At 36.6% G+C, this 43,026-nt stretch carries 28 protein-coding genes; 24 read left to right on the top strand and 4 right to left on the bottom strand.

The window, feature by feature from the left end:
- Window positions 1–712: 712 nt before the first annotated feature.
- Together LIZ98_RS07510 and panF are read left to right on the top strand one after the other, a co-directional pair.
- The gene (locus tag LIZ98_RS07510) at window positions 713–1,018 is read left to right on the top strand and encodes a YhdT family protein (protein WP_227139323.1); all 306 of its coding nucleotides are present in this window, start codon (window positions 713–715) and stop codon (window positions 1,016–1,018) included.
- Entirely contained in the window at window positions 1,018–2,460 is a 1,443-nt protein-coding gene (gene panF, locus LIZ98_RS07505) for a sodium/pantothenate symporter (protein WP_227139322.1), read from the top strand. The genes LIZ98_RS07510 and panF overlap by 1 nt, the downstream gene beginning before the upstream one ends.
- Before the next feature lie 136 nt (window positions 2,461–2,596).
- Here the strand turns inward: panF and murB are convergent, their stop codons facing one another.
- Window positions 2,597–3,517: a UDP-N-acetylmuramate dehydrogenase gene (gene murB / locus LIZ98_RS07500; RefSeq protein ID WP_227139321.1), complete on the bottom strand. Its 921-nt coding sequence runs from the start codon at window positions 3,515–3,517 to the stop codon at window positions 2,597–2,599.
- 392 nt (window positions 3,518–3,909) lie between these two features.
- On the opposite strand from murB, the gene LIZ98_RS07495 reads away from it, so the two are divergent.
- The 11 genes from LIZ98_RS07495 (at window position 3,910) to LIZ98_RS07445 (ending at window position 20,838) form a co-directional block, all read left to right on the top strand.
- Window positions 3,910–4,503: a DUF4352 domain-containing protein gene (locus LIZ98_RS07495; protein ID WP_227139320.1), complete on the top strand. Its 594-nt coding sequence runs from the start codon at window positions 3,910–3,912 to the stop codon at window positions 4,501–4,503.
- 140 nt (window positions 4,504–4,643) lie between these two features.
- Window positions 4,644–5,240 (top strand): helix-turn-helix domain-containing protein, encoded by a 597-nt coding sequence (locus LIZ98_RS07490; RefSeq protein ID WP_227139319.1) that lies wholly within the window; start codon window positions 4,644–4,646, stop codon window positions 5,238–5,240.
- 22 nt (window positions 5,241–5,262) lie between these two features.
- Complete coding sequence (locus LIZ98_RS07485) at window positions 5,263–6,783, top strand: class I SAM-dependent DNA methyltransferase (protein ID WP_227139318.1); 1,521 nt, start codon at window positions 5,263–5,265, stop codon at window positions 6,781–6,783.
- Window positions 6,773–8,038: a restriction endonuclease subunit S gene (locus tag LIZ98_RS07480; protein WP_227139317.1), complete on the top strand. Its 1,266-nt coding sequence runs from the start codon at window positions 6,773–6,775 to the stop codon at window positions 8,036–8,038. Before LIZ98_RS07485 ends, LIZ98_RS07480 begins: the two co-directional genes overlap by 11 nt.
- Before the next feature lie 19 nt (window positions 8,039–8,057).
- On the top strand, window positions 8,058–11,312 hold the full coding sequence (locus LIZ98_RS07475; protein WP_227139316.1) for a type I restriction endonuclease subunit R: 3,255 nt from the start codon (window positions 8,058–8,060) through the stop codon (window positions 11,310–11,312).
- Window positions 11,313–11,421: 109 nt separating this feature from the next.
- Window positions 11,422–11,625 (top strand): hypothetical protein, encoded by a 204-nt coding sequence (locus tag LIZ98_RS07470; protein ID WP_227203008.1) that lies wholly within the window; start codon window positions 11,422–11,424, stop codon window positions 11,623–11,625.
- 719 nt (window positions 11,626–12,344) lie between these two features.
- Window positions 12,345–14,018 (top strand): ribulokinase, encoded by a 1,674-nt coding sequence (locus tag LIZ98_RS07465; protein WP_108897440.1) that lies wholly within the window; start codon window positions 12,345–12,347, stop codon window positions 14,016–14,018.
- Between the two features lie 7 nt (window positions 14,019–14,025).
- Window positions 14,026–14,724, top strand: coding sequence for an L-ribulose-5-phosphate 4-epimerase (locus tag LIZ98_RS07460; protein ID WP_304502978.1), 699 nt, complete (start codon window positions 14,026–14,028; stop codon window positions 14,722–14,724).
- Between the two features lie 336 nt (window positions 14,725–15,060).
- Complete coding sequence (gene araA, locus LIZ98_RS07455; protein WP_227139314.1) at window positions 15,061–16,485, top strand: L-arabinose isomerase; 1,425 nt, start codon at window positions 15,061–15,063, stop codon at window positions 16,483–16,485.
- A gap of 353 nt (window positions 16,486–16,838) precedes the next feature.
- A complete protein-coding gene (locus tag LIZ98_RS07450; protein WP_227139313.1) occupies window positions 16,839–19,208 on the top strand; it encodes a phosphoketolase family protein in 2,370 nt (789 codons plus the stop codon).
- Between the two features lie 604 nt (window positions 19,209–19,812).
- On the top strand, window positions 19,813–20,838 hold the full coding sequence (locus LIZ98_RS07445; RefSeq protein ID WP_227139312.1) for an AI-2E family transporter: 1,026 nt from the start codon (window positions 19,813–19,815) through the stop codon (window positions 20,836–20,838).
- A gap of 58 nt (window positions 20,839–20,896) precedes the next feature.
- On the opposite strand, the gene LIZ98_RS07440 is transcribed toward LIZ98_RS07445, so the two are convergent.
- Window positions 20,897–21,172, bottom strand: coding sequence for a DUF6171 family protein (locus LIZ98_RS07440; protein ID WP_227092739.1), 276 nt, complete (start codon window positions 21,170–21,172; stop codon window positions 20,897–20,899).
- Entirely contained in the window at window positions 21,172–22,671 is a 1,500-nt protein-coding gene (locus tag LIZ98_RS07435; protein ID WP_227139311.1) for an alpha-N-arabinofuranosidase, read from the bottom strand. The genes LIZ98_RS07440 and LIZ98_RS07435 overlap by 1 nt, the downstream gene beginning before the upstream one ends.
- A gap of 531 nt (window positions 22,672–23,202) precedes the next feature.
- On the opposite strand from LIZ98_RS07435, the gene LIZ98_RS07430 reads away from it, so the two are divergent.
- From LIZ98_RS07430 to LIZ98_RS07400, 7 genes are all read left to right on the top strand, one after another.
- The gene (locus tag LIZ98_RS07430) at window positions 23,203–24,315 is read left to right on the top strand and encodes a GntR family transcriptional regulator (RefSeq protein WP_227139326.1); all 1,113 of its coding nucleotides are present in this window, start codon (window positions 23,203–23,205) and stop codon (window positions 24,313–24,315) included.
- A 552-nt stretch (window positions 24,316–24,867) separates the two neighbouring features.
- On the top strand, window positions 24,868–26,229 hold the full coding sequence (locus LIZ98_RS07425) for an ABC transporter substrate-binding protein (protein ID WP_227139310.1): 1,362 nt from the start codon (window positions 24,868–24,870) through the stop codon (window positions 26,227–26,229).
- 67 nt (window positions 26,230–26,296) lie between these two features.
- The gene (locus LIZ98_RS07420) at window positions 26,297–27,196 is read left to right on the top strand and encodes a carbohydrate ABC transporter permease (RefSeq protein WP_227139309.1); all 900 of its coding nucleotides are present in this window, start codon (window positions 26,297–26,299) and stop codon (window positions 27,194–27,196) included.
- Window positions 27,197–27,347: 151 nt separating this feature from the next.
- Complete coding sequence (locus tag LIZ98_RS07415; RefSeq protein WP_227139325.1) at window positions 27,348–28,130, top strand: carbohydrate ABC transporter permease; 783 nt, start codon at window positions 27,348–27,350, stop codon at window positions 28,128–28,130.
- Window positions 28,131–28,400: 270 nt separating this feature from the next.
- Window positions 28,401–29,000 (top strand): YesL family protein, encoded by a 600-nt coding sequence (locus tag LIZ98_RS07410; protein ID WP_227139308.1) that lies wholly within the window; start codon window positions 28,401–28,403, stop codon window positions 28,998–29,000.
- A 230-nt stretch (window positions 29,001–29,230) separates the two neighbouring features.
- On the top strand, window positions 29,231–30,745 hold the full coding sequence (gene arfA / locus LIZ98_RS07405; protein WP_227139324.1) for an arabinosylfuranosidase ArfA: 1,515 nt from the start codon (window positions 29,231–29,233) through the stop codon (window positions 30,743–30,745).
- A gap of 155 nt (window positions 30,746–30,900) precedes the next feature.
- Entirely contained in the window at window positions 30,901–32,826 is a 1,926-nt protein-coding gene (locus LIZ98_RS07400) for a glycoside hydrolase family 127 protein (RefSeq protein WP_227139307.1), read from the top strand.
- Between the two features lie 297 nt (window positions 32,827–33,123).
- Here the strand turns inward: LIZ98_RS07400 and LIZ98_RS07395 are convergent, their stop codons facing one another.
- Complete coding sequence (locus LIZ98_RS07395) at window positions 33,124–36,621, bottom strand: LamG-like jellyroll fold domain-containing protein (protein WP_227139306.1); 3,498 nt, start codon at window positions 36,619–36,621, stop codon at window positions 33,124–33,126.
- 780 nt (window positions 36,622–37,401) lie between these two features.
- Here LIZ98_RS07395 and LIZ98_RS07390 point away from each other — a divergent pair.
- From LIZ98_RS07390 to LIZ98_RS07375, 4 genes are all read left to right on the top strand, one after another.
- Window positions 37,402–38,685, top strand: coding sequence for a glycoside hydrolase family 27 protein (locus tag LIZ98_RS07390; RefSeq protein WP_227139305.1), 1,284 nt, complete (start codon window positions 37,402–37,404; stop codon window positions 38,683–38,685).
- Between the two features lie 83 nt (window positions 38,686–38,768).
- On the top strand, window positions 38,769–39,959 hold the full coding sequence (locus LIZ98_RS07385; protein ID WP_227139304.1) for a sn-glycerol-1-phosphate dehydrogenase: 1,191 nt from the start codon (window positions 38,769–38,771) through the stop codon (window positions 39,957–39,959).
- 41 nt (window positions 39,960–40,000) lie between these two features.
- Window positions 40,001–41,167: a family 43 glycosylhydrolase gene (locus tag LIZ98_RS07380; protein WP_227093021.1), complete on the top strand. Its 1,167-nt coding sequence runs from the start codon at window positions 40,001–40,003 to the stop codon at window positions 41,165–41,167.
- Between the two features lie 809 nt (window positions 41,168–41,976).
- Window positions 41,977–42,255, top strand: a complete 279-nt coding sequence (locus LIZ98_RS07375; RefSeq protein ID WP_227139303.1) for a hypothetical protein — start codon at window positions 41,977–41,979, stop codon at window positions 42,253–42,255.
- The last annotated feature ends 771 nt before the right edge of the window (window positions 42,256–43,026 follow it).

The following is a 43,026-nucleotide window of genomic DNA, read 5'->3' as shown; positions in this document are numbered from 1 at the left end:
GGCTATATGGGACAAAATTAGTTGAAAAATAAGCCAAACTGTCCCATAGGCTTGTTCGATTTGCATTCTATGGGACAAAACCTTCAAAAGTTGGAACAGAACTGTCTCATAGAACGGCTGTATGAGACAAAATTAGTTGGAAAATAGTCTAAACTGTCCCATAGGATTGTCCAAATAGCTGTCTATGGGACAAAACCATCAAAAAATGGAACAGAACTGTCTCATAGCCCGGCTGTATGGGACAAAATTAGTTGGAAAATAAGCCAAACTGTCCCATAGGCTTGCCCGATTTGTGTTCCATGGGACAAAATCATCAAAAAATGGAACAAAAATGTCTCATAGCCCGGCTATATGGGACAAATTTGGTTGAAAGGTAAGCCAAACTGTCCCATAGAAACGAACAATCAGCTATCTATAGGACAAAACCCATCTGAAAATTAATGAAAATGTCCCATAGAAAAGCCAATATGAGAGAAAAATTAGGGGAAAGTGTCCCATATCTCTAGCGGATAAAGCAGCAACAAAAAATAAGGTGAACCGTCCTCCCAAAACGAGACCCTAGAAGCACCATCTCACAAGAACAAAACCAGCTTCAAAAAAATATCGCCAAATACGTCGGGCAACAAGGTTGATAAACTTGTTGCCCGATGTTTATGATAGAGGTAAACTATAGCGTGAACGGCAAATTGAATTAATTTGGAAGGTGCATTGCATGGAAGATAAAATGTTTTCAAAAGATCCACGTTTTAAAGTAGCGAAAAGAGAGGCATGGATAGGTGTGGGGCTCGTAGTTATTAATTTTCTTTGGTGGTTTGGTTTCGCTTATGGTCTTTCGAAAGGTTCACCAACCGAATATACATACATACTTGGATTCCCGGCCTGGTTTTTCTACAGTTGCATTGGCGGCTTAATCATAATGTCCATTCTTATTACATTTGTCGTAAAAGTACTTTTTAAAGAAGTCCCCTTTGATGAAGAGGAACAATCAGCTGAGGAAGCAAATAAAGGGGGATTATGATGAGTTTGGGGATTTTATTACCGCTATTATTTTTTCTTCTTATCATATTCTTTGTTGGAATGTGGACGAATAAATATGTCAGTCAATCTGATTCGTTTCTCCACGAATATTTTCTCGGCAGCCGTAATATGGGCGGATTTATTCTAGCCATGACGATGATGGCAACTTACGGAAGTGCCAGCAGCTTTATCGGCGGTCCGGGCGTAGCATATTCCACCGGCCTCGGTTGGGTTCTTTTATCGATGGCCCAACTTCCTGCAGGCTATTTTGTTCTGATGATTCTTGGAAAAAAATTTGCCATCGTTGCCAGGCGATATCATTCAGTAACTTTAATTGATTTTTTAAAAAGTCGTTATCAAAGTGAACTTGTCGGACTATTGGCTGCACTTAGCATTATTATTTTCCTGTTTTCATCTATGGCAGCACAATGGGTCGGTGGTGCAAGATTGATAGAATCACTGCTCGATATACCGTACTGGTTAGCATTATTGATTTTTGCCCTTTCCGTCATGATTTATGTTGTTGTCGGGGGATTCCGTGCGGTTGCCTTAACAGACACGATTTTAGGTGCGGTGATGTTTTTTGGAACATTGATTTTACTGGTGGCGACGATTATTGCAGGTGGTGGGGTAACGAATATTATGGAAAAACTCGTTGTCATTGATCCGGACCTGATTAGTCCGTTTGGCGCGAATGGGGAGTTAAGTCCGTTATATGTGTCTTCTTATTGGATATTGGTTGGTGTCGGGGTCGTTGGCTTGCCGCAAATTGCTGTCCGGGCAATGTCGTATAAAAATGCAAAAGCGATGCATCAAGCCATCATCATCAGTACTGTTTTTGTCGGTATGATTATGCTCGGAATGCATTTAATTGGAGTGTTTGCACGTGCCATTAATCCGAATATTGCTGTAGGTGATACGGTGATGCCTACAATTGCGATGGAAGTTTTACCGCCCGTATTAGCCGGTGTTGTTCTTGCCGCACCAATGGCAGCGATTATCTCAACGGTGAATGCGCTCCTAATTATGGTCAGCTCTGCAGTTGTTAAAGATATATACTTAAGCTACATCAACCGGGATGCGCAAGAACGGACAATTCGGAAAATCAGCTATACCGTAACGGCTGTGCTGGGAGTTATCGTTTTCTTTATGGCATTATCACCACCGGACTTTCTTATTTGGCTGAACTTATTTTCCTTTGGGGGATTGGAGGCAGCGTTTATTTGGCCGGTGATTTTAGGGCTATATTGGAAAAAAGGCAATCGCTACGGTGCCATTTGGTCCATGATTGTCGGCGTTAGTTCTTATATTTTATTTCATACGTATTACCCGAACGCATTCGGTATGCATACAGTTGTCATGCCGGTCGTACTGTCACTAATCACCTTTGTTGTTGCCAGTATTTTTACAGATAAAAAAATTGTGTACAAGCCATTAAAGTAGGTTGATTAGACACAGCAGATAAAAAAGTTCACCAAACGAAAAACCCGAGAATGTTAATGTTTTACATTCACGGGTTTTCCGGTTTTGGCATCGAAGGACAGGACCTTTGAAGGTTCACTATTAGTACTCAAAAAGTTTATTCCTTTAAATCTTCCCCAATAATACGCACTTCTCGTTCCAAAGAAACGCCGAATTTTTCCTTCACGGTTTTTTGAACATGTTCGATTAACGAAATATACTCAGTTGCCGTTGCATTATTAATATTAACAATAAAACCGGCATGTTTTTTCGATACTTCTGCACCGCCAATTCGCGTTCCTTGTAAACCACTGTCTTGGATTAACTTTCCGGCAAAATACCCCGGCGGCCGTTTAAAGACACTGCCACAAGATGGATACTCGAGCGGCTGCTTCGACTCACGCTTAAATGTTAAATCATCCATAACGGCTTTAATTTCTTCATAATTTCCTTCTTTTAATTGAAAAGTCGCCTCTAAAACAAAATCACCATTTTCAGCAATATTACTGTGACGATAGCTGAGATCCAAGTCCTTGGCGTCCCGTTTAACTATCTCACCATGTTTATCCACAACAAGACAACTTTCGAGAACGTCTTTCATTTCCCCGCCATATGCACCGGCATTCATAAACACCGCACCGCCAACCGTTCCGGGGATCCCACAGGCAAATTCCAAACCGGTTAAGTGTGCTTCCAAAGCTTTTCTTGAAGTATCAATGATTGAAGCGCCACTTTGAGCGATGATCTTTGTACCTGTTGCCGTAATTTTATTTAAGTTTGCCAAAGAAAGAACAACACCACGGATCCCACCGTCGCGAACAATTAAATTTGAGCCATTCCCGATCAAAGTTAACGGGATATTTTCACCATGGCATAGCCTAACAACCTTTTGTACTTGTTCATATTGATCCGGGGTTACAAAAAAATCTGCCTTGCCACCTAATTTTGTATACGTATGTTTTCGCAAATATTCGTCACAAGCAATATGTTTTTCATCAAGGATATTTAATAAACGATTGTAAATTCCAGTCTTCATCATCGAGTCATTCCTTTTTTTGGGTAAGTAAAAAAATAAAAATGGAGCGCTAAAAATTATCGTCACTCTTATTTATATTACGTGGAAAAAGATGAATTCGCAATAGGGCATAAATATTAGTAACTGACAAAAGAAAATATATCATTTTCCCGGGTATGTTAAGTAAAAAACCGACTTATCTACAACTGGTATCACTTTCCGGCTGGACCATCCCTTTTAAAAATGAACATAAGATAAAATTTGCTTATTTTATTTCCAATAATATTCGAGGGATTAATTTATGCAACTATAGAGCGTCCTTAATAAATGAAAAAATATTGACTGAGACAATAAAATTGTGTAAAGTAAATATTGTCTAGGACAATAAATTAAAAAGTGAATTAGGAGGAGAACTTATGAAAAAAATAGGAAAATTCATTTTGTGGGTAGTTGGTATATTCATTATACTTGGTGTCATTGGGGCTTTGATGGGTGATGATGGAGACTCTACGAAAGGCAATAATTCAACTACCGCCTCATCAAAAGTAGATTCTGAGGTGAAAAATACTGATCAGAAAGAGGAAAAGAAAGTCCATGCGATTGGTGAAAAAGTTGAAGTTGGTAAACTTGCTTACACCGTTTCAAACGTTGAAACAACGAATGAATTAAAATCTGATAATGAATATCTTGAACCTGCAACAACGGACGGACAGTTTGTTGTCATTGATATTGAAGCATTTAATAACGATAAAGAAACAAGAATGGTCGATAGCAGCATGTTTAAAATCAAAGACAATCAAGGAAGAGAATTCGAGCCGACAACGGATACGGACGTCATGATGGCATTGGGAGATTTTGCCGACTTTTTCTTACAAGATATCAATCCGGGAATCTCAAAAACTGGAAAACTTGTATTTGAACTGCCAAGTGATGCAACCAGTTTCTCTTTAGAAGTTTCCAGTGGCTTTGGTTTTGCTGGCGGTGATTATGAAACGATTCAACTTAAATAAAGATACAATGAGGGGCATAATCGCCCCTAGCCATTTCCTCTTAATTACCCAAAATATTCATCCCCCCACATTGTAAAGCCTATTTAAAGCTTGTATAATAAAGACATATTGACTAGGACAATAGTTTGTGGGGTGAAAGATTGAATGGCCTCGAATATATTCTCAGCTTATATCAAGTCCAACATATTGAATTAGCGGAAAAGTTAGGAATCAAAAAACAAAACATCAATTTATGGATTAAAGGAAAGCAAAACATTCCCAAAAAATATTTACCGGTACTAGAAGGGTTATTCGGCATCAATCGAAGCTATTTTACAAAAGAATTAACGGATATTGATAAACTAGAAATCCAAAAAGAAAAGTTAAAACAAGACTTAAAGCCAATTGTTGAACGACAAAAAGAAGAGTTTCGCGTTGATGAAGAGTCCGATTACTTAGTGAAAGTACCTGTTTATGATAAAGAAGAGCTAAACACGATCGAGCGTGCCATTGAAAAAGCGAAACTAGTAGAACGATTTAAGCAGGTCATTGATATTATTGATGAAAATCCGTATATGGATACGTACGCTTTAATTGTTGAACTACTGGAGAAAGCACAACATGAAGCGATTTTCCATAAAACGATTGAAGCTTTAGCCCATTATTTAGAAGTGTTACCGGAGTGGATTAATAGTGATCCGGAGCAAGAAGAATTTGAACGTGAGATTTTTGAAGTTTTTGATGACTACAATCATTGAATGTTGGAGGGAACGGACAAATATGGCAACAACCGCAAACGTAGGATTTGAAGAGACATTATGGAAAGCAGCAGACAAATTACGTGGCAGCATGGATTCCGCTGAATATAAGCATGTGGTTTTAGGTCTGCTTTTCTTAAAATACATATCCGATAAATTTGAAACAAAGTATCAAGAACTGGTAGATGAAGGAGCGGGCTTTGAAGAGGATCGCGACGAGTATGAAGCAGAAAATATTTTCTGGGTCCCGAAAGAAGCACGTTGGGATTTCATTAAAGACCGTGCGAAAGATGTGAAAATCGGGCAATTCATTGATGATGCGATGATTTTAATTGAAAAAGAAAATCCGACCTTAAAAGGGGTGCTTGATAAACGGTACGCCCGCCCGGAACTTGATAAACGCCGGTTAGGTGAGCTCATTGACCTGATTTCTACGATTAAATTACATGATCAAAATGAACAAGATTTACTCGGTCGAGTATACGAATATTTTTTAGGCAAATTTGCCAGCGCAGAAGGAAAAGGCGGCGGGGAATTCTATACACCGACAAGTGTGGTTAAAACATTGGTTGAAATGATCGAACCGTATGAAGGTCGCATCTATGACCCGGCTTGTGGAAGTGGCGGGATGTTTGTCCAAAGTCAAAAATTTGTGGAAGAACATCGCGGGAAAATCAATAATTTGTCCATATATGGTCAAGAACTGAATTCAACGACTTGGAAACTGTGCCGGATGAATTTAGCCATTCGCGGATTAGAAGCGGATCTTGGAGAAAGCCATGCGGATACATTCCATAATGACTTACACCGGACGTTGAAAGCCGATTACATTTTAGCCAATCCACCGTTTAATGTGAGTGACTGGGGTGGCGATAAATTAACCGATGATGTTCGTTGGGCTTTTGGTATCCCACCGGAAGGCAATGCGAACTTTGCTTGGCTCGAGCATATGATTTATCACTTAGCCCCAAATGGCGTGGCAGGAACGGTCCTTGCCAACGGGTCCTTAAGTTCGAACACTTCTAATGAAGGAGAAATTCGAAAAAATATTATCAATGCAGATTTGGTGGATTGTATTGTCGCCATGCCGGATCGGTTATTTTATTCGACAGGGATTCCGGTTTCTCTCTGGATTCTCAACCGAAATAAAAAAGAACATGGAAAATATCGCAATCGGGCAAAAGAAATCTTGTTCATTGACGCACGAAATCTTGGCGAAATGGTCGACCGCCGCCACCGGGAATTAAGCGACAAAGATATTGCCAAAATTGCGGAGACTTACCATAACTGGCGCAATCGTGACGGAAAATATGAAGATATCCAAGGTTTCTGTAAAGCCGCTAGCATTGATGAAGTCCGCGAAAATGACTATGTCCTCACACCGGGCCGCTATGTCGGCATTGAAGAGGCGGAAGACGATGGCATCCCGTTTGAAGAAAAAATGGAACAATTGACAAGTGAACTAGGTGTACTATTTAAAGAATCCCGCCGATTAGAAGAAGAAATCCGGAAGAACCTAGGGGGGATTGGGTTTGAGTTCTAATAATTGGAATGAATATTTAATTGAAGACATTTCAGAAGTTGTTTTTAGTGGTGGAACGCCTTCTACCCAGAAAGAAGAATATTGGGGTGGAGAATATAATTGGTTATCTTCAGGTGAAACGAGAAATACTTTTATCACAAATACAGAAAAAACTATTACAGAGGCGGGAGTAAAAAATTCTTCTACAAAACTTGCAAAAAAGAATGATATTGTAATTGCATCTGCAGGACAAGGAAATACTCGTGGGCAAGTTTCTTTATGTAAGATTGATACCTTCATTAATCAATCTATAATTGCTATAAGAACTAATAATAAGTTAGTTAATCCGGTATATGTATTTTACAACTTAAAGAGTAGATATAAAGAATTACGGCAAATATCAGATGGTCACAGTATTAGAGGTAGTCTAACAACTAAGATAATAAATAAAATGAAAATTAACCTACCTCCTATAAAAGACCAAAATAATATAGCAAACATTCTTTCCTCCTTCGATGAAAAAATCGAAATTAATAACCAAATCAGCAAAAAACTTGAGGAAATGGCTCAAGCAATTTTTAAACAATGGTTTGTCGATTTTGAATTTCCAAATGAAAATGGTGAACCGTATAAATCCAGTGGCGGGGAAATGGTTGAAAGTGAACTGGGGATGATACCTAAGGGGTGGAAAGTTACGACCTTAGATAATATTGTAAATATTTCAACTAAGAGTATTAATCCTCAAAATTATGCTGAAAGAGTATTTGAGCACTATAGTATACCAGCATTAGATAATAATAAAACACCTGAAATACAAATGGGTAAGGAAATAAAAAGCAACAAATATCTAATTGATGATAATGTCATTTTAATTTCAAAACTTAATCCTAATACCAAGAGGATTTGGAAACCTATACCCCAATATAAATTTGCAATATGTTCAACAGAATTTATAGTTTATGTCCCAAAAGAAAACAATATTTTTTACTATGTATATGAATTTATCAATTCTGATTACTTTAGCGAAATGTTAGTATCTCATGCTACCGGTTCAACTGGAAGTAGACAGAGAGTAAAACCGAAAGATACTTTAAATTTTAAAATATATTTACCACCTGTTGAATTAATGGTTAAATTTTCAAAAGCTGTAAAACCAATGCATGATAGTATCTCATTAAAAAATTTAGAAATTCAAAAACTGGTATTGACTAGAGACACCCTCCTCCCAAAACTCATGTCCGGTGAGATTCGTGTGCCTGTTGAGGAGGAAAAATAATGGAAAGGGGGATTCCCCGTTGACACATTTTGAAAATTTTACCGAAGATTCGCTAGAGAAAGCAGTTATCGAAACTTTACAGGAAATGGACTATGAATATGCCTTTGGTCCGGATCTTAGTGTGGATGGGCCAAGACCTGAGCGGAACGATTTTCGGGAAGTAGTCCTTGATGGGAGACTTCGAGATGCCCTTTTTAAATTAAATCGTGATTTGCCAGCTGATGCGATTGAAGATGTATATCGGCGGGTCATTACTTTTAATAGCCCTTCTCTTATCGAAAACAACCGGCATTTCCATAAACTTTTAACAGAAGGCGTAGATGTGTCTTTTCATAAGAATGGTGGGATCAAAACCGAAAAAGCGATCATTATTGACTTTGAACATCCGGAACGTAATGACTTTCTCGTAGTTAATCAATTTACCATTATCGAAAATGAAAATCGCCGGCCGGATGTCCTCATCTTTGTTAACGGTTTGCCGCTTGTCGTTATTGAACTGAAATCAACCACTGATGAAAATGTTGGGATTGAACAAGCCTACAATCAAATCCAAACGTACAAGCAAGATATCCCGTCGCTTTTCTATTATAATGCGTTTTGTATTTTATCTGATGGGATTAATGCGAAAACTGGAACGATTACATCGAACGAAGAACGGTTTATGAATTGGCGGAGTGTTGACGGGGTTAATGTGGCATCTCTAGATGTTCCGCAATATGAGGTTATGATTCACGGAATGTTAGAAAAAAGCCGATTCCTTGATATTATCCAAAACTTTATCCTTTTCCAAGAATCAAAAGAAACCGAGTACGATGCAGCTGGAAATAAAATAGGTGACAAGAAAACGATTATTAAAATCATGGCTGCCTACCATCAATATTTTGCCGTCAAAAAAGCGGTTGAAAATACAAAAATTGCGACATCCACAAAAGGTGACCGGAAAATCGGGGTCGTTTGGCATACACAAGGATCTGGAAAAAGTTTTACGATGGTTTTTTATACAGCATATCTTGTTAAAGAATTAAATAATCCGACCATCGTTGTAATTACAGACCGTAATGACCTGGATGATCAACTCTATTCAACATTTGCCAAATCCGTAGATATATTAAGGCAAACACCGAAACAAGCGGATGTTCGTAGATTCACAGAAGAACAAAAGAAACAACAAGCGAAAAGTAATGCAAAAGAACTCAATGGCTTATACGATCTATTAAATGAACGGGAATCAGGCGGGATTATTTTTACCACGATTCAAAAATTCCAACCTGAAGAAGGGGAAATGCCGGTTTTAACTGATCGGCGGAATGTGATTATTATTGCCGATGAAGCCCACCGTAGCCAGTACGGATTTGAAGCAAAAACTAACAGCAAAACCGGTGATTTGAAATACGGGTATGCCAAATATTTACGGGATGCATTCCCCAATGCTTCGTTTATTGGTTTTACCGGAACACCGATTGAATTTGATGATAAATCAACACCGGCTGTTTTCGGGGACTATATTGATATTTATGATATGACAAGAGCGGTGGAAGATGAAGCAACGGTAAAAATTTATTATGAAAATCGCGTCATTAAAGTTGAAACTGATGATGAAGAATTGAAAAAAATTGACGATGAATTTGAAGAAATCACGGAAGGGCAAGAAGAAACTGTTCGGGAAAAATATAAAACGAAATGGTCCCGGCTTGAAACCGTCGTTGGTTCGCCTAATCGCATCAAGCAGCTTGCAAAGGATATCGTTGAACATTTTGAAGAAAAACAGAAGACGATTGACGGAAAAGCGATGATTGTCTGTATGAGTCGTCGGATTTGCGTTGATCTCTATGATGAAATTATTAAACTCCGGCCTAGTTGGCATAATGATGATGTGAATAAAGGGGTTATTAAAGTCGTTATGACCGGTAGTGCCGCCGATGAAGAACGTTTGCAAGAACATATTGGTGGAAAGCAACGCCGTGATACATTGGCAAAACGGATGAAAGACCCGAATGATGAATTGAAACTTGTTATTGTTCGGGATATGTGGCTAACCGGATTTGACGTGCCATCTATGCACACGATGTATATTGATAAACCGATGAAAGGTCACACATTAATGCAAGCCATTGCCCGCGTGAATCGGGTATTTAAAGACAAACCGGGTGGCGTTGTGGTTGACTATATTGGAATTTTAGAAAGTCTGAAAAAAGCATTGAAACAGTATACCGACAGTGATAAAGAAAATACCGGGATCGATACGAGTGCAGCGGTTCAGGTCATGCAAGAAAAACTGGAAATATTACGTGCAATGTTTCATGGCTTTGATTACTCTGATTTTATGGGGAACTCCCAAAAAGATCGAATGCGGGCAATTACGGGTGGGATGAACTTTGTCCTTGGATTACCCGAAAAGGAACAGAAAGAATTTAAACAATTTGCTTTAGAAGCAGCGAAAGCCCATGCCCTCTGTGCCGCAACCGAAGAAGGAAAAGCAGCGGCCCTTGAAGTCAGTTATTTTAAAGCAGTAAAAGCAAGTTTAGCCAAACTGGGTGAGAGAAAAGTCCAGAAAAATTCCAAAAAAGAAATCGAAACAAGAGTGAATCAAATGCTGCAACGGTCAATTTTATCAGAAGATGTTATTGATGTATTCGATGCGTTAGGACTAGAACGACCGGAAAATGTTTCCTTATTATCTGAAGAATTTTTACAAGAAGTTCGCGGGCTAAAATATAAAAACTTAGCCGTTGAAATGTTGAAAAAGCTTCTTGAAGGTAATTTAAAAGTGATGGAAAAACGGAATCTTGTTAAGTCCGAAAAGTTTTCCGAGAAATTGAAAAAGGCGATTAATAAGTATCGCAATCAAGCCATCACCAATGCTGAAGTCATTGAAGAATTAATTAAAATGGCAAAAGAATTTAAGAAGGCTCGGGAAGAAGAAAAAGATTTAGGCTTAAATGAAGACGAAATTGCTTTCTATGATGCCTTAACAGCAGACAATATTGTCAAACAATTTATGGATGATGAAACATTAAAGAAAATAGCTCAAGAACTGACGAATGCCATTAAACAAAACATCACGATTGACTGGAGCGTCCGAAAAAGCGCACAAGCCGGGATGAGAAGAATTATTAAAAGATTATTGAAAAAGTACGACTACCCGCCAAAACAAGCAAAAACGGCCCTCGAAATCGTCATGAAGCAAGCCGAATTAATGGCCGGACATACCGATCCAAGGGAAATTGATTTGGAATTGGGGAATGTGGCCGAAACATCACCAGATTATAAATAGTAAATAGAAAAAGAATCCATTCGAATGTTAGCAGAAGAAAATTTTTTCCGGAAATTCTTCTGCTTTTTTTTTATGCATGGTAAAAGCAGTAGGGGTTGGTGGGAAAACGTTGATAAAAGGTGCCGATGCAGGAATCCCAGCCCTTGCCAAAACACCGGGAGTGCTCAAGAAAATTCGAAATGTCCTAGACCCAAAGAAATTTCAGCAAGCCTTTCGCTCCGTATATGATCAGGTAGTAAATGCGCCAATTGCCCTGACCAAGGCTTGGTTTGATACAATAAAGAAGGAGATTGGAGAAATCCGACTTCCGTAATTAATGCAGGAAGTTTATGCATGAACCGGTGTAGCTGTCTACAAGCCAGGGGAAGTTATGGACAGGGAATGGCAAAAAACTAACGAGAATGACAAGATTTACGGCGATAATGTATGGCGAAATTAAAAAAATTCATACTTTACAACATCAGTATAAAATTTAGGGCTGTAATTTCCTTTGAGACGGTCGTATCATGCACAATACTATTTGTTTTAAAAATGTTCATTTAGAAAAGTTGGATAATTTTCACTGCCTCTTTAAGCAAATTAAAATCATTCCTATTAAATCGTTTTTTCTTAGAAATTGTAAGTCATTTTGAACATACAATTTTTTGAAAGGACGATTTTTTTACGTTTAAACAATGAAGTTAAGGACCACTAGTGCCAATTGTATATACATAAAAACCTTTCGACTTCCAGCTACATACATCTATAATCAACTGATTTAAGTATGTACTTACAAATTTAGAATATAAACAAAAGAAAATAAAAATTGTTCGTATAAAAAACGATTAGATTTTTAATGTGAATAAAAGCAAGTTTATTTTTGTTAAAAATCATTATTTGTGTTGAAATATCTAATAGATTCCTATAATAAGCGAAACCAACATGTAAGTATTAATTCATTATAAATAACGATACTCTATTGACTTATACGTACATCTATACTACAATAAAACCAGTTAGTTGTAAGCGTTTAAAAATATAGGAGGTGCGCTTATGCCCAAATATACCATTGGTGTTGATTTTGGTTCATTATCAGCCAGGGCCGTATTAGTAGATGTATCAAATGGCAATGTCATATCTTCTGCTGTGAAGGATTATCCGGATGGCGTGATTGATGACTTTTTACCAAATACGAATATTGAATTAGGAATTGACTGGGCCCTGCAAAATGCAAATGATTATATCGAATGTTTTATTGATACTGTAAAAAGAACCGTTGCGGACAGTGGTGTAGATGTAAATGACATCATTGGTGTTTCAATCGATTTTACTTCTTGCACCGTACTTCCGGTAAAAAATGACGGAACACCGTTAATGAACTTGCCCGAGTTCAAAAATAACCCGCATGCCTGGGTAAAATTATGGAAACATCATGCTGCACAATCTCATGCGGACAAGTTAAATGAAATTGCCCGCCGTCGTAATGAACCATGGTTGAAATACTATGGCGGTAAAATTTCTTCCGAATGGGTATTTCCGAAATTGATGCAAATTGTAGACGAAGCACCGGAAATTTATGATGCAATGGATACATTTATGGAAGCAACAGACTGGGTCACTTGGCAATTAACCGGTAACAAAGTGAAAAATTCCACAACTGCAGGATATAAAGCGATGTGGGATGCTGAAACGGGATTCCCAAGTAAAGACTTCTTTAAAGAACTTCATCCAAAAATGGAAAATGTTATTGAGGAAAAAATTGGCACAGAGTTCCATCCAACCGGATCAAAAGCGGGTGAACTTACCGCGGAAATGGCGGCAAAAGTCGGATTAAATCCGGGAATTGCGGTTGCGGTCGGAAATGTGGATGCACATGTTTCTGCTGCGCCAACAGGTGTAATTAAGCCGGGTACAATGCTTAATATTATGGGAACATCCACATGCGATATTATTTTAGGAGATAAAAAGATTCCTGTGAGAGGAATGTGCGGGGTTGTCAAAGATGGGGCCATTCCGGGATACTATGCTTATGAATCGGGCCAAAATGCAGTAGGTGATATTTTTGCATGGTTTGTTGACAATGCTGTTCCGGGCGCCTATTTTGACGAAGCGAAAGAAAGAGGCCTTAACATTCACCAATTATTAGAGGAAAAGGCGAGCCAATTAAACATCGGGGAAAGTGGTCTTCTCGCTCTTGATTGGTGGAATGGAAACCGTTCAATCCTTGTTGACACGAACTTGACCGGACTTCTTTTGGGAATGACTTTGGAAACAACACCGGAAGAAATTTATCGTGCATTAATTGAAGCGACCGCATTTGGGAAACGCAGAATCATAGAAGAATTTGAATCCAGTGGCATTGAAATTAATGGGCTCACTGTCTGCGGCGGCTTGCCACACAAAAACCAATTACTTAACCAAATTTACGCCGATATTACCGGAAAAGAAATTACAATCTCTGAGCACCTGCAAACGCCTGCCATCGGTGCAGCCATGTTTGCCGCGGTTGCAGCAGGTTCCGAAAACGGCGGCTATGATTCAATTGAAGAAGCTTCCAAAAAAATGGCAAAATTAAGAAAAGAAAAAGTGAAACCAATTCCGGAAAATGTAGAGAAATATACTGCAATTTATGAAGAATACAAGATTTTACATGATTATTTCGGCACCGGTGTAAATGATGTCATGAAACGTTTGAAAGCAATCAAAAATAATGCCTCAAAGGAATGATTTAGCAATGCTGGAAAAATTAAAGCAAGAAGTCTATGAAGCGAATATGTTATTGCCCAAATACAACTTGGTCACATTTACATGGGGCAATGTCAGCGGAATTGACAGGGATACTAATCTTATCGTCATTAAACCAAGCGGTATCCCGTATGAAGAATTGAAGCCGGAACAAATGGTTGTTGTGGATTTGAACGGAAATGTGGTCGAAGGGGACCTGAACCCGTCCAGCGATACAGCGACCCACATTATCCTATATAAGGAGTTTCCTAATATTAAAGGAATTGTCCATACGCATTCCCCGTGGGCCGTTACATTTGCTCAAGCGGGATTAGATGTTCCGGCAGCCGGGACAACCCATGCGGATACGTTCTATGGCCCTGTTCCGGTCACCCGTGCTATGAAAGAAGAGGAAGTCATCCGAGATTATGAAAAACAAACCGGGGACGTCATTGTTGAAACTTTCAAGGAGCGCCAAATTGATCCCGATCAAGTTCCGGCCGTTTTAGTCAATGACCATGGACCTTTTACGTGGGGGAAATCAGCAATAGACGCGGTTCATCATTCAGTTGTCTTGGAAGAAGTGGCGAAAATGACGTATCACACGCTACAGCTGAATCCGTATCAAATTGATATGGACCAATATCTTTTAGACAAACATTATTTACGTAAACATGGCAAAAACGCCTACTATGGTCAAAAGAAATAAGAGTGTTTATCCCGCACAAACGGTCACTAAATCTTCCTCCTAAGGCTCAAGGGAAATCATTGATGTTGAAGGAGGAAGAAAAGTACCCGATTGGTTCAACTATCATCCGTGGGAGACACCCATTGTTGGAAGTTTCACTTTATTCCACCTTAACGCCGAGTCAAGACCCCTACCTCAAAATTTTCGAGTTTACAAAGAAGGTAGCTGGGGACGGGCTGCCAGCATGCGTCTGATTAGTTCAACTAACCATCAGTGGGAAACCCCTATGGCTGGAAGTTTCACTTAATTTTTCTATAAAAATTTACACAAATATGAGAGCCTACAGGAGTGATACACGTGTTAAAAATTAGAGATTACGAGTTTTGGTTTGTTGTTGGAAGTCAGCACTTATATGGTGAAGAGGCGCTTCAAGCCGTACAAAAAGATACAGAAGAAATTATTAACGAATTAAATAAAAGCGGGAACCTGCCATACCCGGTTGTTTTTAAAACCGTCGCCACAACAGCTGACAGTATTACCCAAGTCATGAAAGAAGTCAACTACAACGATCATGTAGCCGGTGTCATTACATGGATGCATACATTCTCACCGGCGAAAAACTGGATTCGCGGCACAAAATTATTGCAAAAACCGTTACTTCATTTAGCAACACAATTTTTAAATAATATTCCATGGCAAACGATCGATATGGATTATATGAACTTGCATCAAAGCGCCCACGGTGACAGAGAATACGGCTATATGAATGCACGTTTAAATAAAAATAATAAAATTGTCGTCGGTCACTGGAAAGACCACGATGTACAAGACCAAATCCGTAAATGGATGGATGTGGCTGTAGCTTATAATGAAAGTTTCCATATTAAAGTAGCCCGGTTCGGTGATAACATGCGGAATGTAGCTGTTACGGACGGGGATAAAATTGAAGCGCAAATTCAATTTGGCTGGACGGTTGACTACTATGGGATTGGCGACTTAGTTGCCGAAATGGAAAAAGTATCGCCGGAAGAAATCGAAAAAACATACCGAGAATGTCAAGAAGCATATGACTTTGTCGTTGGCAATAATGATCCGGAATTTTTCGAGGAACATGTGAAGGAACAAATTAAAATCGAAATAGCGTTAAGAAGATTTTTAGAACGCGGAGGTTATACGGCATTTTCAACTAACTTTGAAGATTTATGGGGAATGAAACAATTACCCGGTATGGCTGTCCAACGTTTGAACGCGGAAGGTTATGGCTTTGCCGGTGAAGGAGACTGGAAAACTGCTGCTCTCGATCGCTTGCTAAAAATCATGGCACATAACGAAAAAACAGGATTCATGGAAGATTATACGTATAATTTAATAAAAGGTCGGGAAACTATTTTAGGAGCACATATGTTAGAAGTTGACCCAACACTTGCAGGTTCAAAAATCCGTGTGGAAGTTCATCCATTAGGAATTGGCGGTAAAGAAGATCCGGCCCGTCTTGTGTTTGACGGTTTGGATGGAGAAGCAGTCAATCTAACCATTTCTGATTTTGGGGATCATTTTAAATTAGTCATGTATGAAGTGGAAGGGAAAAAACCGGAAGAACCGGCTCCACATTTACCGGTGGCAAGACAAATGTGGACACCAAAATGTGGATTTGAAAAAGGCGTTCAGGAATGGATTAAAAATGGCGGCGGTCACCATACGGTCCTTTCATTCAATGTGACTGCAGAACAAATTGAAGATTTTGCGAAAATGGTAGGGTTGGAAGTAGTTAATATTAAATAAACTGTAAAAAATTTAATAATAGTAAATAGATTAAAAATGGTATAATGATGATGTACCCAAAACTCCTCCTCAAAAGTATCTACAGATTATCGAAAAGAGTTTAGGACACCCGAGTAGGAATCCTCCTCTATTCATTGAGGAGATGAAAGCTCGGTCAGATATGATGGGCAAAGGCAAATTCCGAAGAAAGTATCTCAAAGAGTTAAACACTCAATCAGTAGTGGTATTGGGCACACCTGTGAAGTACCTACAACTTTCTAGGGATTCCGAAACTCGCTATGTTTAATGGCGGGTAGTTCATGGAGGATGTTTTGGGTAAAAAATATTGAATAGTTGTGAAGGGGTGAACAAAAATGACGATTGATTACTCGTCCAAAGAATATATAGCAAAAGTAGATGCATATTGGCGTGCCGCAAATTATATTTCAGTTGGTCAACTTTATTTGAAAGATAACCCGCTGTTAAAAGAACCGTTAAAGGCTTCTGATATTAAAGCAAAACCAATCGGTCACTGGGGCACCATTTCCGGACAAAACTTTATTTATGCCCATTTAAATCGAGTTATTAATAAATATGACTTAAACATGTTTTATATAGAAGGACCCGGACATGGCGGACAAGTCATGGTTTCCAATTCCTATCTTGATGGCAGTTACACGGAAATTTATCCGGAAATGACGCAAGATGTGGAAGGAATGAAAAAACTGTTCAAACAATTTTCATTCCCGGGCGGAGTGGCTTCCCATGCAGCACCGGAAACACCGGGATCGATTCATGAAGGCGGCGAATTAGGGTATTCTCTTTCCCACGGTGCCGGGGCTGTTCTTGATAACCCGGATTTAATTGCGGCTGTTGTTGTCGGTGATGGGGAAGCAGAAACCGGACCACTTGCAGCATCTTGGTTCTCCAACCGTTTTATCAACCCGATTCGTGACGGTGCGGTTTTACCAATCTTAAACTTGAACGGATTTAAAATTAGTAATCCGACCATTCTTTCTCGTATCGACAATGAGGAATTAGCGAAATATTTTGAAGGGATGGGTTGGGAACCTTATTTCGTTGAAGGTGAAGACCCTGCAGAAATGCATGTGAAAATGGCAGCAACACTTGATAAAGTTGTCGAAAAAATTAAAGCCATCCAAACAAATGCACGTGAAAATAGGGACCAAACACGTCCGATATGGCCAATGATTGTCTTTCGTGCACCAAAAGGTTGGACAGGCCCGAAAGAATGGGGTGGCGTGCCGATAGAAAATTCTTTCCGTGCTCACCAAGTGCCAATTCCAGTCGACCAAGACCATATGGAACATGCGGATGAGTTGGTAGAGTGGATGAAGAGTTATCGGCCGGAAGAATTATTTGATGAAAATGGGCGGTTAAAACCGGAAATCGCAGGAACAACACCAAAAGGCGATAAACGAATGGCCATGAACCCTGTCACAAATCCGGGTAAATTAATTAGAGATCTGCGTTTGCCGGATATTCGGGACTATGCAGTGGACAACTCTGTTCCGGGACAAGTAGAAAAACAAGATATGATTGTGTTAGGAGAATATTTGAAAGATGTCGTGAAATTAAACCGCGACAATCATAATTTCCGTATTTTTGGTCCGGATGAAACTGCATCAAATCGGTTGGCTCCTGTTTTTGAAGAAACGAAACGTCAATGGTTGGGGGAAATTGAAGAACCTCAAGATGAATACTTAAAATCTCATGGCCGGGTTATTGACTCACAGCTTTCCGAACACCAAGCGGAAGGGATGTTGGAAGGGTACGTATTAACTGGCCGTCACGGAATTTTTGTCAGCTATGAAGCATTTTTACGAGTGGTTGATTCCATGTTAACACAACATTTCAAATGGTTGCGGAAAGCCTCGGAACAACCATGGCGGACAGCTATTCCTTCCTTGAATGTCGTTGCAACTTCAACGGTATTCCAACAAGACCATAATGGCTACACCCACCAAGACCCGGGGATGCTTGGCCATTTAGCCGATAAAAAACCGGAATTTATCCGTGAATATTTACCTGCAGATGCCAATACATTACTTGCCGTCTTTCATAAAATTTTGAATGACCGGCAAAAAATTAACCTAGTGGTGTCATCCAAACATCCGCGGGCACAATGGTTCACGATGGATGAAGCAAAAGAATTGGTCGATAATGGATTGAAAATGATTGATTGGGCTAGTACGGATTTTGGTGATGAACCGGATGTAGTGATTGCTTCCAGTGGTACAGAACCGACCATAGAAAGTCTTGCTGCTATTTCTATTTTGCATAAAAAAATGCCGGAGTTAAAAATTCGTTACATCAATGTTGTGGATATTTTAAAATTAAGAAGTCAAACGTTGGATCCACGTGGCTTGTCGGATGAAGAGTTTGATATGTATTTCACAAAAAATAAACCGATTATTTTTGTCTTCCATGGGTATGAAGGTTTAGTAAAAGACTTATTCTTTGATCGTCATAACCACAATCTGCACGTGCATGGTTATCGTGAAAACGGCGATATTACCACACCGTTTGACATGCGTGTATTAAACCAAATGGACCGCTTTGATCTTGTGAAATCGGTCGTGAAAAACTTGCCAAATGCGGAAAAATATGCACATATCGTCCAAGAAATGAACGGCATGATTGCCAAACATAACCAATACATCCGCGACGAAGGAAGAGATTTACCTGAAGTAGAAAACTGGAAATGGGAAGGGTTAAAATAATCATTTTCAGTAATTTTTCGTCTGTACCCTAGGTGCCTGGATCATTTCAGGTACCTTTTTTTACCGATAATAAATAGCGGCAAAAGCCACAAATGCCGGGGAATTGATGTTAAATAGGAGTTAAAATTAATCGTTCTAAGTAATGTTTCGTTGTACATCGAGGTGCCTGATCATTTCAGGTGCCTTTTTTTACCGATAATAAATAGCGGCAAAAGGTCACGAATACCGGAAAATTGATGTTAGATAGGATTTAAAATTAATCGTTCTAAGTAATGTTTCGTTGTACATCCAGGTGCCTGAATCATTTCAGGTACCCTTTCTTTTTACTGATAATAAATACCGGTAAAAGTCACAAATACCGGGGAATGGTGTTAAATAAGAGTTAAAATAATCGTTTTCAGTAATTTTTCGATTTACATAAAGGCCCCTGAATCATTTTAGGTACCTTTTCTTTTATTAATAATAAATAACGACAAAAGTCACAAATGCCGGGGAATTTATGCTAAAATAATAAGGTGTATGAATGAATGAATGAATGTAATAATCAGAATATTAACAAGAATTTTGTAGATAAATAAAAATTTTTAGATAGGAAGAGTGATAAGTGGAAGAGGTATTTCGTTTTTTTCAGAAGACAGGTGTTAGGAGAGTTCTGATTTTTGCCATTCTGATTTTTGTTTTTTATATGCTTCGGAGTATTATCAATATTATTTTGTTAACGTTTATTTTTTCCTTCCTAATAAACGGTTTGGAGCGTTTCATCTCCAAGCGAATTCCATTGAATCGAAAAATTACGGTCTTGTTGCTCTATTCGCTTGTGGTTTCAGGTTTGACATATGGAGCGGTAAAATATTTACCAATTTTAGTTAGTGAAATATCACAATTGATCAATCAACTTACGGAATTTTATTCGAAACCAATAGAGACGGATAACCAAGTATTTAACTATGTGATCGCACTCATTCAAAAGTACGAAATCACGGACTATATCGGTGTAGGTGTTTCTTTCTTAGTAAAATCTTTGAATGATATTGGGACAATCGGCCTGCAAGTTCTGTTGGCATTAATTTTGAGCTTATTTTTCCTGTTGGAGAAAGAAAGAATCATTTCTTTTACCAGTCGTTTTAAAGAAAGTAAGATCAGCTCTTTTTATAACGAATTGGAATACTTCGGTGTGAGATTTATCGGGACATTTGGAAAAGTAATCGAAGCCCAATTTATGATCGCAACTGTTAACACAGTGATCACCACGTTCTGTCTGTGGCTATTCGATTTCCCACAATTATTTGCGCTCGCCATTATGGTATTTATTCTGGGACTGATTCCGGTAGCCGGTGTCATTATTTCATTAATTCCGCTAGCAATAATTGCCTACAGTATCGGCGGAGTAATGACAGTCATTTATGTGCTCATCATGGTCGCCGTCGTCCATGCCATTGAAGCTTATATTTTAAACCCAAAACTCATGTCATCAAAAACCAATCTACCGGTTTTTTACACTTTTATCATCTTGATTTTTGGGGAGCATTTCTTTGGTGTTTGGGGTCTGATTCTAGGCATACCAATCTTTGTATTTCTATTGGATGTATTGGGCGTTCGGACGGTGGATGTTGAGGAAAAAAGAAAATAAAAGAAAAACAACACAGTTGCAAAAATGGTAACTGTGTTGTTTTAGGTAAGGATAATATTTACACAAATACTTTTGCCACATTCCATCTTGACCCTGATGGATTTGGACAATTGTTGTCTATTAATCTGGCACGGTACTTCACAAGACAACCGCAATGCATACATGTTGTTCCATCCATTAGAGATGGACATGTTTTGCATTTTTCCAACCGTTCAATATATACATCTTTCGGAACCATTCGTTTTTTGTCAATATTTGCTTGATTTAACATTTCGTCGATCATCTCTTCAGTTACATTCAATTGATCCATGCAGCTTTTACATTGGCCACTCATTACTTTTCACCTTCATCTACACTAATAACAGCGACTGACATTGGCGGAAGTTTGACGGACAATTTTCCATTTTTTATTGTATAATTGTCAAATATAGCCGGTTTAACATAATCTGGGTGTTCAAATGTATTATGAGCATTCTTTTCATCGGCTGTTAGGATTGTACCGTTAATTGTTGCACGGTCGAGATTCATCCCTCTTAATTCAATAGAAAATTCCGTACCTTCAAGATGGTCGAGACATGCTAGATTAATATGAACCTTGTTATGACCATCTTTAGAAGCAGAGATACTTATTTTCGGCAAATGTTCATTTTTGGATTGATATTCTTCAAAATTGTTATCTACAGCTAAAGCCACTGCATCTTGGTTGACCTTAAACATATCAAAGACATGGTAAGTCGGAGTTAATAGCATCTTTTCTCCTTCCGTCAAAATCATTGCTTGAAGTACATTGATCGTCTGTGCAATATTTGCCATATGGACGCGGTCGGCATGATTATGGAAAATATTAAAATGTATAGCAGCAACTAGAGCGTCACGAATGGTGTTTTGCTGATATAAGAAGCCCGGATTCGTTCCGGGTTCTGGATCAAACCAAGTTCCCCATTCATCAATGATTAAACCAATTCTCTTTTCCGGATCATATTTGTCCATAATTGTTCCGTGTTTTTTAATTAATTCATCCATATATAGAGCTTTTTTCATAGTGATCGTCCACTCATCATCTGTAAATTCTGTAGAAGATCCTTTTCCAAGCCAAAAATCACCCGGTATTGTATAGTAGTGGAGACTTAATCCGTCCATTAACCAATGGGCATTTTTCATAACAACTTCTGTCCAGTTGTAATCATCTACATTTGCACCACCGGCAATTTTATAAATCCGATTATCACCGTAATTTCGGACAAATGTTTGATATCGTCGGTATAGATCGGCATAATATTCGGGACGCATATTTCCTCCACAGCCCCAACTTTCATTACCAACACCAAAATATTTCAACTTCCAAGGTTGTTCTCTACCATTTTCTTTACGCCAATTTGCCATTGGTGATTCGCCATCAAATGTCATGTATTCAACCCATTCCGACATTTCCTGAACGGTACCGCTTCCAACATTTCCACAAATATATGGTTCACAACCAAGCATTTCACAAAGCATCATGAATTCATGTGTACCAAAATGATTATTCTCGACTACACCACCCCAATGTGTGTTAATCATTCTTTTCCGATTTTCACGTGGACCAACACCATCTTTCCAGTGATACTCATCAGCAAAACAACCACCAGGCCAACGTAATACAGGTACCTTAATCTGCTTTAATGCTTTAAGTACATCATTGCGGATCCCATTGGTATTCGGAATAGGGGAATCTTCACCTACCCAGATTCCTTCATAAATTCCTCTTCCAAGATGTTCAGCAAAATGTCCGTATATGTGCCTAGTGATTTTGGATTTCTCTACGTCTGTGTTAATAATAATTTGATTGGTCATAGAAAAGCCTCCTTATTTACTGAATCCGGTTTCTTTTTGTGTAAAAATTTATTTAAGTGGATAAAATAGAATTCTATAAATCCTTAAATAAAAACACAAGGATTAGAAAAAAAATACATTAATAATATATTTAGATCATATTATACTTGTTCGTATATGTCAATAAGATCAAAACAGATAATACTATTACTAGAAAACCTAATAAAATAAATATTTCCTGGTGTTAATTAAAAGTATTATTTGATTGTACGTACAAATTATATTAAAATATTTATTGAAGAAGAAAAACAATTGGTCCGTTTTTCTGCAAGTGTATTTATAAAAAGCATTAATTTCATATGAGAAATAGTTTTTTGTTTAAATAATATATCCAAGTTGTCAATTCCGTGTATAATATTATCACTGTTTAGGATGTGGTGATATAGACGGCTGATCAAGGTGGTATACATATAAGAATTATATGCTATACTACATATGCATATAAGATTTTATAGATAAGGGGGGAGCTAGTTGAGTGAAACAAAATACAATATGGTAAAAAATTGGATTAAATCTAAGGTCTTTGATGGGACTTTTCAACCTAATCAAAAGATAAGTTCAGAAAGCGAATTGATGAAGCAGTTTAATGTTAGTAGGCACACTGTAAGATTGGCATTAGCTGATTTAGTGAATGAAGGTTTATTATATAAGGAACAAGGATCGGGTACATATGTCTCAGAACGTTCATTAAAAAAGAACCAAACTAATAGTGTAAGTAGTAAAAAAGTTGCGATTATTACTACATATATATCTGATTATATTTTTCCTTCTATAATACGCGGAGCAGAAAGTGTATTGAGTCAAGAAGGGTATCAAGTAACTTTATTTAGTACAAATAATAATCATGAAAGCGAAAAACGCATTTTAGAAACAGTAATTTCGCAAAATTTTGATGGTGTAATCGTAGAACCTACAAAAAGTGCAATTTCTAACCCTAATATAAACTACTATTTAAATTTAGAGGCTCTTAAGATCCCTTATATTATGATTAATGCTTTTTACGACGAATTGGAACCCATTAGTGTTACTTTAAATGATATGGAAGGTGGATATTTACAAACTGAGCATTTAATAAGGTTAGGTCATAGGAATATATTAGGATTTTTCAAAAATGATGATATGCAAGGTTTAAAACGTATGAAAGGGTATTTGAAAGCATATCGTGATTACGGCATTCCAATTATCCCTCAAAATATTATTACGTATAATACTAAATCCAAAGATAGTGCATTGCCACTAGAGCGGCTGGAAGACAGACTTTCAAACTCACCCGAAAAAATTACAGGGATTGTAAGTTATAACGACGAACTTGCAATGAGAATTTTGGAAGTGCTTCGACAAAAAAATCTTCAAATACCTGAAGATATCTCAATAGTTGGATTTGATGACTCCTTTTTATCTGAAGTATCAGAAGTGAAATTAACTACAATTAAGCATCCTAAAAGTGAACTGGGAGAAATGGCAGCAAAATTAATAATTTCATTAATTGAAATTAATAATGGACCGAAATCAACTGATTCAACTGCGGAATCATATGTGTTTGAACCAAGTTTAGTAATTAGAAACTCAACTAAAAAAATCAATGAGTTTGTTTGTTCAAAATAGAAACATAAGTAAATTTTCAAATCAAAAACCTATTTATAAGATATGTATGGCTTCGTGCCATGCATATTTTTAATTTTTAACTGATGCAAAATATAATTTTTCTAAAAGTTTTTGAATGGGACTGAGAACATGATTTCAAATCCATCCAAAAGTTGTACGAATGACTAAGAAACATCCAAGACAATATAGATTCCATAGTAGAAAAATACTTAAAGATTGAGTTGATACATCTGTGTTTTAATTGGATATTATAATAAAAAAATTGACAGACAATGGTTATAATTCGGGTTGGAAACTATCACTTAATACACAGGAAATAATCAGGAATTAATGTTTTAATAAATGGATTTTAATAATATACGTACATATTTTTTTTAAAAATCTACAACAAGTACGTACAAACCATTGACATATGAAAATCAGACACTTATAATATATTCATAAATGAAAGCGTTTCACCTTGTTGGAGGTGGTGATTGAATTTGGAGATAGTATTATTTATGTGTAAAGTCTAATGGTTGGTATTTAAAATATTGAATGGGGGCGAAGTTAATGAAGTTACGTAAAAAGTTATTTTCATATTTTGTTATTCTTTTGATGACTGTCCTAGTATTCGGTTGCTCTTCAAATTCATCCTCGAGTAAAGAAGACAAAAAGAAAGAAGAAACAAAGCCAGAGGTTACGACAGTTGGACCTGATGATGGTGCCAAATTGGACATGTGGTTATTTGTTGATTTACACCAACAGTTCTATACGGAAATGTTGAATAGATGGAATGATCAGCATCCGGATAAACAAATTCAAATTAAGTTTACAGTATATCCGTATGCAGATATGCATACGAAGCTTACTCTAGCAGTTCAATCAGGTGAGGGTATTCCGGACTTAGCTGATGTTGAGATTAGTCAGTTTCCTAACTATTTAGACGGAGAAGTACCATGGTTAAAATTGAATGATTATGTAGAACCGTATAAGGCTGACTTGGTGACATCCAGGTTAGATGCTTATGAAAAAGGCGGTAACTATTATGGTGTTCCAACACATGTTGGGGCAATGGTAATGTATTATAATACTGAAATTTTACAACAAAATGGTATTGATTATACACAAATTAAAACTTGGGATGATTTTACTGCAGCAGGTGAAAAGTTAAAAGAAGCAACGAATGGTGAAGTTTATATGACAACTGTAGATACTGGCGGTAGTGACTGGTTAACATTAGCCATGTCTGAATATGGGGAATCTTGGGTAAAAGACCCTGAAAATGCGAATGTACAGTTAAAATCTATAGAAAATATGCTTACCATGCAACAAGAATGGTTGGAAAAAGGTATTGCTGAAGTAACCCCGGGAGGGCAGATTGATACTGAGGAAGGTTATTCTACTGTTGTAAATGGAAAAGTAGCTGCTTTCCCTAAAGCCATTTGGTATATGTCTCGATTTACTGACTATATGCCGGAAATGTCTGGTAAATTTGCGATTGCACCAGCTCCTGTCTTTGAGGAGGGTCAACCTCGTTCAAATGGTGCAGGTGGTACCGGAACAGTGATTTACAAAGATTCAAAAAATGCTGAGTTAGCAGCAGAATTTATGACTTGGGCAAAATTGTCTGAAGAGGGCGGCGAACAAATTTGGAATATTCTTGGTTTTGATCCTGTAAATACGAAAGTTTGGACAAACCAAGCAGTGACGCATAACCCTGAGAATAAATATGTTAAATACTTTGTTAATAATCCATTCGATACATTATTGGAAATTCAAGATGAAGTCAATCTAATCAAAACAGTACCGATTACTACTACTATTAATGAAGTGTTTAATCTTACAACGTTAAATGAAATTCTAGAGAATGGTGCAGATGTTAAAGAAGCACTTAAAGCTGCACAGGAAGAAGTCGATTTTGAACAAGAATAAGTGAAGTGTTTAAGATTGCCTCAAAGAGGCAATCTTAAACACTCTTGGTAGAAAGGAGAGGAAAAAATTGAAAAAGATACAAGCTTTCTTATTCTCCCAGAAGATTGCACCCTATGTATTTGTATTACCGTTTATTATTAGTTTGGCTTTTTTCTGGATCTATCCAATGATATCGACAATTAGCATGAGTTTTCATAAAATCGGTAACGGCTACAGTGAATTTATTGGGCTGGCTAACTATGAAAAATTATTAGGAGATGGCGTTTTTCATACCGCTGTTAAAAATAGTGTCATTTATACGATTCTAACACTGGTTATTTTGATCCCTATACCGATGCTGTGTGCTTTTCTATTAAATTCTAAGAGTGTGTTAGGTAAAAGAGTTTATAAATCGATTTTATACTTGCCAGCATTAGTTTCAGTAGTTGTCGCAGGTATTTTGTTTAGATATATGTTTAGTGAAATGGATTCCGGTTTAATGAACCAAATTTTGAATTTCTTTGGTTTTGAATCACAAGAGTGGCTAAAAAACTGGGGAACAGGAATGTTTGCTTTACTTTTATTGGCAACCTGGAGATGGACTGGTGTAAATACTTTATATTTTGAGGCTGGATTGAGTTCTATTGATGAAGTACTTTATGAATCTGCAAAAGTAGATGGTGCTAACGCATGGCAAAGATTCTGGTACATCACTTTGCCGCTCTTAAAACCAACAAGAATTTATGTAACAACGATTAGTATATATGCAGGGCTTGCAATGTTCTTGGAAAGCTTCATGATTTACGGAAGCAATAACTCACCAAAAAATATCGGGTTGACAATTGTGGGTTATTTGTATAGACGTGGTATTGAAAAGAACGACCTGGGATATGCGTCTGCTGTAGGTTTAGTATTACTGATTGTAGCATTATCTATTAGTATGGTTTACTTACTGTCAAGCGGAATGTTTAAAAAGGAGGACAAATAGTATGAGCAAGAATAATACTAAGCCAAATCAACGTCCTTTATCTGACTCCTCTAACTTAGAAGTATCAACAACTCGAACAAAAATTGTAAATGACAAAAATAAGCGAAGTAATCCTTTAATTAAAGTACTAATAAACGGATTTTTCATTATTATGTGTGCTGCAGTAGCGGTTCCTTTTATCTCAGGATTATTTGCTTCTTTCCGTCCAGGTCAAATGTTAATAAGAAATGGATTAAATTTAAATCTGGATTTCGAAAATTGGTCATTGACAAACTATAGTTACTTATTTGATGGAAGTACAGGATACTTGGATTGGTATAAAAACAGCTTGATGATTACAGTTGTTTCTGTAATTTTGACTTTAATTATATGTTATTTTGTTGCATATGGTTTTGCCATGTATAACTTTAAATTTAAAAACATATTGTTTTTCCTCGTTATCGCAACAATGATGGTTCCGTTTGAAATATTGATGTTACCATTATATAAAGAAATGATCAGCTTTGGACTAATTGATACCTTTGCCGGGGTAATACTGCCTGGTTTAGTTAATGCATCAACAATTTTTTTCTTTAGACAATATCTTTCAGGCTTACCAAAAGAACTATTGGATGCTGGAAGAATTGACGGTAGTAGCGAGTATGGAATTTGTGTAAGAATTATCATGCCAATTTCAAAACCCGCATTTTCAGCAATGGCTATCCTAAGTGCAATGGGTGCATGGAATAGTATGTTATGGCCGTTAATTGTATTACGGTCAGCTGAAAAATTTACTTTACCAATTGGGCTTAATACTTTGTTAACCCCTTATGGTAACAACTATGATGTACTTGTTGCAGGATCCATGTTCTCCATTCTCCCATTATTCATTTTATACTTGATATTTAATAAGTACTTTGTAGAAGGTATGACAGCCGGAGCAGTAAAAGGATAAAAATTTATAACACAACTTGAAGTGAACTATCAAGTTCTTCGAAGTTAAAAAGCTGGTAAAGACAAGTGGACCTAATTCAGAGTATATTATCTAGGAATACTGGGAAATAAATAAAACAGAACAGATTGAAATTTTGATTTAAAGTGTGATCAATATTTTTATATTGAAAAGGTAAGAGCCACTTTTTATTATATTTTATCTAAAAATTCTATACTATTGAATGAAAAGTGGGTTGTAACGAAAGTTGTAATTGAGAGGAGGGGTTAACTAATGAAAATAAAATATGATTCTCCATTTTGGGATCGAATGGGAAAACTGTATTACATCATCGTATTGAATTTTATGTGGATATTGTTTAGTGTTCCATTAATTACAATAGGTCCCTCTACAGTAGCACTACATCATTGTATGTTTTATGTAATTAAAGGGAAAGAAATAAGTGTTTTTAAAGAGTTTTATCATGCTTTTAAGGAAAATTTTGTTCGGAATATGCTAATTGGGCTCATTGTTGCCGGTTTTGGATTTTTGCTTATTTTTTCACAAAATTTCTATATTGAAATGGCAACAAGTATATCACCAACAATTTATTATTTTTACATCTTCGTAGCATTCATATTTTTTATGTTTTTAGTATATATATTTCCGGTTTTGGATACTTTCGATGGAAATATTTTAGAATTACTAAGATTGTCACTATTTTTATCAATTAAAAATTTGCCAATGAGTATTCTAATGCTAATCATAGATTATTTTATAATTTATTTTTGTCAAATAGTGATACCGCTAGTGTTTATAGGAGCAGCCTTTATAGTTTTTGTTAACAACCGCATTTTCCTAAAAAGAGTCCTAAATAGTATGGTTAGCGAATAAAATGCATTTTTACAATGAAAATTGTATTTTGATTAAAGTAAAATATCAATTTATATATTTTGCCAAATAATAATGAAGAGTAACGGGGGATAGATGTAAAAAAATTGTTAAATAATATGCAGTTTAGTCCTAGAAAAACTTTCGTTTTTTGTTTTCGAAAAATACAACCATTCTATAACAAATTTATTGGAAATTGAAGTTAAAATTTTTGAAAGGGGAATTAATTGAAAATGTTTGAAAATAATTTAACGGCAAAGATGATTATAGATAAATCTTATAAAATATCGGATATTGATTCACGTATTTATGGTTCTTTTATCGAGCACTTAGGGCGTGCCGTTTATGGCGGTATTTATGATCCAGAGCATCCTTCCGCAGATATAAATGGATTTCGCCAGGATGTTGCTGAGCTAGTAAGACAATTACAAGTTCCGATTGTTCGTTACCCAGGTGGGAATATGGTGTCTGCTTACAATTGGGAAGATGGAATTGGACCAAAAGAAAAACGTCCAAAGAGATTGGAATTAGCATGGAATTCAATTGAAACAAATGAAGTAGGTACGAATGAATTTATTGAATGGGCAAAACTAGTAAATTCTGAAGTAATGATGGCTGTAAATCTTGGAACTCGTGGAATTGATGCAGCACGTAATTTGTTGGAGTACTGTAATCATCCCGGTAGTACCTATTGGAGTGATTTAAGAAAACAACATGGTTATAAAGAACCTCATAATATAAAAGTTTGGTGCTTAGGAAACGAAATGGACGGACCTTGGCAAATTGGTCATAAAACAGCATATGAATATGGAAGATTAGCTGCAGAAACAGCAAAAGCGATGAAAATTGTCGATCCAAGTATCGAACTCGTAAGTTGTGGTAGCTCAAATACAGCAATGCCGACATTCCCGGAATGGGAAGCCGTATCATTAGATCAGACATATGATTACGTGGATTATGTATCACTTCACACCTACTATGGAAATCGAGACAATGATACAGCGAATTTCTTAGCAAAATCATTAGATATGGATGAATTTATAAAAACGGTTATAGCAACTTGTGATTATATTAAAGCTAAGAAAAGAAGCAAGAAAACACTTCATTTGAGTTTTGATGAATGGAATGTTTGGTTCCATTCGAATGACCAGGATAAACAAATTGAACCTTGGACTGTGGCTCCTTCGCTTTTAGAAGATGTTTATAATTTTGAAGATGCATTACTTGTTGGAAGTATGCTAAATTCGTTAATAAATCATTCAGATCGAGTCAAAATTGCCTGCCTTGCACAATTAGTTAATGTCATTGCACCAATTATGACAGAGACTGGTGGTGGTGCTTGGAAACAAACCATTTTTTATCCATATTATTACTCATCTGTTTATGGACGTGGTAAAGCAATACATGCACTTGTAGATTCACCAAAATACGATACAAAAGAATTTACAGATGTTCCTTACCTAGATCAATCTGTCGTCTTTAATGAAGAGAAAGAAGAACTTGTTATTTTTGCAGTTAATCGAAGCTTAGATAGCCGATTAGTAGTTGATGTAGATGTAAGATCGTTTATAGGATACGATATTAAAGAACATATTGTACTTGTTAATGATGATCCTAAGGCGATTAACACACTTCAACATGAATCGGTAAAACCTCAAGAATATAACGAATCCTATATGGAAAATGGCAAGTTGTATCTTGTTCTTCCAAAAATGTCTTGGAATGTAATACGGCTAGGAAAAAAGTAATCCATTAATTTTGTAATTGGAGAATCTGAGGAAAGGAGACTGTCTTCTCTAATTCTCCAATTCTTACTTAAAAATTACAAATGGCGAATATCCACATAAAAGTCAGAAAGGATATTCATGGCAGGGGATGACGCTTAACTATAGGAGGGATTTAAGTGCTTTCTAATAATAATATAAAAATTACTGATCAATTTTGGCTGAATTATATTAATCTTGTAAAAACGGAAGTAATTCCTTACCAATGGAAGGCATTAAATGATCGATTACCTGATACTGAACCCAGCCACGCTATCGAAAACTTTCGTATCGCAGCTGGCGAAAAAGAAGGAAAGTTTTACGGTATGGTTTTTCAGGACAGCGATGTCGCTAAGTGGCTTGAAGCTGTTGCTTATATTTTAGAAGATGAGCCAAATGTCGAACTCGAAAAAACAGCAGATGAGGTAATTGATTTAATCGGAAGATCTCAGCAACCCGATGGTTATATTAATACTTATTATACTATTAAAGAGCCCGCTAAGAGATGGACAAATCTTAGAGATAATCATGAGTTGTATTGTGCAGGACATTTAATAGAGGCAGCTGTTGCTTATTATAAAACGACAGGAAAAAGAAGATTCTTGGACATTATGTGCAGATATGCTGATTATATTTATCATGTTTTTGGAAATGGCGTAGGACAAATCTCCGGATATCCGGGTCACCAAGAAATCGAATTAGCATTATTAAAATTATATGAAGTTACTAATGACGTTAAGTATTTAAATTTAAGTAAATATTTTATAGATCAACGTGGTAAGGAACCTCATTATTTTGATATTGAAAAAGAAAAACGAGGAGAAAAACTACCGTATTGGTATGAATATGGCTATAAATACAGTCAATCACACCTACCAGTAAAGGAACAGACTGAAGCTGTAGGACATGCTGTTAGAGCAGTTTACATGTATACTGCAATGGCGGATTTAGCAAAGAAAACAAAAGATGAACAATTAAAAGTTGTCTGCGAAAAATTATGGAACAATGTTACCCAAAAACAAATGTATATTACTGCCGGAATAGGATCGAGTGAATATGGTGAATCATTTACATTTGATTATGATCTCCCTAATGACACATCATATACGGAAACATGTGCATCCGTTGGTTTAGTATTTTGGGGAAGGAAAATGTTAGATTTGCAAATTGACAGGAAATATGCTGATGTAATGGAAAGAGCGTTATATAATGGAACCATTTCAGGGATGGATTTAGATGGAAAGAAATTTTTCTATGTTAACCCTTTAGAAGTATGGCCAAAAGCAAGTAAATTAGATCATAATAAAAAACATGTGAAACCTGTACGACAAAAGTGGTTTAATTGTGCTTGCTGTCCGCCAAACTTGGCTCGAATGATTGGTTCAATTGGACATTATGTTTATTCAAATGATAGTAGTAATATATTTACACATCTTTATATAGGTAATGATAGTGAGATAGTTTTAGAAAATCAAAAAGTACATTTATCACAGGAAACCAATTATCCTTGGACAGGAGAAGTAAAGATTACTGTTAATCCGGAACTGGAAAAAGAGTTTACAATAGCTTTCAGAATCCCCGGCTGGTGTGATCATGTAGTAGTAAAAGTTAATGGTGAAGAGATTAACTTAGAAGGAATAGTCAAGAAAGGATATGTATATCTTACGAGGATTTGGAATAAAGGAAATACTATCGAATTATCATTTGAAATGAAAGTTAAATGTATAAGAGCAAACCCTAAGGTCCGTGAAAATATTGGGAAGCTAGCACTGCAAAGAGGACCAATTATTTACTGTATTGAAGAGATAGATAATGGAGAAAATCTCCCAAGCATTTATTTAGCAAGAGATTCAGAATTAAGAGCTAAATATGAAGAAGATTTGCTTGGAGGCATTGTTACAATAACCGCAGATGCTTATCGTCTTAATGAAGAAACTTGGGGAGAGGAGCTGTATTTATCTCAACTACCTGAAAGAAAAAAAGTCGAAATAAAAGCGATTCCATATTATGCGTGGTGTAATCGTGATCCTGGTGAAATGTTAGTATGGATTAACGAAGAACAATAATCATTTTTATATGTTCTATGAAAGATAATTTTTGGGGAGCATTATAAATTAGTATTTTTCCGAAAGTAATTAAGATAGTGGAGGAAATGGAAATGAATTTTTGTTTGTCTAAATCATTATCGAACCGCTAGCTTTAATCAAGGAAAGTGAGGAAATTGCAGGACCTACTTTCCAAGTACATGTTTAAAGGCGAGTTTTTTATATGATATCTTGTTTTCCAATCAATATTTTAGTATTGAGACAGTTTTGACATAGAAACCCCCTTGTCCTAAATATGACAAAGGGGTTTTTATATATTTATTTTAAATTGCTTCTTTTTTTATTTAAAATAAAGAGTGCATTTCCACCAATGACCAGTAATAATAGGCCGATAGCAAACCAAGTATAATGGTTTGTGGCGGTTTCAGGCAAGGTTTCGCCCCTATTTTCCGATTGTACACCGGTTCCCGAATGATTATTTTGTATTCCTGTATTTACCGTCCCTAAATTTTGTGTGCCCGGACCTTGTTTTCCAGAATTATCGGTACCCTGGGTTGTTGATCCGTACTCATTGTTTCCTGGATCTCCACCACCCGGCTCGTCCGTTCCCGGTTCCTCTGCGTTTACAAAACTAGTATAATACTCATTTACTTCACTAGCAGAAAGAACTTTATTACTATAAACTCGTAGATCATCCATTAAACCATTAAAAGGAGTATCCCAGTAGTTTACGCCGAGAGCAAAGACAGCATCGGTTGTTGTAAAAATGTCAGGGAAGTTTGAGCCTGTATACATTGCTTTGCCATTTACATAGACCACAACTTCTCCGTTATTTACCGTTGCTGCAACATGTGTCCATTTATTTGTTGGTATTTGTATACCGGTCGCAGCATCGTACCAAGTTTTGCTACCTGACCATAGCATCGTATCTCCTTGACCCGGTCCAAACGGCACAAGGCTTATCCAATTATTTGTGTCCTTACTGCCAAAGAATGTCGTTGTGTATTGTGTAAGTTCTTTTGGATTTAACCAAATAGATATAGAATACGTATTGCTTGAAATCAATCCTTTAGGTAAAAGAACACCGGATTCTCCATTAAACACAGCAGCTTGTCCATCAACCCCTTTTTCAAAAGTAATGATTCCACCTGTTGTACTAATCAATTCACCGGTAATAGATCCAGCCTCGTTATTTCCTGTCGCATCACCTAAATTGTCTTCAAAATTATAATTGGCTGTTAATCCATCCGGGTTCTCATAAAGTGCTTGAACTTCATCAGCTGGAAGAACGACACCATCATAAACACGAACCTCATCCATTAATCCTTTAAAAGGTGTATCCCAGTAGTTAACACCTAATCCAAATATTGCATCAACGGTCGTAAATATATCAGGAAAGTTTGAATTAGAAAACTTTTCTTCTCCATTGATGTAGAATTTAGCTTCGCCCTCGTCATTCGTAAATACGAAATGGGTCCACTCGCCAGTTGGAATTATTGAATCAGATACGGCATCATACCACCGATCACCGTTATGCGACCATACCTTCGTAACACCATGTGCATTTGGTACAAGACTAATCCAATTGTTTTCTGTTCTGGCACCGAAGAATGTCGTTGTAAATTGCGTAATTTCTTCTGGTTTAACCCAAAGAGATATAGAATATTTGTCACTGGCAATTAAACCGTCTGGCAATTTTAGCCCGGATTTACCATTAAATTTAGCTGATTGACCAACTACACCATCTTCAAATGTAATTTCTCCTCCGGTGTTATTTAGTCGATCACCTGTTACAGTTGCATCAGCCTGTTTTCCCGAGCGATCTGCTAAGTCATTACTGAAGTCATAGTAAGCAGATAAACCCCCTTGTTGCTCCGCAGGTACTTTAACTGTTAATGTTAATATCTCAGTAACCTCACCTAAAGTGATTTTGGCGGTCAACTCTACACTAGCGTCTTCAGATCCAAATTGCGGTCTATTCACAACACCACTATTTGATATTACATTAGGATTTGATGATTCCCAAGAAATTTTTGCTCCTTGTGTTGCTAAAGTGGGTAAAGTTATGTTTTTAATAACATTAGCAGGAATCGTTTCACTTAATTCTTGTTTAACGTTAGCAATAACTTCTTGAATTGGTTTACTTTCAACATGGCTTCCCCAGATAACAACACCGTCCCCCGACATGGCACTGAAGGTCATTACCCATTTCTTTGAAGTAGGATCATACTGACGAATAAAAACACCGTCATATGTTGCGCCGTCAACAATTAATTCTACTCGATAACCATCATATAGCTTCCATGTACCTGTTACAGCACCAGAAACAGTATGATCTCCATTAAGTTTAATCCAAGTAGATGCAGTTAATTCACTAGTAATTTCTTTTCCATGATTGATATACTTATAATCACCAAGTATATCAGTTTCTGAAACTGCCTTAATTGTTTCACCGGCATATTGGTATGTGGTAGGAACTGGCCAACCATCACTATTTTTAAATGTTTGGTGTACGCGAACTTGGTGCATCTCTCCTTGCTCTGGGAAACGTGTATGTGTTACGATGAACTCTTTACCAAGTTCCTTTTCAATTAAATAAGAGTTATGACCTGGAGACAAGTAACCGGTACCAATTCCAGTACCTTCTTCACCAAGATCTCTTTTAAACAAGAAATTCCCCATCATTTTATTGCCAATCTCTTTATGATCATCGTTTCCAGGGAAATTTCCTACACCAAGGTCAAAGATTTCAGGAAATACGGCTGGATTTCCTGTAGCATCTTCATACGGTCCAGTAATATTTTTTGATCTAAACTGTCTTATTTGATAACCGCCGTCAGAAGCTAGTCCACCATAAGTAATATAAAGGTAATAGTAATCGGTTTCTTTATCATAAACAGCATATGTTCCCTCCGCAGATCTGCCGTATCCTGCAGCAATCTTTGTACCGAAATAGCGATCTATCATTCTGCCGTCGGACGTTTCCCCATCTTCACCTGGATAAATTGGTACACCGGTTTTTTTATCTAATGGTAAAACATAAGTACCGCCGGACCATGAACCATATGTCATCCAAAGATCACCGTTTTCATCAGTGACAATATTTGCATCAATTGCATTTGGGTAAAGTTTATTATTATAGTTTCCTATATTGCTACTAGTAAACCAATTTGGGTTTGGCTCATCAAAAACACCATTCTTAATAAGCTCGGGTATATTTGTATTTTCCCAATGTTTATTTATATCACTGTTGTTGTCATAAGCTTCGTAATTCGTAAATCCAGAGTACATAATGGTGTTTCGATATTCGTAAGGTCCTTCAATATTTTTCGATACTGCAATACCAATTGCAGATCGAATATAGGTAGACGACACACTATAATAAATCATATAGGCACCAGTCGCACCATCTTCCCAAACATAGTCTTTGTTCCAGATAATATCCGGTGCCCAAACCGAAAACCCTCCTTTACTATCAGAATCATCTTCTCCAGCCCATTTAAATGATTCAACAAGATTTTCAGATAAGTTTCCGTAAATTGGGTTATTTTCAGGCGTTTGATATTCCTTTTCTACAAGAGGTACCCAATTTATTAAATCCGTAGATTTAGCTGCAGCAATATGTGAGCCGAATACGTAGTAAGCACCATTATCTGCTTTTATAATAGAAGGATCATGTACAGAAACACGTTGAAATTTTATTGGCTCTTTCGTACTGGCTTGCACATTTTCTTGCTGATAGGTAAAGTTGTTGCCTGGTGTTAGTAAGATTACCATTAGAAAAACCATAGAGCATTTTTTGATAAATCCCTTCATTTACATTCTACTCCTTTCAATATATTTGAATTGTAAACGCATACAAGATGTTTTGAAATTTTCTATTGTATGCAAAATGCTTAACGATAAGAATTATACGTGACGCTCAGAACAAAAATAATGCTCTACTTGTATTATTGTTATACGGGTTGAAAAGTTAAAATTTCCTTATGCAGATATAACATTTTTATTAATACTTATACGTAACTATTTTCCCGAATTTATTCTAAAGATATTTGTTTTTTCTTCTTTGTTAAAATACGTACTTACTTGTATTGTTTATAATATTAACAATGCTAAAACTGTAATACTGGACATTTACCAAAAAATCAGGTATAAAGCTTTTTATACGAATTTATTACTTGTACTTACATATTATATAAATTTAGATGTTTCGAAAGATAAATTAATAAATCCAATTAATAATCTAATTATATATTTATACGTATATCTATTGCAAGATATATGTTATTTTTTATAAATCTGTTGTGTTAGCAAAAATATTATGAAATAAAGCCCTTCCTTGAGTTGCATGTAAAAATATTAGGTTGACAGAAATCTTCTTAAAAAATATACTTATAATGTACGTATAAGATAAAGTTATTATTGAATGATTATCTATATACATACGTATAACTAGATTAAAATTATAAGTGGAAACTTCTAATCTTGTAAGCGTTTTGAATAACTGTGAAATCTGGAAAAAAGTCAAATGAACGAACAGAAATCCAATGAATATGGTTACAAGTCGTGAATTTCTTCCAACAGGGAGACGATACCATGAAACACCATCAATATGCATCGACGCCACCAATGGGTTGGAATAGCTGGGATTGTTACGGTGCTGCAGTAACAGAGGAAGAAGTACGAGGAAATGCGGAATATATGCAGCAACATTTAAAACAGTATGGTTGGGAATATGTTGTTGTTGATATCCAATGGTATGAATCAGGAGCAGAGTCATCTTTGTATCGACCGTTTGTTCCGTTAGAAATGGATGAATTTTCACGCTTAATTCCGGCTGTCAACCGGTTCCCATCAGCAGCAGAAGGAAAAGGGTTCAAACCACTTGCTGATTTTATCCATCGTTTAGGATTAAAATTTGGTATCCATATTATGCGGGGAATTCCAAGACAAGCTGTTCATCAAAATACGCCAATTCTGGGTACGACAGTGAGAGCAAGAGAAATTGCCGGCACAAACTCAATTTGCCCTTGGAATACAGATATGTATGGTGTCGATTCAACAAAAGACGGGGCACAAGCATACTATAATTCCTTATTTCAACTATATGCAGAATGGGGAGTAGATTTCGTAAAAGTAGATGATATTGCCGATTCAAAATTATATAGTACACACACGGAAGAAATAAAAATGATCAGAAAAGCAATTGATCAATGTGGTCGTCCCATGGTTCTTAGCTTATCTCCCGGCCCGGCACCACTTGAACAGGCAAGCTTATTTATAGAAAACGCAAATATGTGGCGAATGACAGATGATTTTTGGGATATTTGGCCACATTTATATAATATGTTCGAACGTTGTTATAAATGGAGTAAGTTGGTTGGACCGGGTTGCTGGCCGGATGCAGATATGTTGCCCCTAGGCCATATAGGAATTCGTTCGGTTGATGGAGGAGCATCAGACCGCTATACTCGATTCACAAAAGCAGAACAACGTACAATGATGACTTTATGGACAATATTCAAATCGCCGCTGATGTTTGGTGGTGAGCTTCGTGATAATGATGAATGGACATTATCGTTGTTAACAAATGAAGAAGTGCTTCATGTTCATAAATATGGTTTGTGTCCCCGTCAAGTTTATCGAGAAATAGATAAAGTGGTTTGGACATCTATTGATCGGGAAAATAATCAATATGTAGCACTTTTTAATATTGGTGAAGAGAAAACTACAGTAACGGTTTCATTGGAAGAATTAGAATGCGAAGGACCAAAAAAGTTAAGAAATATTTGGGAAAAACAAGATTTAGGTATCGTTGACAACAAACTCGAATTTGAACTGGAGGCACATGCATCTATCTTTATAAAACTGTTAAATTAATTTATAACCGGTGAGGTTTACCTTTGAAGCTGTTTATAACAAAGCTTTTAAAGGTAAACTTGCCATTTGGAGGCATCAGGAAAATGAATATCTTATCAGAAATTAGTCAATTAGCAAAAGATCTGGAAGTCGATTTTCAAATTCCGGAAATATATATCGAACCTGGAGCGTTGAAAAGAATAAATAGCTATATTTTGACAAATAGATGGGATAAAATTGTTCTCGTTTATGATGAAAATACGTATCGAGCCGCAGGACAACGATTGGAAGAATTTTTAAAAAAAGATTCTTTGACCACCCAAGGTATCAAGTTAATCTCTAACGAAAACGACCAAGTGATAGCCGATGAGAAAAGTCTTGTTCAAGTTCTCATTGAAACACCTAATGATGCGGATGTAATAATTGCGGTCGGATCCGGGACCATTCATGATATTGTCAGATTTGCCGGTCATAAAATGAATATTCCTTTTATTTCGGTGCCAACTGCTGCATCGGTAGACGGATTTACATCAAAAGGTGCCCCGTTAATTTTGCGTGGGGTAAAACAAACCATTCAAACCGCTGCACCGATTGCCGTTTTTGCTGATATAGACGTTATAAAAGCAGCCCCTAGAGAAATGGCAGCAGCCGGATTTGGGGATATATTAGGTAAATATACTTCTCTATTAGATTGGGAAATTTCTAAGCTAGTTGGCAATGAACCTTTCCATGAAGGAGCAGCATCATTGACACGGAAAGCACTTGAGACTTGTGTGGAATATGTTGAGGAAATAAGTAATGCAGATGAAAAAGGAATAACGATTTTAATGAATGCATTAATAGAATCAGGACTTGTTATGCAAATATTAGATTACTCTCGACCTGCTTCCGGAGCCGAGCATCATCTATCTCATTATTGGGAAATGTATCTTTTAAAAACGAACCAAAAGCAACTGTTACATGGTGCAAAAGTTGGGGTAGCAACAACAATGATTGTAGAATTGTATAAGAAAAATTGGAAAAAACTACTACGCTCAGAAAGAATTAAAAACACAGTTTATGGAAACGGCATTGAGCAATACGGGGAGTATATTTTTTCAGTTATTGAAAAATTGCCTTCTCCGGACGAATTAAAAAAACTGTTGGAAAAAGTAGGGGGACCAACAACAGTTGAAGAGCTTGGTATTCCACAAGAAATCGTTATTGAAAGTTTAAATGAGGCCCACCATTTACGTGACCGTTGTACCGGATTGCTTTTATTAAATCAAATAAAAGAGACGCCAATACGGTTGTAAAACAGTAGATGAAAGAAACCAAGACGAAAGGAAAGTATTTTATGAAGATAGTAAATATTTCTGTACCTGTAGTCCACACAACCATTGGAAAAATACCGAAATTACCGGGTGCTGTAGAAGTTGAATTGGAAAACGGGGCAAGGGGAAATGTTAAAGTGGAGTGGGGGGAATTAGCCAAGGAACAAGTTTCAACCCCTGGAGAAATTGAAGTCACAGGAAAAATTATCTCTCGTGAATATCCGGACCCGTTGGTTGAACAAAGAGCAGATCCGTATATTTTAAAGCATACAGACGGCTATTATTACTTCACCGGATCCTATCCGTTATACGATCGCATTATCCTAAGAAGAGCCAAGACCATCTCTGAATTGCCTGCAGCCGAAGAAGTAGTAATCTGGGAAAAACATGAATCAGGAATTATGTCAGAACATATTTGGGCACCGGAATTACATTATATTAATGAAAAATGGTATATTTACTTTGCTGCCGGTGAACGGGATGATGTTTGGGCTATCAGACCGTATGTGTTGGAATGTGGAGATGAAAATCCGTTAACTGGAAAATGGGTAGAAAAAGGGCAAATTAATACGAACTTTCAAAGCTTTTCATTAGATGCAACTACTTTTGAACATAACGGAATTCGATATTTAATTTGGGCGCAAAAGGTTGATAATGATACAATCTCCAATTTGTATATAGCAAAAATGAGTAACCCTTGGACGATTGAAGGGAAACAAGTCCTGCTGTCCACCCCGGAATACGAATGGGAGTACCAAGGCTTCTACGTCAATGAAGGTCCTGCGGTGATTAAGCGAAATGGTTATATATTTGTTGCTTATTCAGCAAGTGCGACAGATGATCGATATGCAGTAGGGCTATTATCTGCAAAAGAAGACAGTGATTTGCTTAACCCTGCATCATGGACAAAATCCAAAGAACCCGTATTTGTAACAAGCGAAGAAACGAAACAGTATGGTCCGGGACATAATAGTTTCACAGTGACGGAAGATGGGTCTTCCGACTTGATTGTTTACCATGCCCGTCCGTATAAAGAAATTGTCGGAAATTCATTATATGATTATAATCGGCATGCTCGAGTACAAAGAATTTTTTGGAATAGTGATGGCACCCCATATTTTGGTATTCCGGGTTATTACTTTAACGAATCTCAAGTGAATCTAAAAATTAAAATCATAGTTGGTTCTTAAAACTTTATTGTTTGGGAAAGGGGCTGTCCTAAAAGTACAACTTCTAAAATTTTATTGTTAAAAGAATAATTTTGATTGGTTTTCGTTTCGGTGACGGACGCTTTCGGCGGGCACGGCCTCAGCTGCTTCGTCGCTCGTTTCCTCGCTCCTGCTCACTTCTGGCTCGTGTGACTGTCGCTATCGCTTTCGTTATAAAAGCTTTCGCTGTTCCCGCAGGACTTTGAATAGGCTTCCTCGAAAAATGCTAATCGCACGAAGGAAAATGCGACTAGCATTTTTCGGGGGAGTCGCCGCCACCCTCACTTCAATTAGCCTATACAAATTGGATCAATTTTGACTTTCTGGACAGCCCTTTCCCTTTTGGATGCTGAATGCAAATCATCGACATTTTTGGGTACCTAGTGTTGAAACTGTGTCATTTAAAAATTGGTCGCCCATTAATGCCTAAGCACCTACTAAAGAAAAGTAACTCGCTACAGTAGAAAAACAGACAACTAAGAAAAAAAGTGATAACTTCAAGATAGAAGATAAGTTTTAATCTATTTATGATTATGAGTATACTTAAGTATTAAGAAGAGCTTTAATATAATATTACATTCATGTCAAAATCCACTTGCTTTAACGGGATTATCGTCAAATTTGAACTTATAAAAATGGTGCTTTTCGGTTGTTTCATTCTCCTGAAATGTAAGTAAATGAGCTAGGATATTCGAGAGTAAATATAGTTGAGGGAAAGAAGGGAAAATTTGAGTATTTGATTACTTCCTTGATAATCTAAATGTGATGTAATTTTGCTGTGGTGATGTTAAATGAAAACGTTAAGTAAGAATACAAAGCAAGAATTATTTAAGGCACTTAATGGAAAACAATCAGGCGTTTTTGTTATAGATGGGAAATTAGTATCCATTGAAGTTGAAAATAATGAAATTACTTTCCGAAATAATGATTTAAAAGATCTCTCCCAAGAGATTGACGAATATCCAGAGCTAAAAGAATCCTTGTCTAGATATTTAGCTAACCCAGGTATGAAAAAAAGATATACTGTAAGTGAGTTGAAATCAAGGCGAAATGAACAAAGAAGAAAATAAAGAATATCAGGTATTCTTTACTCAAGAATTTGAAATCTGTTTGAATTATATTCAACTATTTTTTTCTGAGCAGGGAGAAGAACCCTTGCAATGGTAGTATTTAAAGGAAGAAGAAATTATTGATTATCTAGAAACTCATTTATCGAAAAATCCTTTTATGGGCAGGTAAGTTGAGACGGGTAGCTTTATAGGTTTTAAGAAGAATCATCTACGGGAAAAGCAAACATATTATGTTGAACTATTTAATTTATTATGTAATTCATGAAAAGGATGGATACATTGATGTTATTAATATCCTACCTTCTCGATCAAAGCGTAAACGTATAAATAAATAAGTAAAATTGAAGGCGGTACTATTTTCTTTATTCCCTCAAAAGCATCATAAGATATGAAAATCTATTGTATTTATCGACTCATTAGAGTAAAGGGTTTTTTTGTGCTCAAAATATGGAAATTAAAGTTGGAATAGAGGAAAATTCTGCTTACCTGTAATTGTTACAATATTTCTCTAAAATTATTATTTGACATTTTTAGTAAAGCAGGACGACTAAACGATCTAGCTTGATATCCAAAAGTTGCCCGGATTACTGAGCTAAAAGGGTTTTCCCAGTTTCAACAGTCAATTTACTCCTTTCCTAACTGTTCCTTCAAGATTGCCAATTCCTCCAAAAATTTGTTAGTATAATAAACAAACTAATAATATAATTATTTTATAACTCAACTTTCGCAGACTGAAATTGGCAAATAAGCCTTGATATAGCTAGGAAGGTT

Origin of the sequence: Caldibacillus sp. 210928-DFI.2.18, assembly GCF_020554505.1 — a bacterium.
GTDB classification, from domain to species: Bacteria; Bacillota; Bacilli; order Bacillales; family Caldibacillaceae; genus Caldifermentibacillus; species Caldifermentibacillus hisashii.
Note: the sequence above shows the minus strand (reverse complement) of the source record. Positions and strands in the feature narration are given on the sequence as shown.

What these genes read in the sequence shown, in the direction of transcription:
- LIZ98_RS07510 (WP_227139323.1), top strand. Translation starts at nt 713, where the DNA reads ATGGAAGATAAAATGTTTTCAAAAGATCCACGTTTTAAAGTAGCGAAA.
- panF (WP_227139322.1), top strand. Translation starts at nt 1,018, where the DNA reads ATGAGTTTGGGGATTTTATTACCGCTATTATTTTTTCTTCTTATCATA.
- murB (WP_227139321.1), bottom strand. Translation starts at nt 3,517, where the DNA reads ATGATGAAGACTGGAATTTACAATCGTTTATTAAATATCCTTGATGAA.
- LIZ98_RS07495 (WP_227139320.1), top strand. Translation starts at nt 3,910, where the DNA reads ATGAAAAAAATAGGAAAATTCATTTTGTGGGTAGTTGGTATATTCATT.
- LIZ98_RS07485 (WP_227139318.1), top strand. Translation starts at nt 5,263, where the DNA reads ATGGCAACAACCGCAAACGTAGGATTTGAAGAGACATTATGGAAAGCA.
- LIZ98_RS07465 (WP_108897440.1), top strand. Translation starts at nt 12,345, where the DNA reads ATGCCCAAATATACCATTGGTGTTGATTTTGGTTCATTATCAGCCAGG.
- LIZ98_RS07460 (WP_304502978.1), top strand. Translation starts at nt 14,026, where the DNA reads ATGCTGGAAAAATTAAAGCAAGAAGTCTATGAAGCGAATATGTTATTG.
- LIZ98_RS07450 (WP_227139313.1), top strand. Translation starts at nt 16,839, where the DNA reads ATGACGATTGATTACTCGTCCAAAGAATATATAGCAAAAGTAGATGCA.
- LIZ98_RS07440 (WP_227092739.1), bottom strand. Translation starts at nt 21,172, where the DNA reads ATGAGTGGCCAATGTAAAAGCTGCATGGATCAATTGAATGTAACTGAA.
- LIZ98_RS07435 (WP_227139311.1), bottom strand. Translation starts at nt 22,671, where the DNA reads ATGACCAATCAAATTATTATTAACACAGACGTAGAGAAATCCAAAATC.
- LIZ98_RS07430 (WP_227139326.1), top strand. Translation starts at nt 23,203, where the DNA reads ATGGTAAAAAATTGGATTAAATCTAAGGTCTTTGATGGGACTTTTCAA.
- LIZ98_RS07425 (WP_227139310.1), top strand. Translation starts at nt 24,868, where the DNA reads ATGAAGTTACGTAAAAAGTTATTTTCATATTTTGTTATTCTTTTGATG.
- LIZ98_RS07415 (WP_227139325.1), top strand. Translation starts at nt 27,348, where the DNA reads ATGTGTGCTGCAGTAGCGGTTCCTTTTATCTCAGGATTATTTGCTTCT.
- LIZ98_RS07410 (WP_227139308.1), top strand. Translation starts at nt 28,401, where the DNA reads ATGAAAATAAAATATGATTCTCCATTTTGGGATCGAATGGGAAAACTG.
- arfA (WP_227139324.1), top strand. Translation starts at nt 29,231, where the DNA reads ATGTTTGAAAATAATTTAACGGCAAAGATGATTATAGATAAATCTTAT.
- LIZ98_RS07395 (WP_227139306.1), bottom strand. Translation starts at nt 36,621, where the DNA reads ATGAAGGGATTTATCAAAAAATGCTCTATGGTTTTTCTAATGGTAATC.
- LIZ98_RS07390 (WP_227139305.1), top strand. Translation starts at nt 37,402, where the DNA reads ATGAAACACCATCAATATGCATCGACGCCACCAATGGGTTGGAATAGC.
- LIZ98_RS07385 (WP_227139304.1), top strand. Translation starts at nt 38,769, where the DNA reads ATGAATATCTTATCAGAAATTAGTCAATTAGCAAAAGATCTGGAAGTC.
- LIZ98_RS07380 (WP_227093021.1), top strand. Translation starts at nt 40,001, where the DNA reads ATGAAGATAGTAAATATTTCTGTACCTGTAGTCCACACAACCATTGGA.
- LIZ98_RS07375 (WP_227139303.1), top strand. Translation starts at nt 41,977, where the DNA reads ATGAAAACGTTAAGTAAGAATACAAAGCAAGAATTATTTAAGGCACTT.